Below are 54,610 nucleotides of genomic sequence, written 5' to 3'. Positions count from 1 at the left end.
GATGCGCGCTGCGATTTGAAGTTGTGACGCTTGATCGTGCCGGTGAAGCCTTTACCAATGGAAGTGCCTTGCACGTCCACTTTCTGGCCCACTGCAAACACGGCAGCCACGGGCACAGTTGCGCCTGCGGCGTACTGGGCAGCCGTGTCGGCGGTCACGCGGAATTCTTGAATGATTTCACCGGCTTCAACACCGGCTTTGGCCAAGTGACCAGCGATAGGCTTGGTCACGCGCGATGCCTTGCGGGCACCAAATGTCACTTGCAAAGCGACATAGCCATCGTTCTCTTGGGTTTTGACCTGGGATACGCGGTTGTTAGACACATCCAGCACTGTGACAGGAACGGAATCCCCATCATCAGTGAACAGACGCATCATGCCCACCTTGCGACCCAGCAACCCGAGGGAGTTGCTCAGACTCATTGTTTTCTCCAAAACTTTCACCGAGGCCACTTCAATTGGCAGCCTCGTTTGGTGTGTGAAAGACTGTTAATAAATCTCACCCCAAAAGAGGTGAGCCTGAAATTATAGCCCGACTCGCCATTTCTGGCAAATCAGGCCTTATTTCAAGTTTTTGGATGGCCTTTCAGCCACCCCAAACCGCATCACTGCAGCTTGATTTCGACGTCCACGCCAGCGGGCAGATCGAGTTTCATCAAGGCGTCCACAGTTTTGTCTGTAGGGTCCACGATGTCCATCAAACGCTGGTGCGTGCGGATTTCCAACTGGTCACGGCTGGTCTTGTTGACGTGCGGTGAACGCAGGATGTCAAAACGCTTCATGCGTGTTGGCAAAGGCACTGGGCCCTTGACAATCGCGCCGGTGCGCTTGGCAGTGTCAACGATCTCGGCAGCGGACTGGTCGATCAATTTGTAGTCAAACGCCTTCAGGCGAATGCGGATTTTTTGCTTGGATGACATGTCAATTCCTTGTGGTGAGTGTTTGCTTGCTGCAGCGCAAAGGCTAGGCCTTTGCGCCACCGATCCACAAAAGAATTAAGCGATGATCTTGGCAACGACGCCAGCGCCAACCGTGCGGCCACCTTCGCGGATGGCGAAGCGCAAGCCTTCTTCCATCGCAATGGGGTTGATCAACTTCACAGTGATCGACACGTTGTCACCAGGCATCACCATCTCTTTGCCTTCTGGCAACTCGATCGCACCGGTCACGTCCGTTGTACGGAAGTAGAACTGAGGACGGTAGTTGTTGAAGAAAGGCGTGTGACGGCCACCTTCGTCTTTGGACAAGACATAGATCTCGCCCGTGAAGTGGGTGTGGGGCTTGATCGAGCCGGGCTTGCACAGCACTTGGCCGCGCTCGACGTCTTCGCGCTTGGTGCCGCGCAACAAGATGCCGACGTTGTCGCCCGCTTGGCCTTGGTCCAGCAGCTTGCGGAACATCTCAACGCCTGTGCAAGTGGTCTTGACCGTGTCTTTGATACCGACGATTTCGATTTCTTCGCCGACTTTGACGATACCGCGCTCGATACGGCCGGTCACCACAGTGCCGCGACCAGAGATCGAGAACACGTCTTCCACGGGCATCAAGAATGCGCCGTCCACTGCGCGGTCAGGCGTGGGGATGTAAGTGTCCAAAGCAGCAGCCAGCTTCATGATGGCTTCTTCGCCCAGAGGGCCTTTGTCGCCTTCGAGGGCCAGCTTGGCGGAACCTTGGATGATCGGTGTGTCGTCGCCTGGGAAGTCGTACTTGGACAACAACTCACGCACTTCCATTTCGACCAGCTCCAACAACTCAGCGTCGTCGACCATGTCGCACTTGTTCAGGAACACGATGATGTAAGGCACGCCAACTTGACGGGCCAACAAGATGTGCTCACGGGTCTGAGGCATAGGGCCGTCAGCAGCGGAGCAAACCAAGATAGCGCCGTCCATCTGAGCCGCGCCAGTGATCATGTTCTTCACATAGTCAGCGTGGCCGGGGCAGTCCACGTGCGCGTAGTGACGGTTTTCAGTCTCGTACTCAACGTGCGCGGTGTTGATCGTGATACCACGGGCTTTTTCTTCGGGAGCAGCGTCGATCTGGTCATACGCCTTGGCTGCACCGCCGAACTTGGCTGCCAACACGGTGGTGATGGCGGCTGTCAGTGTAGTTTTGCCGTGGTCAACGTGACCGATGGTGCCCACGTTCACGTGGGGTTTGGTCCGTTCGAATTTTTCTTTAGCCATTTTTCATCCTTAAAAAGAGCAATGCCCGTGTGTTGGTTTAATGTTTGCATCAGGTTGCTTGATCACTCCGCACGGGCACAGAGTGGCACTTGATCGCAGACAGTTTTTTTCAGTTCGGCGTTGAGCGTCCGGAGTTCAGCGACGAATTCACGCTGGACGCAGCACGCCTAACGCACAAGCTCACTTGGCGCGTGCGGCCACAATGGCTTCCGCCACGTTACGCGGAGCTTCCGCATAGTGCTTGAATTCCATCGTGTAGGTTGCACGGCCTTGCGACATGGAGCGCAATGTGGTCGAGTAGCCGAACATTTCGGACAATGGCACTTCGGCCTTGATGGCCTTGCCGCCACCGACCATGTCGTCCATGCCCTGGACCATGCCACGGCGTGAGGACAAGTCGCCCATCACGTTACCAGCGTAGTCTTCAGGTGTCTCAACTTCCACAGCCATCATCGGCTCCAGAATCACGGGCTGGGCTTTGCGGCAACCTTCTTTGAAACCAAAGATGGCGGCCATCTTGAAGGCCATTTCGTTCGAGTCCACATCGTGGTACGAACCGAAGTGCAGTGTGACTTTGACGTCGACCACGGGGTAGCCTGCCAACACGCCTTGGCCCAAAGCTTCGATCACGCCTTTTTCCACTGCAGGGATGTATTCGCGAGGAACCACACCGCCCTTGATGGCGTCAACGAACTCAAAGCCCTTGCCTGGCTCCTGTGGCTCGACCTTCAGAACCACGTGGCCGTACTGACCCTTACCACCGGACTGGCGCACGAACTTGCCTTCGGCTTCGTCCACGGTCTTGCGGATGGTTTCGCGGTAAGCCACTTGAGGCTTGCCGACGTTGGCTTCCACACCGAATTCACGCTTCATGCGGTCCACGATGATTTCCAGGTGCAATTCGCCCTGACCACCGATGATAGTCTGGCCCGACTCTTCGTCGGTTTGCACGCGGAACGATGGATCTTCGGCAGCCAAACGGGACAAAGCGATGCCCATTTTTTCCTGGTCAGCTTTGGTCTTAGGCTCAACGGCTTGGCGGATCACGGAGTCAGGGAACACCATGCGCTCCAAAGTGATCACGTCGTTGGGATCGCACAGGGTTTCACCGGTGGTCACGTCTTTCAAGCCTACGCAAGCGGCGATATCGCCGGCGCGGATCTCGTCAACTTCTTCACGGTTGTTGGCGTGCATCTGAACGATACGGCCAATGCGCTCTTTCTTGCCACGCACCGAGTTGAACACGGTGTCGCCTTTTTTCAGCACGCCGGAGTAAACACGCACGAAAGTCAGCTGACCCACGAACGGATCGGTCATCAATTTGAACGCCAATGCCGAGAACTTCTCGTTGTCATCGGCCTTGCGGGTGATTTCTTTTTCGTCTTCGTCAAAGCCCTTGATGGCTTTCACGTCCAAAGGCGAAGGCATCAGCTCGAGCACGGCATCCAGCATGCGCTGAACGCCTTTGTTCTTGAACGCTGTACCGCACAACATGGGCTGGATTTCGCTGTTGATGGTGCGAATGCGCAGGCCTTGCGTGATTTCTTCTTCGGTCAAGTCACCTTCTTCGAGGTACTTGTTCATCAGGTCTTCAGACGCCTCAGCAGCGGCTTCGACCATCTTCTCGCGCCACTCTTTGGCCACCTCGACCAAGTCAGCGGGAATTTCTTCGAAGGTGAACTTCATGCCCTGGGAAGCTTCGTCCCAGATGATGGCTTTCATCTTGCGCAGATCGACCACGCCGGTGAAGTTTTCTTCAGCGCCGATTGGGATCACGATTGGCACTGGGTTGGCCTTCAGGCGCAACTTCATCTGCTCCACGACTTTGAAGAAGTTGGCACCGGTACGGTCCATCTTGTTCACAAAAGCCAGACGTGGCACTTTGTACTTGTTCGCCTGACGCCACACGGTTTCAGACTGAGGCTGCACGCCGCCCACAGCACAGTAAACCATGCAAGCGCCGTCCAAAACACGCATGGAGCGCTCAACTTCAATCGTGAAGTCGACGTGGCCGGGGGTGTCGATGATGTTGATGCGGTGGTCTTCGAAAGAGCCGTCCATGCCCTTCCAGAAGCAGGTGGTGGCAGCCGAAGTGATCGTGATGCCACGCTCTTGCTCTTGCTCCATCCAGTCCATGGTGGCAGCGCCGTCGTGCACTTCACCAATCTTGTGGTTCACGCCGGTGTAAAACAAGATACGTTCGGTCGTGGTGGTCTTGCCAGCGTCAATGTGCGCCGAAATACCAATGTTGCGATAACGCTCGATGGGGGTGATGCGAGCCATAAATTTCTCCAATGATTAAGTACCAAAGCCCGCCACCCCTTGTGGGGCCAGCGGGCTGGCTTCTGACAGTGTCGGACTTCTTTGTGAAGTCCTTGTGAATCAGAAGCGGAAGTGCGAGAACGCCTTGTTGGCTTCGGCCATGCGGTGAACTTCGTCACGCTTTTTCATGGCACCACCACGGCCTTCGTTGGCCTCGAGCAATTCGTTGGCCAAACGCAGGGCCATCGACTTCTCACCGCGCTTGCGTGCGGCTTCTTTGATCCAGCGCATCGACAGGGCCAAGCGACGAACAGGGCGCACTTCAACAGGCACCTGGTAGTTCGCACCACCCACGCGGCGGGATTTCACTTCCACCATGGGTTTGACGTTGTTGATGGCGATGGAGAAGAGTTCCACAGGGTCTTTGCCTGTCTTCTTTTCCATGTTTTCGAGGGCACCGTAAATGATGCGCTCGGCGACGGCTTTCTTGCCGCCTTCCATGATCACGTTCATGAACTTGGACAACTCGACATTACCGAACTTGGGATCCGGCAGGATTTCACGTTTAGGGACTTCGCGACGACGTGGCATATTTCACCTCATATTGCTTCAGTTGGCATCTTTTCAGACACCGCGAGCGTTATTCAAAACAACTCACTTACTCGACCCACCTGGACAATTCCGGGCTTGGGGTCACTTCGCTGAATCACCGCGCCACGCGGGAAACAGCACCGAAATTTCAACCCGTAAGGGTTTACTTGGCCTTTGGCTTCTTCGCACCGTACTTGGAGCGCGACTGCTTGCGGTCTTTCACGCCTTGCAAGTCCAAAGAACCGCGCACGATGTGGTAACGCACACCTGGCAAGTCCTTGACACGACCACCGCGCACCAGAACAACAGAGTGTTCTTGCAGGTTGTGGCCTTCACCGCCGATGTAGGAGATGACCTCAAAACCGTTGGTCAAGCGCACTTTGGCAACTTTACGCAGAGCGGAGTTAGGCTTTTTAGGCGTTGTGGTGTACACACGGGTGCAGACACCACGACGCTGTGGAGAGTTTTGCATCGCAGGGCTTTTGGACTTGATCGTTTCGACCTCGCGCCCCTGACGCACCAATTGATTGATGGTTGGCATTGTTTGTAACGTCCCTAAACGTTGAATTTAGACAAAAGAAACTTCCCCGCCCCAAAAGCGGAAAAGCCCGCCAGTATAACCGGCTGACGGGCTTGTGGCAAGTTACCCACAGTTTGGCGAAATTCCAACCGGGCCTTCACTTGATCCACAGGCGCAAAGCATCCCAGGCACGACCCAAAACGCCAGCTTGCTCCACCGACTCCAGCACCATCAAAGGCACCTCAAACAAAGCTTGCTCGCCTTGAAGCACTTTCAAACTGCCAACGACTTGGCCCTTGTTGAAAGGGGCCACCAGCGGATCTGGGCGCAGCACCTGCGTTTTGAGTTGAGCCACACTGCCCGCAGGCACAGCCACCACAAGAGGGCGCACCGACCCAAGTTTGAGTACCGCAGACTGACCTTTCCAGACAGGCGGTGTGACGATGGCCTGATTGGCCTCGAACAATTTGACCGCATCAAATGCGGTGTAACCCCAGTTGAGCAGTTTTTGGCTTTCGTTGGCACGGGCATTTTCACTCTCAGCACCCAAAACCACGCTCAACAATCGTCGCGTACCGACGTTGGGAAACTCACGCTTGGCGGAGGCCACCAGGCAATACCCGGCCGCTTGGGTATGTCCTGTTTTCAGACCATCGACGGTGGGATCGCGAAACAACAACAGATTTCGGTTGGTATCGTTGGCGGCAGGCGTACCGGCATAACGGAACTTCTTGATCGCGTAGTAAGGCACATAATCCGGGAAGTCGCGCATCAATCGTGTGGCCAGCAAGGCCAAATCACGTGCCGTTGTCGTATGACCGGGCACGGTCAAACCCTCGGGGTTTTTATAGGCCGTGTTGTTCATGCCCAACATCTTGGCTTGATCATTCATGAGCTGAACAAAGCGCTCGACCGTGCCGCCCACCCCTTCAGCCAACGCCACGGTCGCGTCATTGCCCGATTGCACAATCATGCCCTTGATCAGGTCTTCCACGGGCACCTTCATCTTGGGGTCAATGAACATGCGCGAACCCGGCATTTTCCAGGCACGCTCAGACACCGCCAAGGTTTGTTTGAGGTCGAGTTTGCGACTCTTCAAGGCATCAAACACCAAGTAGGCAGTCATCAACTTGGTCAGCGATGCAGGCTCTACGGCCATGTCGGGATCTTTGGCCGCCAGCACCTGATTGGCCGTCACGTCCATCAACAAATAGGCTTTGACGGCCATTTCCGGTGGATGCGGCATTTGGGCCTGGACCCCCAAAATGGTTGCCAGGGACAAAATGGCCACCAGATTTTTAAAAAAGCTCTTCATATTGACTTGTACCTTGGTAAATGGGGCTGCGATGAACACCCTGAGCCAGCACACACACGGAATTCAGTGGGCCGTGCAAGCCCTGCGATCAGGCCGTCAAATGGCGCACAACCAAGGCTTTGAGCAATGGCAATTGCCCGTGAAAGAAATGTCCCACGCCGGGAATAACCGTCACGGGCAATGACTGCGGACGAGCCCAATCCATGACGCTGTCCAAGGAGACCGTATCGTCTTGCTCGCCATGCAGCACCAGGCTGGCCAGATGCACATCGGGTGGCAGCGGCGCAACACTGAAGCGCGATGCAGCCGTCCCCACCAAGACCAGTTTTTCGGGCAAGCGTTCAACGCCCAGCGTCTGAACCACATGACTCGTGACAAATGCGCCGAATGAAAACCCGGCCAAGGACAACGACCCCTTGGGGGCCACTTGCGAAATCACTTTCAACATGTCGTTCGCCTCGCCTAGCCCCTCATCGTAGGATCCGGCACTGGCACCTACACCCCTGAAATTAAACCGAACAGCCCGCCAACCGCATTGGACAAAGGCGCGAGCCAAGGTTTGCACCACCTTGTTTTGCATGGTGCCGCCAAACAAAGGATGCGGGTGTGCAATCACGGCGGTGCCACGGGTCACGCCGCCGACAGGCTCATCCAGCAAGGCCTCAATCAGTCCTGCATCGCCTTGCAAGCTCAACATCTGGGTGGCCGAGTTCATCAGCGCCCCATATTTTCGGGTGTAACCAGCCGCTGCACGATCTGCCCATTCTTCAAATGCGACTCGACAATCTCATCGATGTCGGTCTGATCCACATAGGTATACCAAACACCCTCGGGATAGACGACGGCGACAGGCCCACCAGCACAACGGTCCAGACACCCTGCTTTGTTGACGCGCACGCCTTGGGGGCCCGCCAAGCCCAAAGCTTTGACCTGAGCCTTGCAGTGGTCAAAAGCGGCTTGTGGATTGTGCTGCGCACAACAAGCTTCGTTGTTTTTGCGCTCGTTCAGGCAAAAAAAGATATGCCGCTTGAAATAAAGTGAATTGTTTTCGATGCTCATGCCCGAATTTTAGGCCCGACGCCTTTTACGCTGAATGCAAAGGGCTCGACCCAGACAACTTGCGCACCAGGTAAATGAACAACGCATAAGGCCACAGCCATCCCAGCCACTGGATGAGGCCATGAAAACGAATGAACCGGCCTTGCTCCCAAGTCTGCAAGGTCAACGCAAAATACACATCGGCGGAGGCGTTGTTGAGCAAGCTCAACTGCAGCACCAAGGCAGCCAAGGCCAGTACCCAGCACAATCGCGGTGGGCTCCACACCAACCCGGCCGCCAAGACAGCCGCCAACAGGAGCCCCCTGAACACTTCGGGACTGACCCAATCCCAAGCATGGGCTGGCCCATAGGTCAATGCGGCAGAAAGGGCGCTGGCCAGCAAGCCCAAAAGCAAGCAGCCACCCGCCACCGCCCATCGTTGCGCCGTGCGTCGCACCACGCCATACGCCAACAAACAGGGCAACAGCACGCCCAATGTCACGCAAACCGTTTCGGTCATGGGCAGCAAAGGCTGCAACTCCACCTCGCGCACCGGCCACCACTCCAGCCAAGGTGTGTCTTGCAACAGTTCCGTGAACGCCGCCTCCAGCCGCTCAAACACCTGCCCCAAGCCAAAGGGCACAGGCGCGGGAAATAACAAGCCCAAGGGCCACAAGGCGAGCAATGCCAATGCGCCGCTGGCCTCGACACCAAACCAACGGTCCCGAAATCGGCCCCATCGGTCCATCATGCCTGCCCACGCCAACCCCCGCGCCACCACGGCCCCGGCCATGGCACCACAGACATTCAAGGCAGCATCGACATTGGAGGGCACGCGCACAGGCAACAACATTTGCAGCGACTCCATCAGCAGCGAGAGACCTGCAGCCGTCAAAACCACCCACACAAGAGGCGAATGGCGACGGTTTGTCCGATAAAACGCCAAGGCCTGCAAAAAACCCAATGGGGCATAACCCAGCACGTTCGATAAGACATCGAAACCCGTCCAGTAGCGCGGCCACGGCGCTGTCAAGAACGACCAAGGCGCGATCCCCTGAAAACGCCAATTGTCAAACGGATACAGACTGGCGTACACGATCAAGGTCGCATAGATCCAGAACAAAGGCCAAGCTGCGGTGTTGCGCGTGTTCAGGGTGCGCATGCCAAATGCCCGACCTTAAAAAGGCTTGACCACAACCAAGATGACGGCCAGCAACATCATGAGGACAGGCGCTTCGTTGAACCAACGAAACCAGACATGGCTGCGCTGCATTTGACCGGTTTCAAACCGACGCAACAAAGCACCGCAACTGTGGTGATAGCCCAGCAAAGCCAGCACAATCAACAACTTGGCGTGCATCCAGCCTTGGCCGCCACCCATGCCAATGCCGTGATAAAGCCAAAGCCACAAACCCAGCGCGAGTGCAGGTACCGCCAGAATCGTCATGAAGCGGTACAACTTGCGGGCCATCAAGATCAGCCTGGCCCGTTCGGCCGTTGAGTCAGAAGGGACCATGGCCAAATTGACGTAAATGCGGGGCAAGTAAAACAGCCCGGCAAACCAGCTGGCGACGAAAACGATGTGAAGGGCTTTGATCCAGAGCATGGCTTGAGTGTAGTCAGACTCATTGGCAAATGGGCACATGCGATCACACGCGCAAAAAAAACCCCCGGCTTGAAGCCGAGGGCAGGAAGCCTTTTTGCTGTCACACATCAAGGCACCCGCTCAGGGAGGAAAAGCGGGAGGCAGAATCTGCCCACCTAGAATTTATCAAATATCAAAACCGATATCAAGATAGATTTGAGTTTTTGCGTGATTTATTCGGTAAATTTCTCATTTTATGATTTTCATGAGTTCATTTTCCGCAGGCGAGACACGCCATGGCGACCCTGCGCCTTTGGCTTAACGCACGACTTCAGGCACAATTTTCCGCATGAACCCCGTTGCCCCCTTCCCCTCCAGCCGCCCACGACGCCTTCGCCGTGACGAATTCACCCGCAACCTGGTGCGTGAACACCAGGTCACGCCGCACGACCTGATCTACCCAGTGTTTGTGCTGGACGGTCAGAACCAGCGCCAAGCCGTGGGCTCCATGCCCGGCGTCGAGCGCCTGTCGCTCGACCTGCTGCTGCCCGTGGCCGAAGACTGCGTCAAGCTCGGCATCCCGGTCATGGCGCTGTTCCCGGTGATCGACGCCAGCCTGAAAGACCCCACAGGCAGCGAAGCCATGAACCCCGACGGCCTGGTGCCCCGCGTGGTGCGCGAGCTGAAAAAACGCTTTCCCGAACTGGGCGTGATGACCGACGTGGCGCTGGACCCCTTCACCAGCCACGGCCAGGACGGCCTGCTGGACGAGACCGGCTACATCTTGAACGACGAAACCACCGCCGTGCTGGTGCAGCAGGCCCTGACGCAAGCCCAAGCCGGCGTCGACATGGTGGCCCCCAGCGACATGATGGACGGCCGCATCGGCGCGATCCGCCAGGCGCTCGAAGCCCGTGGCCTGATCCACACCCGCATCATGGCCTACAGCGCCAAGTACGCCAGCGCCTTTTATGGCCCCTTCCGCGATGCGGTCGGCTCGGCCGGCAACTTGGGCAAGAGCAACAAAAAGGTCTACCAGATGGACCCCGGCAACAGCGACGAAGCCCTGCGCGAAGTCGCCATGGACCTGGCCGAAGGCGCCGACATGGTCATGGTCAAGCCCGGCATGCCCTATCTGGACATCGTGCGCCGCGTGAAAGACGAGTTCAAGGTGCCGACCTTCGCCTACCAGGTGTCGGGCGAATACGCCATGCTCAAAGCCGCCGCGCAAAACGGCTGGCTGGACCACGATTTGGTGATGATGGAAAGCCTGCTGGCCTTCAAGCGCGCCGGGGCCGATGGCGTGCTGACCTACTTCGCCCGCGACGCCGCCCGCCTGATCCGACAGGGCTGAGCCGCCCCATGCGGGTTTTCAGCATTTCGGGCGTGCAGGTGCACGCCGCACTGGCGCTGCCGGACCAGCTGCCGCAGACCGGCTATGTCTGGATCGCCTGCTCACGCGAGGCGTTCCGGGCAGAACTGGAGGCCATCCAGCACAGCCTGGAAAAGCTCACCGGCCAAACACTGGTGGACTTGCACGTCTCGGACCTGCTCAACGCCCAACTGCCCTCGCGTTTTGACTACAGCTCGCACTACGACCTGATGGTGTTCAGGCGGCTGGCCCAGCGCCCGGATGGCGCAGACGCCCGGCCCGACAACGGCCTGAACCTGCAAACCGGCAAACGCCCCGGCCCGCCGGTGCTGCACCGCATCGACACCAGCCCGGTCGGCTTTGCGGTGTTTGACCGGGTGCTGCTGAGCGTGCACCCGGCCGACTGCGCCGTGCGCGAAGCCTATGCCGCCCGCCTGCTGGCCAGCACGCAGGCCCACGACGCAGCCGACCCGCGCTCTGCCGGGGCGCGTGGCGTGCCCCACAGCCCGGCCGACATGATGCTGCGCATCGTCAGCCACATGGTCGATGGTTATCTGGACTTGCGCCGTGAACTGAGCCGCCAGCTCGACCATTGGCAAGCCGAACTGCTGCACCCGCGCACGCGCTTTAGCCGCTGGGACGCGCTGCTGCATGCCCGGCTGGCGCTGCACCAGCTCGAAGCCCTGTGCGACGACCAGCACACCGCCATGCAAAGCTGGACCGAAGCCCTCGACAGCTGGCGCGTTGGCGCAGACAGCGCCGCCCAGCGCGAACACGAACTGCTCAAAATCCGCAGCCGCGATGTGCTGGAGCACATCGACCGGGTGGTGCAGCATGTGCGCCGTCTGGAGCACAACACCGAAACGGCGGTGCAAATGCACTTCAACGTGCAGGGTAACCGCACCAACGACATCATGCGCACCCTGACGGCGCTGACCGCCATTTTTTTGCCACTGAACCTGATCGCCGGCATTTTCGGCATGAACTTCGAGTTCATGCCTTGGCTGCACAAGGTCTCAGCTTTCTGGTGGACGCTGGGCAGCATGGGCAGCATCGCGCTGGTCATGGGGCTGGTGTTTTGGCGCAAGCGTTATCTGGCGCGAACCAGCGAATAAGCGCTGGCGAGCGTCATTGGTTGACAGCGAACCCCCACTCGCGCATGGAAGTTCGCCACACAGACCTGTTTGGGCACGCACGCTGATACGGGCGTCGAATACAGGGGCATCCTCCCACACGAGAAGACAGCCCCTGAGAAAAGGGCATTTCAGCCCAGATGTTGCGCAAAAAATGTCAGTGTGCGCTCACGGGCCAATTGCGCCGAAGGGGCATGCCAGGCCCCGCGCTGATCGCAGTTGAAGCCGTGGTGCGCCGCATAAGTGAACACCTGCACTTGCGGGTGTGCTTTCTTGAAAGCCTCTACGGAATCGAGCGGAATCCACTTGTCTTCGTCGGCAAAATGCGCCATCACGGGCACCCGGGGCTGGCGGGCGATTTCGGCTTCGGTCGTCACACCGCCGCCGTAATAGGGGGCCGCTGCACTCAGACCGGTCAACGTGCAGGCTGCGCGCCAGGTCAGCAAACCGCCCCAGCAATACCCCACGATGCCCACTTTGCCGCCCGACACCTTTGCAGCATGGTCAATCGCGGACTGGATGTCCTGCATCACGCCGGGCGCAGGCAAAGCCTCCACCGCTGTTTTGTAGCCAAAGCCTTCACCCATGTCAGCCTCGGAATAACCCAACTCCACCCCGGACTTGACCCGGTGAAAGGCCGCCGGTGCCACAGCCACATAGCCCTCGGCGGCATAGCCATCGGCCACGCTGCGCATGTGGCTGTTGACGCCAAAAATCTCCTGAATCACCACCACCGCGCCCTTGGGCGTGCCTGCGGGGCGCGCTTCGTAAGCGGGCACCAGAGTGCCATCAGCAGCTTTCAATTCGATCATCATGCCCATTTGAATCTCCTCGTTGGTCAAACACTTCACTGCGTCAAGGCCCGCTCGACAAAATCGAGTCGGTCCTGGCCCCAAAAAATTTCGCCATCCACGACATAACTGGGGGCACCAAACACCCCGGCATCGATGGCCGCCTGGGTGCAGGTCTCATAGCGCTCCTGCACCGCCTGGTTGTGCGATTGTTCAAGCAAGGTGGCGGGCAAATTTTGTTCTTGCAGCAATTCGGCCAGCACCTTGTCATCGGCCATGTTGCGTTCCTGCGCCCAGCAAGCCGCCAAAATCGCACCTGCGATCTGCATGGCCGCCTGCGGGCCTTGGGCCAGATCGGCGGCAATGATCAGGCGCGCAGCGTCATCGCCGCCGACCGGAAAGTACTTGGGCTTGAGGTTCAAAGGCACATTCAGGTGCCGACTGAAACGCGCAAGCTCCACGAGGCGATAAGCCTGGCGCTGCGGCGCACGCTGGCCCAAGGGCAAGCCGCCAGAAATCGGGAACACCTTGCCGCCCAAATCCATCGGCATCACCCGAACCTTGGCCCCGGTGCGCTGCACGATCTCCACCAGGCGCTGATGGCCCAAATAGGCCCAGGGGCTCTGGGGGGCGAGGTAATAGTCCACTGTGCGACCCATGCTGTCTCCTTGTGTGTTGTGTAATCGTTGAACAAAACAGCGGTTTTAACCGCAGTCCGGAATTTTTGCAGGAGATACGTGATGAACAAGGTCTTGTTGGTGACCGGTGGCAGCCGGGGTATCGGGGCCGCCACCGCCCTTTTGGCCGCCCAAAATGGCTGGTCGGTGGCTGTGAACTACACCGCCAACTCGCTGGCCGCCGACGAGGTGGTGCGACAGATCCGCGCCTCGGGGGGGCAAGCCATGTCGGTTCAAGCCGATGTGGCCGACGAAGTGCAAGTGCTGCGCATGTTCGAACACATCGATGCCAAATTCGGCCGCCTGAGTGGCTTGGTGAACAACGCGGGTGTGGTGGACGTCACCGCTCGCGTGGACGAGATGAGCGTGGCCCGCTGGAAGCGCATGTTCGACATCAACGTGATCGGCAGCCTGATCTGCGCCCGCGAAGCCGTGCGCCGCATGAGCACAAAACACGGCGGCGAAGGCGGCAGCATCGTCAACGTGTCGAGCGCCGCAGCGCGCCTGGGCGCACCCGGTCAATATGTGGACTACGCCGCCGCCAAAGGCGCAATCGATGCCTTCACCATCGGACTGTCCAAAGAGGTCGCAAGCGAGGGCATCCGCGTCAACGCCGTGCGCCCGGGCTTGATCGAGACCGATATCCACGCATCGGGCGGCTTGCCCAACCGCGTGAGAGACCTGCAACACCTGGTACCTGCGCAGCGCGGCGGCACCGCCGAAGAAGTGGCCCAAGGCATTGTCTGGCTGCTGTCGGACAATGCCAGCTACACCACCATGAGCTTTCTGGACATCTCGGGAGGCCGCTGATGGCGCAAATCAAGTATTACTGGGAAGACATGACGGTCGGCGAGGTGCGGGACATGGGCTGCATCACGCCCACCCGCGAAGAAATCATCGCCTTTGCCACCCAATTCGACCCTCAGCCCTTTCACCTGGACGACGAAGCGGCCAAAGCCTCGGTATTTGGTGCCTTATCGGCCAGCGGTTGGCATACCTGCGCCATGGCCATGCGGCTGATGGTGACCAACTTTTTGCACGAAACCTCCAGCCTGGGCTCACCCGGCATCGAAGGCCTCAAATGGCTCAAACCCGTTTACCCAAACGACACCTTGCGCCTGCAAAGCACGGTGTTGGAGACCAAACCCATGAGCAAGCGTCCCGACGTGGGCATGACGCGCAACCTGTGGGAAATGTTCAACCAGCACGGCGACAAGGTCCTGCACATGGAAGGCTGGAGCATGTTCCGCCGACGCACGCCAGCTACCTGAAGCGGGGCACAATGCGCCGATGGACTTCAAACCGCTCATCACCCTGCTGGCCATCGTCAACCCTTTGGCCATCGTCCCGTTTTTCATCCACTACACCCAAGGCTTCAGCCGCGCACAGCGCCAGCGCACCATTTGGGTGTCATCGACCTCCGCCTTCATCGTGATCGCCGCCAGCGCCCTGCTGGGCCTGCAAATTCTGGAATTTTTTGGCATCTCACTGGCCAGCTTTCAGGTCGGTGGCGGCATGCTGCTGCTCACATCGGCCCTGTCGATGCTGAATGCGCAACCCGCCGAAGCCCGCGCCAACGCCGACGAAGTGCACGACGCCGAAGCCAAAGCGGCCGTAGGCGCCAGCATCGCCGTGGTGCCCCTGACCATCCCGCTGCTGACCGGGCCGGCCACCATGTCCACCGTGGTGATCTATGCCGAAAAAGCCAAGAATTTCGCCCAACTGGGCACCTTGGTTGGCTACGGTGTGGTCATTGCCCTGGCCACGGCGCTGTGCTTTTCACTGGCCACCCCGATTGCCCGCATCCTGGGCAAAACCGGCATCAACGTCATGACCCGCCTGATGGGCTTGATCCTGGCGGCCCTGGCGGTCGAGGTGATGGCCGACGGGCTGCACAAGTTGTTTCCGGTGTTGGCGCGGGGGGTTTGAGCCCTTCAAGGCACAATCCAAACATGCACAAAGACGCCTTAATCACCCTGCTCCAGCAACGCCTGCCCGGTCTGCTGGCGGTCTATGCTTTTGGCAGTCGCATACAGAATCAAGGGCAATCTGCGCGCTCTGACAGCGACCTCGATCTGGCTGTTTTGCTCGAAGGCTATGGGGACCCTGTGACGCTTTTTGGCCTGTCCGGCCCACTGGCCGACATCGCAGGATGCCCGGTGGATTTGCTGGACATTCGTGCAGCGTCCACCGTCATGCAATACCAAATTCTGACCCTGGGCACCGCCTGGTGGCGCAAGGATGTCCGGGCTGGCTTGTTTGAAGCGGCCATGCTCAGCGAAAAAATGGCGCTCAACGAAGCCCGATCCGGGTTGATCGGCGATGTGACGCAAAGAGGAAGCGTGTATGGCCGATGACGTTTTGCTGAACAAAGCCGCCACCATTGAACGCTGCGTCGCCCGAGCTCGCGATGAGTTCAATGCCGATCCCGAAACCTTTGCCACCAACTTAACACGTCAAGACGCGGCCATTTTGAACATCCAGCGTGCATGCGAAGCGGCGCTCGACATGGGCCATCACATCATCCGTCGGGAAAGTCTGGGCCTGCCGCAAAGCTCACGCGATGTCTTTGCGCTGCTGGCCAACGCAAACTGGCTCGACCCCGAACTGGCGGAGTCCATGAAACACATGGTGGGCTTCCGAAACATTGCCGTCCACGAATACCAGACCCTGCAATTGCCCATCACGGTCAACATCATCCAGTTGCATCTGGACGAGTTTCTGGTCTTTTCACGTCAGATGCTGCTGAAAGACCACCATCCGGGCTGACCACAGACGCTGCTATCCCAACGCCCGCATCACCGACGGCACGATCAGTTTGTGCACAGGTGCCACCGGCAGCATGTACAAGCGGTGCATCATGCCGTCGTTGCCCAACGATAAAAGTAGAAATCATCTTCCTTAACCCAACCCATGTCGCTGTACAAAGACTGGGCGGAAAGGTTAGTGACTGCGGTTGACAGCGTCAAACGCACAGCACCCACGGTTTTCGCGAACTCGATGGCTGCTGAAATCAAAGCGCGACCCACGCCATTTCTGCGTCCTTGTTCATTCACATACAAGTCATTCAACACAAATATTCGCGCTAAGGACACTGAGGAAAATGAGGGATATAGCTGGGTAAAACCCACAGGTATGCCGTCTTGAGAAGCCAGAAAAATAACCGACTCTCCGTGGTTAAACCGGTCAAGCAAAAACCGCCTGGCTGCCACTGGATCACTGGTTTGCCCGTAAAACTGTCGATATCCGTCCATCAACTCAACCAAGGCATCCAAATCTGCCAACGTAGCTTGTCTTGTCACGGTGCTTTTCATGTTTGCCCTTGTATGAAATCTTTTAAAGTTGGACCAAGCAATTGATCCAGCGCACGCCGTCTTTGGGCGAAGCAAAAGTCCCCGCGCTGCGGCTCGCCCAGCTCGGCCACCACCACATCGCCCTCCAACAACGTCGGACGCATGGAGCCCGACGGGATTGGGTTCCAGTCGGCCACGGCCAAGCGAAAAGCCGCCAAAACAGCACAGGAACAGGATGAAACTGCGGTTGTCTTTGAGCCAAAATTTCATGGGCGTGCCTCTTGAATGACAGGCCCATAGAATACTTATTTATTCAATAAAAGCCCATGCAAGCCCTGAATTTTTCACAAGTCCAGACCCTGGCTTTTGCAGGTGGCGGCAACCGTTGCTGGTGGCAGGCCGGTCTGCTGACGCAGTTGCAGGCGTACGGTGCACGCTTGCCCGCCTCACTGGTTGGCACCAGCGCAGGGGCTGCAATTGCCGCATCGTTTTTGGCGGGCAGCACCAGCACGGCGCTGCAGGCCTGCCAGCGTCTGTATGCCGCCAACGCCCAACTGTTTGACTGGCGCGGCCTGACACGCCTGCAATTGAACTTTGCCCATCAAACGGTTTACCCCGCCTGGCTGGCTCATTTCGTCAATGAAGGTCATTTCAAAGCCATTCAATCCGCCCCCAGCCGCTTGCTGGTGGCTGTGACGCGACCGGCCCGCGCGCTGGGTCTGGCAGGCAGCGTGGCCGCAGGCACTTTGGCCTATCTGGTGGACAAACAACTGTTTCACAACATCCACCCGGCCCTGCCCCGGTTTCTGGGTTTGAAACAGGCGTTCTTCGCGTTGCAAGACTGCACCACCGCCCAAGAAGCCCAAACCACGCTGAGAGCCGCAGCCGCAGCACCGCCCTTCATGTCCGGTGTCCATCTGCAAGGTGAATGGGCTTTTGACGGCGGCTACACCGACAACGCGCCGATCCCGGCTCAGACAACGTCAGAAAAAGCATCCACCCTGGTCTTGCTGACGCGCCACTACCCTGGCAAACCGACACTGTTTCAGGCACACGGGCGCATCTACTGGCAACCCAGCCACAAAGTGCCCGTGTCCACATGGGACTGCCGGCGAGGCACCACGGTGGAAGATGCTTTCGCACTCGGGCAAGAAGATGCCCAACGGGTGCTGGCTGATGGCCTGATCCATCTCGACGGTTGACGCGCTGCGCTCACCCCCCAAACCCGCTGCCCAGTCCCTGCCTCAAACGCGCCACCAGCGCCGTTACGGCCCGGGGCACATGTGGCGCATACGGGCGGATGGCGTAAATGGTTTCGGCAAACGCGCCTACGGGTTTCCAATCGGGCAGCACACGCACCAAATGACCCTTGCGCAACTCGGTCTGGGCGCTGAAGTCGGGCATGAGGGCGATGCCTGCGCCCGCCAATGCGGCTTCGCGCAGGGCCTCGCTGTTGTTGGCGGCGAAGTTGCCACTCACGGGCACGGTGATGCGCTCGCCAGCGATGGACGGCTGGCGTGGCTCAAACGTCCAGGCCGGGGTGTCTTGCGAGCGGGGGTAGTGCAGGCAGTTGTGCCCCTGCAGCTCGGCAGGGGTCTGCGGCTCTCCGTGTTTGCGCAAATAAGCGCGGGTCGCCACCAGCACCGATTCGGTGTCGCACAGCGCCCAGGCCACATGGGTGTCGGGCGGGCGGGCGGTGTGGCGAATCGCCAGGTCATAGCCTTCGGTGGCCAAGGTGCTCAGGCGGTCGGACAGGTCCAGCTCGATCCGCACGTCGGGATAGTCTTTGAGGAAATCGGCCAACAAGGGCACGAGTTGCTGGCGCGCAAAGGCCACCGGGGCCGTCACCCGCAACAAGCCACTGGGCTGTTCGGCCAAATCGCGCACTTGGGCGAAGCTTTGCTCGATTTGCTCGAACGAGGCACGGGTCTCGTCCACCAGCCGCTGGCCCGCCTCGGTCAGGCGCAGGCTGCGGGTAGTGCGCTGCACCAAGGTCACTTTGGCCGCACGCTCCAGCTCGGCAATGCGCTGGCTCATAGCGGCCTTGCTCACGCCCAAGCGGGCGGCAGCCGCCGTGTAGCTGCCCTGCTGCGCCAGCACGCTCAGCCAGTGCAGGTGGGTCCAGAGGGTGTTGATTTTTTGCTCTTCCATCCGAGTATTGTTCATTATTTTGAACAATCAATTCAGCTTTAAAGGCTTGTGGGGCATGGCGGGGGTGCCTACACTGCAATGCGCAATGTAGGAGCCCACCCTGTGGGCGATTCCCAGATGAGTAGTCGATCAAAGAATCGCCCACAGGGTGGGCTCCTACAAAAGACAAATCCACGAGCAACCGGCGCAAGCCACAAGGAGTCCCCCATGAGCACTTCCAACATCGGTCATTTCATTGGCGGCCAAGTCGCCGCAGGCGCTTCGGGCCGCAGCCAGCCTGTGACCAACCCCGCCACCGGTGCCGTGACCGGCAATGTGGCCTTGGCCAACAGTGCCGAAGTCGCCAAAGCCGTGGCCGCTGCGCAAGCCGCTTTCCCTGCCTGGGCCGACACACCCCCACTGCGCCGCGCCCGCGTGATGTTCAAGTTTCTCGAACTGCTGAACACCCACAAGGACGAATTGGCCCACATGATCACCGCCGAACACGGCAAGGTGTTCACCGACGCGCAAGGCGAGGTTTCGCGCGGCATCGACATCGTGGAATTTGCCACCGGCATCCCGCAGCTGCTCAAGGGCGACTTCACCGACCAAGTGTCCACCGGCATCGACAACTGGACGCTGCGCCAACCTCTGGGCGTGGTCGCGGGCATCACGCCCTTCAACTTCCCCGTCATGGTGCCCATGTGGATGTTCCCGGTGGCGATTGCGGCGGGCAACACCTTCATCTTGAAACCCAGCCCGACCGACCCGACGCCTTCGTTGTTCATGGCCGAGTTGCTGAAAAAAGCGGGCTTGCCGGACGGCGTGTTCAACGTGTTGCAGGGCGACAAAGAAGCCGTGGACGCGCTGCTGGAGCACCCCGACGTGAAAGCCATCAGCTTTGTGGGCTCCACACCGATTGCCAACTACATCTACGAAACCGGCGCTCACCACGGCAAGCGCGTGCAAGCCTTGGGCGGCGCGAAGAACCACTTGGTGGTCATGCCCGACGCCGACATCGACCAGACCGTGGACGCGCTGATCGGCGCTGGCTACGGCTCGGCTGGCGAGCGTTGCATGGCGATCAGCGTGGCGGTGTTGGTGGGTGATGTGGCCGACAAGATCTTGCCCAAGCTGATCGAGCGCACCAAGGCGCTGCAAGTGCTGAACGGCGAAAACCTGGCCGCCGAAATGGGCCCCATCGTGACCGACGCGGCGCGTCAGCGCATCAAGGGCTACATCAACGCGGGCGTGGCCGAAGGCGCGAAGCTCTTGGTCGATGGCCGCGAATTTGACGGTGCAAAGGCCGGTGCCGGTTGCGAGCAAGGTTTTTGGCTGGGCGGCACGCTGTTTGACAACGTGACCACCGACATGAAGATCTACAAAGAAGAAATCTTTGGCCCGGTCTTAAGCTGCGTGCGCGTGCCCGACTTTGCGACTGCGGTGCAAATCATCAACGACCACGAATTCGGCAACGGCGTGAGCTGCTTCACCCGCGACGGCAACGTGGCCCGCGAATTCAGCCGCCGCATTCAGGTGGGCATGGTCGGCATCAACGTGCCCATCCCGGTGCCCATGGCCTGGCACGGCTTTGGCGGCTGGAAGCGCTCGCTGTTTGGCGACATGCACGCCTATGGCGAAGAAGGCGTGCGGTTCTACACCAAGCAAAAGTCCATCATGCAGCGCTGGCCTGAGAGCATTGGCAAGGGGGCTGAGTTTGTGATGCCTACTGCCAAGTAATCATCACATCTTGCAAGTGGGCCTCGTTGCGCTTCGGCGTGGCGAGGCCTTTTCTTTGGCTTCTTGCGTAGCGGGTCGGATCTAGAGAAGTGTTCAGCGCTCACGAAAGCGAACGCGCATGCCGAGCTGTTGCTATGGCGACTTGCTTGAAGGACTCGTTTCGACCCAAAGCGGTCTTCACGGTGAACCAGCCCCTGACTCAGATACAGCGATAGCGGTCGGTCGTATCCGACAGTAACTTCTTGGCTTCAACTCAGAAGCAGGCACTCGAACTCAGTAGTCACTGCTTCGTCCGCTGACCGGTTTAATCTGATCAGCTGACAGTTGCAAAGCTCTGGATCGCTTCGAGGTGATGACGATCCTTTTATATTGGCGAGATGGCTAATACTGACTCAAAGCGGTCGTGCCACCATCCTAAATGCCTCGTGAGTTGTAGTGTCGGGGATTTTCTTGTGGCACCATATTGATTATGACCAGTCGACCTCGCGTACTCTCGAAATCGCCTACTCCTAGCCAGGTGCCGCCCTCACTCAACGAGGAAGCTTATCGCCTCATTGAAGAGATGATCGTGACTCTTGAACTCGCGCCGGGCAGCGTGGTGTCTGAGGCCATGCTCAGCGAACGCATCGGCATTGGGCATACGCCGATCCGTGAAGCCTTGCAGCGTCTGGCGCGCGAACATCTTGTTCAGATCTTGCCCCGTCGCGGTGTGGTGGTCACCGCCATCGACGTGGGTCATCAACTCCAAATCCTAGAGACACGGCGCGAACTCGACCGCCTTATTGCTCGATCTGCAGCTACGCGTGCCACTCTGGCAGAGCGCGAGACCATGGCCGCCATTGCTCAGAACATGGAGACTGCTGTGAAGTCTGATGACCTTGTAGCATTCCTGAAATGGGACAATGAAATGAACAGGCAGTCAGCACACAGCGCTCGGAACATTGTGGCTGCTGCGGCCGTGTCCGCTCTGCACTCGGCCTCACGGCGTTTCTGGTTCTACCATCACCATGATCAAGTCAACGCGACACTGCGTCTGCACGTGGCCCTTGCACGTGCGATGGCCTCCGGCAAATCTGACAAGGCTGCCGAGGCAAGTGATCGGTTGATTGATGATCTTTTCGGTTTCGCCCACAGGACCCTGATTACCCGCACTTGACATCTGGCATACCAGTCACATACCATGAACTCCTGTTTAAGGAGTTTGCCAGTGCGCCTCACCCATCTGCAGATCGAAACCTACCGCCGTGATGGATTTCTCACCCTTGATGGCCTTTTTTCTGCCCCTGAAGTAGCGGCCATGAGGGCCGAGCTTGAGCGAATTCAAGTGATCGACACCGATCACTTGGTGCGGGAAAAGGGAAGCAATATTGCCAAAACTATCTATCAGGTCCACGAGCAAGACGGCCCTACAGGTTCACCGGTGTTTCATGCCGTCTCGCGTACTTCACGTATGCTCGAGCCCGCACAGGATCTGCTTTCCGAGCAGGAGCTCTACATCCATCACACCAAATGCAATTTGAAGACCGCCATTGACGGTTCGGTGTGGGCGTGGCACCAGGACTACGGAACTTGGAAGCGAGATGGCATGCCTGAGGCACGTCCAACTACAGCGTTGGTCATGCTGGACGAGCCAACAGAAATGAACGGGTGCTTGTACTTCATTCCGGGCAGCCACAAAGAGGGCAATCTAGAGCCAGAATTCAACGACGCTACGGGCTACAAGTTTTATGTGACGCCGAAGGACAAGCTGCTAGAAATCATGGCTCGCAGCCCCGCACCGGTGGCGATCACTGGCAAGCCCGGCACCGTGGTGTTCTTTGACTGCAATATTCTGCACGCCTCGGGGCATAACTTGTCCCAGCACAATCGTTGGGCGATTTATGTGGTCTACAACCCGGTATCAAACCGGTGCAACGACGTTCCCAACCCACGTCCTGACTACGTACGGTCAACCAATACAAAACCACTCATCAAGGGAAGCGACCATATTTTCCCGCTTACAAGCTCGACGCAGGAAGCCAGATGAATACCCGCCATCAACGCATCCTTTCCCTTGAGCAGATCGGGGACTACCGCGATACGGGTTATCTCAATCTCCGTCAGGTACTTGATCCCAAATTGCTTGCGAGGCTGATCGCGACCACTGAGCGACTGTACGATGAGGGCCGATCACTCCAGCAAAAGTCAAAACATTACGACCTAGAGCCTGCGCATACCGCCCTTGCGCCACGTATCAGGCGTATCTCCAGCCCAACCGAACTAGATTCGGTGTATGTTGAAGCCGCTTTCGATTCGATCCTGGGTGACATCGCCGCAGACCTGCTTGGTGGAGCGGTCAAGTTTTACCACTCGAAGATCAATTTCAAACTGCCTCATGGAGGTGCAGAGATTGGCTGGCATCAGGACTGGCCGGTGTTTCCTCACACCAACACCAATCTTGTCGCTCTGAGCGTACCTTTGAATCCCTCCCGCGCCATCAATGGCTGCCTTCAGACGATCCCCGGCAGCCACAAGTTGGGGCCGCGCAGTCATTGGGAAAACGGCATCTATAAACTCAATTGCAACCACACGATGACGCGGGAAGACTTTGAGAACGTAGTCGACAATGAGCTGGATGTGGGAGATGTGGTGGCACATCACGGCCTCGCAGTGCACGGCTCCAGTCAAAATCGCTCGGACACCTTGCGCACGACCTACATCATTCAGTACGCCGCTGCTGACTCATTCGCCTATACCGCACCCGTTGTAGACAGCATCCATCGCAACCAGATGGTCAGGGGCGAGCCGGCTACTCATGCACGCGTGGAAACTGGAATCATTGAATTACCGCCGGATTTCTCGGCGGGATATTCAGGAATATACGCTTTGCAGACGGCCGGGAAGAACTAGGGCTTTTCGATAAGTACATCGGTGGAGCCACTTCCAGCAATGATTGAAGCACCCGACCCATTACGGCCATCAACTCTAGGTGCCATAACGGCATAATTGCAGCGATAGCGACCTAACGAACTCAAGGGCTTGATTCATGGTGCCTGGTAAAAGCCGTCACTGATTCACCCTGCAATGCTGTGACACCAACGACCGGTTTCGAAGGAACTGCAGTCGTCCTACCTAGCTAGTTAGCAGACCGCACTGAAAAATCGTGGGTGAAAGTCCGCTGCTCGAACCGGTGAACTCACCCTCTCGACCCAAAGCAGTCCTTCAGCTATTTTTTCAGCGTTGTCATTTCATTGAAAGCGATTGGTCACGCGAAAATTGCAGTGAGGCCTGTTATCGGCACATCCGATCGATTCGATTGATCTATGAGATCCAACTAAAAAACTGGAATTCCTCAGACTGCTCAAACACGACAGTCTTACCCATGCCCTTGCCACCAAACTGAAGTCACAGCAAAAGCTGTACTTCAGCAAGGTTCGCAGCATGATTGAAAACACCCCAAATAAGAAAAATTCAGACAAGGACGCAGAGCAATACGATGTAGTTATTGTTGGTGCCGGTATTTCAGGCATATGCAGTGCTCATGCGTTACGCCAAGCGTTTCCCGAGAAGCAATTTCTGATTTTGGAGTCACTGGAAACATTCGGTGGCACCTGGCACATCCACAACTACCCAGGCACCCGGTCAGACAGTGACCTCTTCACATTCGGTTATGGGTTCAAACCGTGGATCGGCAATCCGATTGCGACCCGGCAGCAGATTCTGGATTACTTGGGCTCCGTGATCGCGGACGCCAATCTGGCACCCCACATCCGTTACAAGCACCGCGTTCGTTCTGCCAATTGGTCAAGCACATCGAACACTTGGTCTTTGGAGGTCGAGACCGCTGAAGGCCAGAGGCGGATAAACATCCAGACGAATTTTCTCTGGATGTGCCAAGGCTACTATCGCCACAGCCATGGCTATACGCCCGCATGGCCGGGGATGGACCGGTTCAAGGGCCAGGTGATTCACCCGCAGAACTGGCCAGAGGACTTGGATCTCACGGGCAAACGCGTCACCGTCATTGGCTCTGGCGCGACAGCGGCCACACTGATCCCCGCCATGGCCGGGCAATGCGCGCATGTCACCATGCTCCAAAGAACGCCGACTTACTTTGCAACGGGTCGCAACAGCGATGCACTGGCCGAAGAGTTGCGCAGCCTGGGCATTGATGAAACGTGGATTCACGAAATCATGCGCCGCAAAGTCGTTCGGGAGCGTGCCGACATCATTGAGAAAGCCAAAAGCCATCCCGATGTGATGAAGAAACACCTGATCGCAGGTGTCAAGGCTTGCCTGCCTGAAGGGTTTGATGTCGATAAACATTTCACCCCGCCCTACAGACCATTTCAGCAAAGGGTGGCTTTTGTGCCTGACGGTGACTTGTTCAAAGCCTTCAGCTCAGGCCAGGCTTCGGTGGTCACCGACCATATCGAGCATTTCGATGACAAGGGCATCCAGCTGAAAAGTGGTGAGCGCGTCGATTGCGATGTCGTCGTCACCGCCACGGGTTTTGAGTTGTCCGTGATGGGAGAAATTCCGTTTTCGGTGGATGGCCAATCTGTCAACTTTGCAGAGACGGTCAGCTACCGAGGGATCATGTTCACCGGTGTTCCCAACATGGCGTGGGTTTACGGCTATGGGCGCTACAGCTGGACCTTGCGCGCCGAACTCATTGCCCAATTTGTCTGCAAGTTGTTGCAACACATGCAAGAGCGAAATTTGGCCAGTGTCCAACCGGCCATCCGTGCAGAAGACACCGACATGCAATTGCTGCCGTGGACCGATCTGCAGGACATGAACGCTGGTTATGTCTTGCGCGGCGTTGACCGCATGCCCAAACGCGGCAGCAAACCGGAATGGCAGCACAGCCAGGACTACCTGTATGAAAGCGAAGTCCTGCCGAACGTGGACTTCTCAGATGAGATTTTTGTCTACACGGCTGCAGCCCAACACGCACAGCACGCTTGATCAATCACACCCTGGAAATCAACCATGAAAAACTTCACCGGAAAAGTGGCCGTCATCACGGGCGGTGGCTCGGGCATTGGCAAAGCACTGGCCATGGCCGCCGCCAAGCGCGGCATGAAATTGGCTTTGCTCGACATCCAAGGCGATGCCTTGGCCCAATCTGTGGATGAATTGCACCAGATGGGCGCCGTAGCGTTGGGCATCACCGCCGATGTCTCGGATGCTGCAGCGATGCAAACCGTTGCCGAGCAAATAGAAGCCCATTACGGTGCCATCCATGTGGTCTTCAACAACGCAGGGGTGACATCGTCTGGCCCGGTTTGGGAAAGCACAGAAAAAGACTGGGATTGGCTGCTGGGCATCAACCTCAAAGGCGTGGTCAATGGGGTGCGCAGCTTCACACCCAAAATGCTGGCAGCAGCAGCCTCAGACAAAGCCTACGAGGGCTGCGTGGTCAATACCGCCTCTTTGGCGGGCATCCTGGCAGGCCCGGGCATGGGCATCTACAGTGTCTCCAAGCATGCGGTCGTTGCACTGTCGGAGTGCCTGCACTATGACTTGCAGCTAGTGTCCCCTCAAGTCAGGGCAGCTGTGCTCTGTCCTTCCTATGTCCCTACTGCGATTGGCAATTCCGATCGCAACAGACCTGCGCATCTTCTGAACGAAAAACCACCCACCAAGGCGCAAATGGCTTCCTTAGCGGCCGCGCAGCAAGCCGTGGCGCAGGGAAACATCACTGCGACAGAAGTGGCCGAGATTACTTTCAAGGCCATTGAGCAGGGATGCTTTTACATCTTCCCGAGTCCCGAAGGCCTGGCTTTGTTCAAGCTTCGCTCGGACAACATTCTGAATCAAGTCACACCAGAGTTCCCGTACGAGCTGTTTCCTGCGATGAAAGATCGACGTGACCGCATGCTGGCGGCGCAAGCCAAAACCTGAATTTCCCTGACCTGTTCCAACATACTCAACCAAGGAGACATAACCATGATTCGCTTTTCTCGCCGCTCTGTACATTTCGCAACACTTGCACTCGTTATCGCGGGATTTTGCGCATCCGGCTCAACATTCGCGCAATCAACTTATCCCAACAAGCCCGTCAAAATCGTGTTGCCTTACCCCGCTGGCGGTGGTTCAGACGCCGTGGCTCGGATGATCGCAGACAAGCTGCAACAGGCTTGGGGCCAGCCCGTGGTGGTGGACAACAAACCCGGTGCGTCAGGCATCATCGGCACACAGCAAGTGGTCAGAACGGCGGCCGATGGCTACACCTTGCTGTATCACAACACGGTGCTGATTCAGCAGCCATCCATGATGGAGAAGCTGCCCTACGATCCATTGAAAGACCTGCAGCCTGTTACTGTGACCTTGAAGACCAACAACCTCTTCGTCGTCCCAGCCAGCTCGCCTGCCAAGACGCTCAAGGAGTTCATCGATCTGGCCCGTTCCCAGACTGCGCAAGGCAGCTATGGCAGTTACGGCATCGGCAGCGCAGCGCATTTGAATGGCGAACTGTTCAAGCAACAAACCGGGCTGGATTTGACGCATGTAGCTTTCCAGGGTTCGGCTCCGATGATCACCAACCTGATTGGCAATCAGCTGCCCAGCGCATTCATCGATATTCCTTCGGCACTGCCGCACATGAAAAACTTGCGGCCTCTGGCTGTTGCGGGCACCCAACGTCCCCCGGAGTTGTCGAATGTCCCCACTTTCACGGAGCTGGGTTACAAATCATTTGAGCCCATGGGCTGGCACGGACTGTTTTTGCCAGCCGGCACGCCCAGCACCATTGCACAGAAGATCAGCAAAGACGTGAATGCCGTCCTGCAAATGCCTGACGTGCAGGCACGCCTGAAAGCCATGGGAGTGGCGCCTGGTGGTGGTACGCCTGAAGAGTTTGCACAGGTGATCAAGACCGACGCAGCCATTTACGCAGACATCACAAAAGCTGCCAATATCCGTATCACGCAGTGATGAATGCAATCATGCAGCGATTCACCACTGCATCGCTGTATGAAAAGTGGCAGATCATGGCTCAAACTCGTTTTGAGAGGGCGAAAGCACCTGGTTTGGTTTTGTACTTCCGCAACCCGGTGCTTGCGCCTCAAGACTCTGCCACGATCTGGCGCAATGCCGACAGACTGTGCAATTGGATGCGACCGTAGGTCAAGGTGAGGATTTTTTCCGACTCCCACTGCTTGAGCAAGCGGTTGACTGTCTGCCTAGAGGCCCCCAACATGCGGCCGAGCTGTTCTTGTGACAAATTGAGCTCGATCGGATGGCTTGCGGATGTGTGTTGAGCCATGTCAAGTTCTGCCAGTAAACGGTCAGCCAAACGAACCGGTACAGGCCGAAGAATGGTGGCTTCGATCCTTTCGATGGCCCATTTGTAGCGACGGCACACCAAGTGCAGTAGTTCGCGCAAAAATTCTTTGTTGTCCTTGACCACATCAAAGAAGTGCGTTTTAGATACCACCATCAATTCCGTCGGGACCAGCGCTTTGGCGTCGTGTACGCGCTCTTTTTGAATGATCAGAGTCAATTCACCAAACCACATGCCAGCCTCAGCGATACCCAAAACTGCCTCTCTGCCAGCTGATGACGAATTGCTCAGCTGCACAGCACCTGACTTCACAAAATAGACCGCGTCGGGCGCTGAGCCTTGGTGAAAAAGACTTTCGCCCCTGGCAAATCGTTTCAATCGAGCTTTAGCCAAAAGTTGTTGAGTCAGTTCACGTGAAAGGTCGTATTCATCTGGGGCAATTGCTGGGAGATTTTGAGAAGCCATCTTTGTATGTCCTTGAATCCATCCCTGCATCAAGATGATTTTTGTGAATGATTGAAGGCGCATCAACATGCACAAGCAAGAGATATCAGGGTCTCGGTCATTAGATCAAATTATTTGACATGCAGATGGCAATGCAGAGACACGAACACGTATTGACTCACTTATCAATCCATCATTTTCGTATTTTCAAGGCGACCATGCTGCTGACTGCTATTGGCCGAAACGGGCCCCTCGAAGTTGAATGACCGCTGCAGCGCAGCGAGCGCCTGTTCACCGCCCCACCCAAGCCGAATACTCCAGTGGCCGAATCCCAAACCGCACCGCATTGCCCGCATGCAGCGACGCAAATTCAGCCAGCACCAGCACGGTGAAATGCGCGTGTTCGTCCGGCGGTACCGAGTCGGGCGTCTTGCTTTTCACCGCCTGATCGGTGGCGGCTTCGCCTTGGCGCACGATGGCCGCGACCACTTCGGCCAGGGCCTGCCGGTGGCGCAACCTAAAGGTGTCGGGAGGCACCAGGGTTTGTTGAATGGCCACGTACTGTTGGCATGAGCGTTCATAAGCCCAAACAAACACGTCGCGCAGCAGTTCCACGCGATTGAGTTCGTACACGCCCAGCATGGCGTTCACATAGGCTTGCTGTGGCACGTCGATGAAGGACAGCGGGCAGAGGTTGTGGCGGATGAATGGGATGTTGGCGGCCAGCCGCGACACGCGTTTGTTCACGTCTTCAAACGGCTGCAGGTAGGGCAGGTGCACCATTAAAAAGAAGGCCTGCTCGAACGGGTCGGCAATTTCGGCCGCCATCTGCACCACGATGCCCAGCAACTCTTCCAACCGCTGGGGCAAAGCCAGGGGCAGGTAGACGCTGCCGCCGATCTCCACCGGGCGGCGGCGCACGCGGCCCACGGCGGTGGGGTCGGCCATCAGGCCGTCCGACAAAAAAGCGTGCAGCGCGATCACGGTGTCGGTCTGCACACGGGCGTTGTCGGGGCTGAGCACCAGGTATTCGATGGCCTGTTTGTGGTTCAGGATCATCTGCGTTTCCAGCGCGTCCTTGCCTTCGGCGGCTTGGCCAAACGCGATCAGCCGCTCGGTGTCCAGGCGGCTGTAGGTGTTGCCCTCCAGTTGCGACGAGGCCCAAGACAAGTCGATCAGCAAGCGGTTGAGCATGTCCCGGGCGAAGGTGCCCGCAGGGGTTTGCGCGGCGGGCGAGCGGCCCATGGCGTGGAGCTGCTCGCGCAAGTCCGGTGGCAGGTAGGCGGTGTGGTTGGGCTGGTATTGCGCCAAGAACGACTGCCGGTAAGCCACTGGGTTGCGCAGGTGGCGCGGCTGTGTGACGTAGGCGCGGACCTCGGCCCCAGCCGCTGACACGGGCAGGTCGTCAGGTGGCGGAGCGATGCGCCAATCGGCCTCTGGCTCTTGTGCGCGAATGGCGGCCGATGACGTACGGCGGTAGCGCGCCGTGCGGCGATCACCCAGCATCTCGATACGTTGCTGCGCCACCAGCAAGGCCAAACGCCGCTGCAGGGTGCGGCGGTGGATCGGGGTACCCCATTGCTGCGCGATGGTGTCAATGCCCACGCCATCGGCGGCGGTGACGATGAGTTCGAGCAAGCTGTCCAGCTCTTGGGTGGGGGTAAGGCGTGGCATTCGATGGGCTTTGAAGTGGCTGGTGGTTTGCGACAAATAAGTATCGCAAACCATTTTATGCGACATATGAAGTGTCGCAAAGCACAGCCCAAATCACGGACGTTGCGTCCGTTCAGGAAAGTCGCTCATTGCAAAGGCACAATCGCCTGCTCAGGAGACCGGGTACAACATGAACGACAACACCTTCGACTACATCATCATTGGCGGCGGCACGGCCGGCTGCTTGCTCGCCAACCGCCTTTCGGCTGACGCCAGCAAGCGCGTGCTGCTGATCGAGGCGGGCAAGAAAGACGATTACCACTGGATTCACATCCCGGTGGGCTATTTGTATTGCATTGGCAACCCGCGCACCGACTGGCTGTACCAAACCGAACCGGCCGATGGGCTCAATGGTCGCAGCCTGCGCTACCCGCGCGGCAAGGTGCTGGGCGGTTGCAGCAGCATCAACGGCATGATTTACATGCGCGGCCAGTCGCGTGATTACGACCAATGGGCGCAGATCACCGGCAATGACGCGTGGCGCTGGGACCAGACCCTGCCGTACTTCAAGCTGCACGAAGACCACTACAACGGGGCCAACGAATTCCACGGGGCCAAGGGTGCGAAGTCAGAACTACTGGCCCCCACCGACTTGCCCAAGGGCAGTTACCTGCACACCCTGCGCGGGCGCAACACGGGTGGCGAATGGCGCATCGAGAAACAGCGCCTGCGCTGGGACGTGCTGGACGCGTTTTCGCAGGCTGCGCAGCAGGCGGGCATCCCGGCCACCGACGACTTCAACCGGGGCGACAACGAAGGCGTGGCTTACTTTGATGTGAACCAGCGCAACGGCTGGCGCTGGAACACGGCCAAGGCCTTTTTGCGCCCCACCTGCTATTCACGCCCCAACTTCGAGTTATGGAACAAGGCCCAAGTGGCCAAACTGATCCTGCAAACCCAGCCCGACGGCAGCCAGCGCTGCACCGGCGCACAGGTCTGGTCGGGGGTGGAGATGGTCGAGGCCCGCGCCACCCGCGAGGTGATCCTGAGCGCGGGCAGCATCGGCTCGGCGCAGATTCTGCAGCTGTCGGGCATCGGCCCCGCTGCTTTGCTCAAAGACAAAGGCATCGACGTCCAATGCGACCTGGCCGGCGTAGGGGCCAACTTGCAAGACCATTTGCAGATCCGCTCGGTCTACAAGGTCAACAACGCCAAAACCCTCAACACCCTGGCCAACAACTGGTGGGGCAAGGCCATGATCGGGCTGCAATACGCGTTCAAGCGCACCGGCCCCATGAGCATGGCGCCCAGCCAGCTCGGTGCGTTCACCAAAAGCGACCCGTCGCAACCGCACGCCAACCTGGAATACCACGTCCAGCCGCTGAGTCTGGACGCGTTTGGTGAACCGCTGCACAGCTTCCCGGCCATCACGGCCAGCGTGTGCAACCTGAACCCGACCAGCCGAGGCAGCGTGCAAATCAAAACCAACAGCTTTGAAGACGCACCCGCGATTGCACCCAACTACCTGGCCACCGACGAAGACCGCAAAGTCGCCGCTGACAGCCTGCGTGTGACGCGCCGCATCATGGCGCAAGACGCGATGAAGCCTTTTGCGCCCGAAGAGTTCAAGCCCGGCGTGCAATACCAGACCGACGAAGAACTGGCCAAGCTGGCCGGCGACATCGCCAGCACCATCTTCCACCCCGTGGGCACCACCCGCATGGGCCGTGATGACGACCCGATGGCGGTGGTCAACGGGCGGCTGCAGGTGCGCGGCGTGGCGGGCCTGCGCGTGGTGGATGCGGGCGTGATGCCCACCATCACCAGCGGCAACACCAACAGCCCGACGCTCATGATTGCCGAGAAAGCGGCGCAGTGGATCGCCGAAGACGCTTCCTGAAACCCGGCCGCATGAACCGGGCAATGCGTTGAATGGCACCGAAATGGGATCATTTTTGCCAATTGAAGGTGATTTCAGGGCAGGGATTTCCCCAAAATGGGGAAATCCCTGAGAAGAATCGTGGTCTTGTTCACTTACATTTCATGCACTCGATGCAAAGCAGTATCTGCATCCCGAGGGCCGAGGAGACAACTCGAACCCCAAAAATTCGAACATGAACCAACATCCGAACGAGATGTGACTTCCCAAGCGTCGCGAAAGCGGCGCTTTTTTTTGCCTTGTGCACAGCGGATGGGCGACAGTCTTCGCTGCGGTACGGTGCCACAATCGCCCGCATGGAATTACTGATTGTTTCGCTGGCCTCGCTGCTGGCCGGGCTGGTGGACTCGATCGTGGGTGGTGGCGGGTTGATCCTGATTCCGGCCCTGTTTGCCACTTTCCCCCAAGCCCCGCCCGCCACCTTGTTTGGCACCAACAAAAGCGCCTCGATCTGGGGAACGGCCTTTGCCACCGTGCAGTACAGCCGAAAAGTGACCATGCCGTGGCGCTCCTTGCTGCCCGCTGCTGGTGCTGGTTTGGTCGGCTCCCCCATCGGTGCCTGGGTGGTCACGCAGGTCGACCCCAGCCTATTTCGCAAGGCCCTGCCGGTGTTGATGCTGACGCTTTTGCTGTACACACTGGCCAAAAAAGACATGGGGCGTCACCATGCACCGCGTTTTACGGGGGCCAAAGAAGCCTGGATAGCGGCGGGCATCGGCCTGACGATCGGGTTTTACGATGGCTTTTTTGGTCCGGGCACCGGCAGTTTTCTGGTCTTTGCCTATGTGCGGTTGTTGGGCTATGACTTTTTGAACGCCTCGGCCTCGGCCAAACTCATCAATGTGGCCACCAACTTTTCTGCGCTGGTCCTGTTTGCGATGCATGGCCATGTCTGGTGGCATCTGGCTCTGGCCATGGCGGTGTCCAACATTGTGGGCAGCCTGATCGGCACCCGCCTGGCGCTGAAACATGGCGCCGGATTTGTCCGTCAGGTGTTCATCCTCGTGGTGCTGGCCCTGATTTGCAAAACCGGTTACGACACCTGGCTGCGCTGAAGGCGGTCAACGCAAGCGCCATTTGATTTGCCCGGCATACTGCGCCAGCGCCACACCCAGCAGCGTGACACCGGCCCCGGCGATCTTGATCCAGCTGTAATGTTCGCCAGACAAGGCCCAGGCGAACAAGCCCGCCATGGGTGGCATCAAGTAAAGCAAAGGGGCCGAACGGGCCACGCCGCGCACCGTGTTGATCCAGCCCCAGGCCAGCCACCCCAGAAAAGCCGACACCACAATGGACACCAACAAGCCCACCCACGCCCAGAAGTCGAGCACGGCCCAATTCGCCCCCAGACCCGCAGGCACCGACAACAGCATCACGGGCAAGCCACCCAGCAAAGTGGCGTAGCCCATGGTCAGCACGGGTCCGTGCTGTTCCATCACAGGCTTGACCGCCACGGTGTAATAAGAAAAGAAAGCGGCTGCGACCAGCAACACCAGATCGCCCCCGCCCGCTCGCCAATTGCCGCCCAACAGCTTGTCGGACAAAAACAGCAAAATGCCGCCAAACGCCAGCGCTACGCCGGACATTTGTGCCCCGGTCAAACGCTCCAGACCCTGAATGCGCAAGATCAGCAAGGTCAAAATCGGGCCCGATGCGAGGATGACCGAGCTGGAAAATGCGGTCGACCAGTGGATGCCATAAGTGACCAGCCCCACATGCATGGAATGGCCCAGAAAGCCCAACCAGGCCATCTGCATCCAGTCCTTGCGCGGCAAACTGGGCAACCACCGACCGAAGCGCCAGCGCATCAACAGCAAGGCACACACCGGCATGATCAGGTAGCGCGCCCACAAGAAGCCCCCGGGCGTGATCCGATCGAACAGGTACTTTTGCAGGGTGAAATTACCGCCCCAGATGACGATCAAGACCAAGGCCACAGCCAAGGCGAGTTGATCATGGGGATGCTGCGAAGCGCGGTCAGGCATGACGGCCATTGTGCTGCCACTGGCCAGCGGGACATGTCACGCTCGCAGCAAGCGGCGAACCCCACATCCGGCTGACGCCGCCCAAGCCCTGACGCCCCAGCAGGGCAGCGGCGCTCACGCGGGTCCAAACATGGGCTTCAAGCTTGCACCACCGGCACACGCTGCGCCAGCGCGCACATGAGTTCATAGCCCACCGTGCCCGCCGCTTGGGCCACTTCGTCAATGCTCAGCAAGGCACCGTTGTCGGCTTGTCCCCACAGCGTGACCTGACTGCCCACGCCAGCTTGCGGGGCATCGCTCAGGTCCACCGTCAGCATGTCCATGCTGACCCGGCCCACGGTGCGGCCCCGCACGCCGTCCACCAGCACAGGGGTGCCCGTGGGGCAAACGCGGGGGTAACCATCGGCATAGCCGCAAGCCACCACGCCAATGCGCATGGCCTTGTCGGCCACAAAGCTGGAGCCGTAGCCCACGCTGTCGCCCGCTTGCAGCTGCTGCACCGCAATAATCTGCGCATTCAGGCTCATGGCGGGCTGCAGACCCCAGTGCGCGGCGCTGTGCTCGGGAAAATCCGGCGCACTGCCGTACACGGCAATGCCGGGGCGAATCCAGTCGGCCTTGACCTCTGCATCCTGTGCGTGGCGCAAGGTGGCGGCGCTGTTGCTTAAAGACCGCTCGCCGGGCAGGTCGCGGGTGGCTTCTTCAAACAGGGCCATCTGTGCGGCGATGCCCTTGGGACCATCCGCATCGCTGAAATGGGTCATGAGCGAAATCTCATCCACCTGCGGCAAAGCGTTCAAGCGTGTCCATGCCGAGCGGTAACGCTGTGGGCTGAAGCCCAAGCGGTTCATGCCCGAATTCATCTTCAGGAAGACACGGTGCGGCTCATGAGTCTTGTGCAGCGCCAGCATGTCAATCTGCTCATCGCAGTGCACGGTGTGCCACAGGTGCAGGCGCGAGCACAGCTCCAGGTCTCGCGCCTCAAAAGCACCTTCGAGCAGCAAGATCGGGCCGCGCCAGCCCAATGCCCTGACGCGCTCGGCTTCGTTCAGGTCCAAAAGCGCAAAGCCATCGGCCCCGCGCAAGCCTTCAAACACACGCTCAATGCCGTGCCCGTAGGCATTGGCCTTGACCACCGCCCAGGCCTGGGCATCAGGGGCGGCCTGCCGGGCGACACCCAGGTTGTGGCGCAGGGCGGCGGTATGGATGGTGGCTTGTATGGGGCGGGGCATGGGGTCAAACGTGAAAAGGGCCGATGAAGTATGCCAGCTTCATCGGCCCTGACGGCCATGGGTCCAGCCCAGACCCCAGGCGTGCCAACCTGGATCAGCGGGCTTTCAGGAACTCGCCCACTTCCAGCAACACCAGCTCGTTGTCGTCGGCCTTGTTGGGGTCGCGGCTGCTGGAAAACGGCAGGTTGTTGTCATTGCCCACCACGATGTGGGTGGCGTCCACCACGTCCACGTTTTCAATGGTGAAGAAGGGAAAGCTCAAAGCCCCGTTGACCAGCGGCTTGCGGGCCAACTTGTGAGGGTCGGCCATGTTGAGCAGGTCGATGTAACCGATCTTGCGCAACGGGCCGCCCACATTGGCTTCGCTCAGCTCGACTTTGTAGACACGCTTGAACTGGGGCAGATCGTGAAAGCAATCAGTGCGCTTGGTGCCTGCAGGGCAAGCCTTGTCGGGTGTGCCTTCGCCGTTGTCGCGCTCGATGATCAGGCCGGTGGCCTCGTCGATCATGTTGAAGTCACCAATCGCGTGGTGGTTGGCTTCCATCACGTATTTCCAGTGGCGGCCGGTCCACTTTTCGGCTTTCACGTCAAACTCGAGCACGCGCAGGTATTGCTTGCCATCCAGCGTCTCGGGGGCTTTGGCCGCTTCGTCCCACACAGCGCCTTCCAGCAAGGCATAGAGCTTGCTGCCGTCTTTGGAAGATGCCATGCCCTCAAAACCCTTGGAGCGGCGCACCTGGAACTTCACGGCCTGGTCCGGCGCGCCGGGCGTGGTGACTGCTGGGTGGTCGGGCGAACGCACCACTTTGCCGTCCACTTGCGTTTCAAACACGGCCAGCACTTTGCCGTTCAGATCGGCCTTGACCAGGAAGGGGCCAAATTCGTCACCGATCCACAGCGCGCCACCGGCGAACTGGAAGCTCTCGGTGTCCAGGTCCGAGCCGGTCAGGTAGCGCTGCTTGCTGCCTTCGTGAACGATGCGAAACGGCACTTTTTTGTCTGGGTCGTGCAAGAACACAGTGCGCAGGCGTTTGAATTCACCGGACTTGAAATCGACCTTGTATTGGTTCAGGTGCAGCATGAAGTCGGGCGAGTTGGCTTTGGAGCCCGCGCCGTTGTCGGTCAAAAGCCAATAGCTGCCATCGGCCATGCGCTTGATGCCCGAATGGCCCTGCAGGGGCTGGCCCTTGAAAGGCAAAGACACCCCGGTGGGGCGGCCCGCCGACAGGCCTTCGACGCTGCCGATTTTCTCGACGCGCTGGCCGGTGGTGAATTTGCCGCTGACCTGCAAGTCGGCGGGGGCGTCTTTGGGTGCGGGGATCAGGCTCAGGGCGGGCAGCACGGCGTGACCGGCCAAGGTGGCCGGGAATGCGGTTTGCGCGGCAGCCTGAACGGACCAGGCGGCGGCGGTGACGAGCATGAGGGTTGCAAAGGCGGCGTTCAAACGTGGGGCAAGGGGGTATTCAAGGTCATCTCCATCGGATCAATCAGGATGTTTCGAGCTTAAAAATCAGCCGTGAAACGACCATGACGACACCATGACAAAAACAAGTCAGCCCAAACCTCAAGCGATGAGTCCGTATTGCACATCCGCGCCCAAAACCATCGGGTAAACACACCCTTTCCCCACTCAGGAAGGGGCATGCAAATGATTTACACTGGCCCACTGCCTGTTAACCCGCGCATTCCGCCTGAAATGTTCAGGCGCTGGCTGAACCTTGTAATCCATGGAAGTTTTTCAGTTTTTGATGCCCATCTTCACCGAATACGGCTATTGGGCCGTGTTTGTGATGCTGTTGATCTGCGGCTTTGGTGTCCCCGTGCCTGAAGACGTGACCCTGGTCACCGGCGGCGTGATCGCCGGGCTGGGCCACGCCGATGTGCACACCATGTTTGCCGTGGGCATGGCCGGTGTCTTGATCGGTGATGGCCTGATGTTCACCCTGGGCCGTCTTTATGGCCAACGCATCTCGCAGCTGCCCGGCTTTCGCAAAATCCTGACCCCTGAGCGCTTTGCCAGCGCGCAAGACGCTTTCCACAAATACGGCAAATGGGTCATGTTCGTGGCCCGCTTTCTGCCTGGCCTGCGCACCCCAGTGTTCTTTTCCGCAGGCATGAGCCACCGTGTGACTTTCCCGACCTGGTTCTTGATGGACGGCTTTGCAGCCCTGATCAGCGTGCCGATCTGGGTGTATCTGGGGTACTTTGGTGCCCAGAACTGGGACTGGATGTTTGGCGTGCTGCGCCAATTCCAGCACGGCATTTTTGCCCTGCTGGGCATCGGGCTGGTTTGGCTGGTCTGGCGCTGGTGGCGCAAACGCCAAAGTGCCGTGGCGTCTGACGCGCCGCACGACCCGTCCTGACCCAAGCCCTCATGGGTCAACCGTCCTCCAAAAGCCTGGCCGTTGCCGGGCTCCTGTTCAACGCCTTCGTCTGGGGCGTGTGCTGGTGGCCCTTCAAGCAACTCGAAATCCAAGGCCTGCACCCGTTGTGGGCCACAGCCTTGGTGTACGCCTTTGTGTTCGTGTCCATCGCAGTGTGGCTCTGGCAAACAGGTCGTCTGGTGAGCTGGGGCCCTCATCCCGGCCTTTGGATGCTGCTGCTGGCCTCGGGCCTGACCAATGTCGGCTTCAACTGGGCCGTCACGGTGGGCGACGTGGTGCGCGTGGTGCTGCTGTTTTACCTGATGCCCGCCTGGTCGGTGTTGGTGGCCTGGTGGCTGTTGGGTGAAAAACCCAGCCGCATGGCGCTGCTGCGCCTGGTGCTCGCCCTCACGGGTTTGTTCATCGTGCTCAAAACCCCCGAGACCTCTTGGCCCGTGCCCGAGAGCCTGGCCGATGTCCTGGCCTTGATGGGCGGCCTGACTTTTGCCATCACCAACGCCTTGTTGCTCAAACTCAAAGACTCGCCCGGCTCATCGCGTACGCTGGCCATGTTTGGCGGCGGTGCGGTCATGGCCACCGTGGCCGCTGTGGCGGGCCTGGCCACAGGCGTGGTGGCTGCGGGCCAAGCCCCTGCCTGGAGTTGGTGGCCGCTGGTGGCCTTGCTCGGCGTTTCCTTTCTGTTTGGCAACCTGGCGCTGCAATATGGCGCGGCGCGACTGGCGGCCCACACCACGGCCCTGGTCATGTTGTCCGAAGTGCTGTTTGCCAGCGTGTCCTCGGTCATGCTGGGGGCATCCAGCTGGGACAGCCGCACGCTGATCGGCGGGTCACTCATCTTGCTGGCGGCGCTGCTGTCGGTGGTAGGGCCTGACCACAACACCCACTGACTGCGCATCGGGCTTTGCCAGGCAGCTCCCTCGTGCAGCGGACAAGAGCCGGTCTGTTGACGATCAGCCCTGATCCGCTTGCGGACATTCTCTTGCGAGCAAGCTCACACCAACCCATCCGCCTGCAACACGCAGGCTGGCATGATGCAAACCTACCTCATCAACTCTTGAAAGCCGCACCATGAGCCTGTACGACTTCGAAGCCCAAAGCATCGACCACCAAACCGTGCCGCTGTCGCGCTACAAGGGTCAGGTGATGCTGATCGTCAACACCGCCAGCGCCTGCGGCTTCACGCCCCAGTTCACCGGGCTGGAAAAACTGCACCAGAAATACGGGGCACAAGGCCTGAATGTGCTGGGTTTTCCCTGCAACCAATTCGCCAGCCAGGACCCGGGCGACGACGCGCAAATTGCCAACTTTTGCCAGAAAAACTACGGCGTGAGCTTTCAGATGATGAGCAAAATCAATGTGAACGGCGACGATGCGCACCCGCTTTACCAATGGCTCACGGCCGAGGCCCCGGGCATTTTGGGCAGCAAGGGCATCAAATGGAACTTCACCAAATTTCTGGTGGGGCGCGATGGCCGGGTGATCAAGCGCTATGCACCGCAGGACGCGCCCGAAAAGATCGCCAAGGACATTGAGGCGGCGCTGGCGGCTTGATCAAAACAGCGAAGTCTGGACCACTGAGACCCCTTCAGACTTCTCGCCACACCCCATCGCCGCTGCGATTTTTCGGAAATCAGCCTCGCTGATCTTGACCTGACCCAATCGAAATAGCGCCCCCCAATGGGTTTTATCGGTGATGAATTCCAGCTGCGCGATCAAGGGCTTGATGGCCACGTGTTGTGCAGGCAGGTAATCCACATCTATGCGCCAGGGCACAAAACCCGGCACGCCGTCAGGTGTCATGTCGTGCGGATACACCTCGCCTGATCGGATGACCCCCAAGGCGGTGAACGCCTGCAAAGGCACACCGTCGGGATATGACTCTCGCGGCGAGTAATAAATCAGGCCATCGCCCGCCTTCATGCGCTTAAGTGGAGCTTGCTTGCCGTGGTTCATCTGCGCAAACCCACCCGCCACCCCGCGCATCACATGTGAGCGGCTGACCACACCGATCCAGTAGTTCATGTTGGCCGAACACCGATGAAAATTTCTGTCAGCCCATCCGTGGCGTAGCACTCGAAATCGGTGTTAAAGGCCCGCTTGTGCGGGCACAAAGGGTCGGCAAAGTAGCGCCAGATGCGCGCCCAGGCATCCACCACCGCTTGCGGCATGGCCCCCGGCGCGTCAAACACCAAATACGGCCCGGGGGCGATGTCAATGCGGGTCAGGGCGAGTGAATCACCTGCGGCGGGGGGCAAGGCATCGGAGCCCGCCAGCACATCAAAGGCCCCCAGGGCATCCGTTTCATAGCCGTGATAAACGCCAACCACCCGTGTGCCCTGCGCCAGATGTGGCGCGATCTGCGCGGCAAAGTCGGCCCACAGTCGGCCTATTCGCGCCGTATCGGCCTGCATCTCGTCTGCGTTTCGGGTGCGCACCGACAGGCCAAACACAGCCCGCGTTTCGATCTCTGCGATTTTCATGAAAACGTCCTCTTCATCGACCCTCGGCTAAAGCCTGCGGGTCCACGCCTTGTTGGCGCAAAAAATCGATCAGGCGTTGTCCCTCGGCCAGACGAAAGGTCTGCGACAAGCCCGTCATTGACTGGATGCGGTCGAGCCGGAAGCTGCGAAAGTCCTGGCGCTTCTCGCACCAGGCCACCAGTGTCCAGACCGCGCCCCAAAAAAAGCTGCCCAGTGGCCACACCGTGCGTTCGCTGGTGCGACCTTGTGCATCGCTGTACACCAGCGCCAACTTGTGCAGCCCCTGTGTGGCTTCGCGCCAAAGTTGCAAGTGCGGTTGTTGCTCAGCCGTCAAGCCCCAAGGTGGCGAATACACCGGTGTGTGCTGCGCTGCATGGCGCTGGTCTGCGGGCAGCACACTGAGCACCCGTGACAGCGCCGACTCGCTGGCGCGAGCCAAAGCCGGGTCCAGCCACTGCTGCGCCACCCGCGTCATCACCACCAAAGCCTGCGCTTCTTGCGGGGTGAAAATCAGCGGCGGCAAGTCAAAACCCTCACCCAACCGGTAGCCCACCCCCGCTTCGCCCTCGATGGGCACGCCCTGGTATTGCAGGTCGGCCACATCGCGGTAGACCGTGCGCTCGGACACCTCCAAGCGCTGCGCCAGCCAACGGGCCGTGGTCAGGCGGCGGCCCCGGATGAGTTGAACAATCTGGAAAAGGCGGTCAGCGCGGCGCATGAGATGGGCAGTTTGAGTGGACAGATCAAACGCAAATTGTCAGGCGTAAGCGTGCAAGCCAACCCGGTTGCCATCCACATCGCGCATGTGCGCCATGAAACCCAAGCCCTCGGGCAAAGCCACCCGGCCCATGGCCACCTGCCCGCCTGCGGCCACCACGCGCTGCAAGGCGGCATCGATCGATGCGCCCGCATGCAGATACACCAGCGTGCCGCAAGCGCCCACCTGCAAGGCCGGATGCCCCGACATCAGCGCCCCCTTGGTCGCATCGCCCTCACCCACAAACACCGCCATCTGCATGCCCGGCCCCGCGTAGCTTTCGCGCTGCAAAGTCGTTTGCAGAACGGCCTCATAAAACGCCTGGGCACGCGGCACATCGCTCACCGGAATCTCAAACCAGTCGATCACTTTTTGCATTTTTGTCTTTCTCCCTGAAGGCGCACAGACCGTCTGTGCACTGGAGAGGACTTTGCCTGAGGGGTACTGACAACGGGGTGTCAGGAGCGTGCAGACGAACTCGTCAAGCGTTCATAGGCCCAACAACCAAAAAACCCATTAAACAAAGTGCTGAAGTGCGACCTTCTTGAATCAACCCCTCCAAGTCAACACCACCAACCACACCAACATCGCCGCACCACCCCACACCAACACCCGTGTGCGCAGGCGCAGCATTTCCACGGCACTGACCAAGCGCGCATTTTGTTCGGCCAACTCGGCCAGGGTTTCGGTGAGTTCGCGCTGGGTCTGGGCTTGGCGGTCGATCTGGCCTTGCGCAGCAATCAAGGCGTTTTTGAGTTCTCCCAAGCTGGGCACGGCACTGACCGGGGTCGTCGTGGCAGGGGTGCCGGACTGACCGGTGGGCTGAGGCTGACGCTCCATCAGCTTGCGCGCTGCTTTGAGCACCGAAGGCGCGTGTTCGATCACATCGCCCCAGGGAATCACTTTGAGCGCCATCAACCAAGGTATCGCCATCGTTTTGTCCTTTGTGTGCGCTTTGCCTGCGCGGTCTGCCGTCAAGCGTTAAATCCTACCCGGTTGGGCATTTTGTCGTGCATGGTCGCGAGCCTTGCCGGATGGGAGACAAGGACTTTGGATTTCGGTTGAATACGCTCAACCAACCAAGATTTTTCAATTAAACATTGAAATTCTAACGTCTAACGTTAAAATTTCAAGGATGATTGACCGTCAAACCCTCACCACGCTGTCAGAGCGCCTGCACGAAGCTCCGGCGGTGGTGCTGCTCGGACCGCGTCAGGTGGGCAAAACCACCTTGGCGCTCACGCTGGCCGACACCTGGCCAGCTGGCTCAACTTACCTCGATCTGGAACGTCCGGCAGACCGTTTGCGGCTGCAAGACGCCGACGCATTTTTGCGCGCCCAAGGCGGCAAGTTGGTCATCCTCGATGAAATCCACCGCATGCCGGGCCTGTTTGAAGTCCTGCGCGGCATCATCGACGAGCGCCGCCGTGCGGGCCAACGCTTTGGTCATTTCTTGCTGCTGGGATCGGCCTCGCTGGACTTGATGCAGCAAAGCAGTGAAACGCTGGCTGGGCGCGTGGCCTATCTCGAGATTGGCCCTGTTCACGGACTCGAATGGCCCGCCGCCGATCTCGACACGCTGTGGCTGCGCGGTGGTTTTCCGGACAGCCTCTTGGCCGCCAGCGATGCCGCCAGCCTGCGCTGGCGCGAAGACTTTGTGCGCAGTTATTTGCAGCGCGATGTGCCCATGTTTGCGCCGCGCCTGCCCGCCGAAACCGTGGGCCGCCTGTGGACCATGTTGGCGCACCAGCAAGGCGCCTTGTTGCAACAAAGCCGTTTGGCCAGTAGCCTGGGCGTGAGCAGCCCGGCAGTGGAGCGCTACATCGACTTGCTGGTGGACTTGCAACTGGTACGCCGCCTGCGGCCCTGGAGCGGCAATGTAGGCAAGCGCCTGGTCAAAGCGCCCAAGGTGTATGTGCGCGACAGCGGGCTGGTGCACGCTTTGCTAGGCCTAGGCAGCTTGCATGACTTGGCAGGTCACCCTGTGTGCGGCCCCAGTTATGAGGGCTTTTGCATCGACAACCTGATGGCCGCCGCCCACCCGCAATGCACGGCTTACAGCTACCGCACCCATGCGGGGGCCGAGATCGACCTGCTGATTGAGCGTGCAGGTCAGCCCTGGATGGCCATCGAAATCAAACGCTCCACCGCACCCACCCTGAGCAAGGGCTTCGACATCGCCTGCGCAGACTTGAACATCGAGCAACGCTATGTGGTTTATCCCAGCACCGAACGCTTTCCGATGCGTTATGGCACGCAGGCCATTGGCTTGGTGGAGTTGATGCAGGTATTGCGCGAGGCTTGATCGGCGAGGCTGTCCTTTTTTGTCCCCTTCTGGTCTTGCCCAGCCCTGTGCAACGGCCGGTCTGATTCGCACAATGATGACATGTTCAACGCCTGAGCCAGCGCACCATGACCCGCCTCACCAAGCCACCCAAATCCGCCCTGCTCATCATTGATGTGCAGCAGTCCTTCATGCGCATGCCGTATTGGTCGTCTGGACAACTCGCGCCATTTCAACAAGCGCTGTTGAAACTGGAAGCAGGTTGTCGCGCAGCGGATGTACCGGTGGTGCATATTTTTCACATCGACAACGATGGTCCTTTTCGCGCTGACTCGGGACTGATCCAGCCCATGGACTGGCTGCCGGGCCATCCCGCCGCACGCTTTGACAAACATGTGCATAACGCTTTCACTGACACCGGTCTCGATGTGTGGCTGCGTCGCCAGGGCGTGCAGCGCCTCATCATCAGCGGCATCCGCACCGAGCAATGCTGCGAGACCACCGCCCGGGTGGGCTCGGATCTGGGCTATGCGGTGGGCTTTGTGTCCGAGGCCACGCTGACCTTCCCCATGACGCACGCGGGCACAGGCCAGACCTTCAGCGCCCAAGACATCACCACACGCACCGAGCTGGTCCTGGCCGATCGCTTTGCGCGCATCCTGAACGTGGATACTTGCCTGTCCAGCCTCTGAAACCCGACACGACAAATCCATGCTTCAACTGCGCCCCAACTGCGAATGCTGCAACCGCGACCTGTCGCCTGATGCGCTGGATGCGCGCATCTGCTCGTTTGAATGCACCTTTTGTGCCGAGTGCGCCGACACGCGCTTGCAAGGCATCTGCCCCAATTGCGGCGGTGAACTGGTGCGCCGCCCGGTACGGCCTGCGGCCAAGCTGCTGAACAACCCGGCATCGACCGAGCGGGTGTTCAAGCCACAAGGCTGCAAACCCGTTACAGCCGAAGCCAGAGCATGAGCACACTGCCCATGCGACCCAAAGACCTGGCGCTGGCTCTGCTCGTCATCGGGGTCTGGGGTATCAACTTTGCCGTCATCAAAATCGGCATCGTCGGCGTCCCGCCACTGCTGCTTGGGGCATTGCGCTTCATGCTGGCGGCATTTCCGGCTTTGCTGCTCTTCAAAGCACCCCGCGTGCCGCTGCGCTGGTATCTGGCTTATGGGTTGACGATATCGGTCGGTCAATTTGCGTTTTTGTTCAGCGCCATCCATGTGGGCATGCCCTCGGGTCTGGCCTCGCTGGTTCTGCAATCGCAATCGTTTTTTACGCTGCTGCTGGCCAGCTGGTGGCTGCATGAGCGCTGGCATGCGCACCAGATGGCAGGCCTCTTGCTGGCTTTGGCCGGGCTGGTACTGATTGGGGTGGCGCATGGCGCGGTGGCGTCCGGGGACAGCTTGCCGCTGCTGGGCTTTGGGCTCACGCTGCTGGCGGCCTTGTCATGGGCGTGCGGCAACATCGTCACACGGCTGGTGAGTCAATATGGCCCCATGAACCAACTGGCCTTTGTGGTGTGGGCCAGTCTGGTCCCACCGCTGCCGTTTTTAGGCTTGTCACTGTGGCTGGAGGGACCTGAGGCCATCGTCCAGTCCCTCACCCATTTGACAACAGGCACGCTGGCGGCAGTGGCCTATTTGGCCTGGATGGCGACGCTGCTGGGCTATGGGCTGTGGACATATTTGATGAGCCGCTACCCCACCAACCGCGTGGCCCCGTTCACCCTGCTGGTGCCGCTGGTGGGCCTGACCACCGGCTGGCTGGTCTTTGGCGAAACACTGGGGCCGCTGCATTGGGCCGGAGGCGCGCTGCTGATGTTGGGACTGCTGATGAATGTGTTTGGCCAACCTTTGTTGAAGCGCTGGACATGCCAACCCTGACGGTTTACTTGGTCGTCACACCCGGTGTGCTGCTGCTCGACTACGCGGGCCCTGCCGAAGCGTTGCGCATGGCGCGTGACATGGGCGCACCGCTGGTGCTGCACACCTGTGGCCCACGGTCTGACGTGAACACTTCGCTGGGCACCCAACTGACAGGGCTCGAACCCTTGCCAGAACAATTGCCCCCGCACAGCCTGGTGCTGATCACCGGCAACAGCCACGAACGCGAAGACTACGCCACGCCCGCCGCACAGCAAGTGGTGCGTTGGCTGCAAACCGCCATGCAGCCCGACACGCGACTGGCCAGCATTTGCTCGGGCGCTTTGCTGCTGGCCATGGCGGGGCAACTGGACGGCCTGCGCTGCACCACGCACCACAGCCTGATTGCCGATCTGCAAGCCCTGGCCCCCACCGCCCAGGTGCAGGCCGACCGGATTTTTGTGGGCGATGGCCGTGTGCTCACGAGCGCAGGCATCACCACGGGCATCGACTTGGCGCTTTACATCGTTGAACAAGTGGCTGGTGCCGCGCTGGCGGCGCAAGTGGCGCGGCGTTTGGTGATGTACACCCGCCGTGGCCCCAACGACCCACAGCTCTCGCCTTGGCTGGCCCACCGCAACCACATGCACCCGGCGGTACACAGGGCGCAAGATGCCATCGCGCAAAGCCTGAGCCAAGACCCCGCCCACCGCTGGTCGCTGTCCGAGCTGGCCGATGTGGCCTGCGTGAGCCCACGGCATCTGTCGCGCCTGTTCATGCTGCACACCGGCATCAGCGTGGTGGACTACCAGCAGCAACTGCGCATGGCGCGTGCGCAAGAATTGATGGCGCACAACCCAGCACTGACACAAGAACAACTGGCCGAGGCTTGCGGCTTTGGCTCAGCGCGAGATTTCAGGCGCGTGTGGAGCAGATGCTCATAGATTCCGATTTATCCTTGTATTTTGAACATGCCGTATTTAAAATACAAAGATGTTTACGCGCATCACTCAAAGAACACTGGAATCACACATCACCTGGAGTCCGGCCGTTGCCATTTTGGGGCCACGCCAGATTGGCAAGACCACCCTGGCACGTGCGCTGATGGACACCCATCCAAATGCCATCTATCTGGACTTGGATTCCCCGCAGGACCGCGCCCGACTGGGCGAAGGTCCACTGTTCCTGCAAGCCAACGCAGACCGGCTTGTCATCCTGGACGAAGTTCAAAATGCACCCGAGCTGTTTTCGGTGTTGCGGGGTGAAATCGACCGCATCCGTCGCCCCGGGCGTTTCGTTTTGCTGGGCTCGGCTTCGTTTGAATTGCTGCGTCAATCCCAATCCTTGGCCGGACGCCTGAGTCTGATTGACATGTTCCCGCTCCTCGTCAACGAAGTCGGGGCGGACCTCGCCACAGTGCAGGACTTGTGGGTGCGCGGCGGCTTTCCGCCCAGCTTCACCGCGGTCGATTCACAAGCGTCCTGGGCTTGGCGTGAGGCGTTTATTCGCCACCTTCTGCACACCGATTTGCCCGCGCTGGGCTTGCGGGTGGATGCAGAAAGCCTGCGCCGCTTTTGGCGCATGCTGGCCCATGTGCATGGCCAGTTGTTCAATGCCTCGGCCCTGGCCAACTCGCTGGACGTGAGCGCCCCGACGGTCAGTCGCTGGCTCGATCACATGGTGGGTGCGTTGCTGGTCAGAAAGCTCGAACCTTTTCATGTCAATCTGGGCAAGCGTTTGGTCAAAGCCCCCAAAGTCTATGTCCGTGACAGCGGCCTGCTGCACAGCCTTCTGGGCTTGACCAGTGCCGCCGACTTACAAGGCCACCCCACGACGGGTGCATCCTGGGAAGGCTTTGTCATCGACCAGATCGCCGCGCACTTGCCTGCGGGTGCCAGCATGTCGTTTTACAGGACAGCGGCAGGTGCCGAGCTGGATGTGGTGGTGGAATCCGGACAACGAAAGATCGGATTCGAAATCAAATTCAGCATCGCACCCAAAGTCACCAAAGGTTTCTGGCAATCCCTGCAAGACGTGCAGCCCGAAAAAACCTATATCGTGGCCCCTGTGCAGCAACGCTGGCCTTTCGCCGAAGGGGTCGAGGTGATTGGCGTTGGCGACATTGCCGGGGTTCTTGCGGGGTGATGCCGTGACAGACAGCGGCTGCGCTAACGCACCGCATCAATGGCCTGGCACTCCCCCAACCACAAACACAAACACAAACACAACCACAAGCACACGACTCACCGGATCGCCTCGTCCAGCAACTCCACCCAATGCCGCACGGGCAAACCGCTGCCGCTTTGCAGGTGGGTGATGCAGCCGATGTTGGCGCTCAGCACGCCTTGCGGTTCCAGCGCGTTCAGGTGGCCCAGCTTGCGGTCGCGCAGTTGTTTAGACAGCTCGGGGTTGAGCACGCTGTAAGTGCCCGCCGAGCCGCAGCACAGGTGCGATTCATTGGCCGTGACCTTGATCTGAAAGCCCAGATCGCCCAGATGCTTTTCAACGCCGCCTTTGAGCTGCTGGCCGTGTTGCAGCGTGCAGGGCGGGTGGTAGGCCTGCAGGCCTGCGGCTTGCAGGGCTTCGGGGTTCAGTTTGTCTTTGAGCAGCGGCACCAGCTCGGGCAGCAGCTCGCTCAGGTCTTTCGTTAGCGCGCCGATGCGGGCAGCCTTCTCGGCGTAAATCGGGTCATCCTTGAGCACATGGCCGTAGTCTTTGACCATGACGCCGCAGCCCGAGGCGTTCATCACGATGGCTTCGACTTCGCCGCTTTCGACCAGCGGCCACCAGGCGTCAATGTTGGCACGCATGTGGTCTTTGCCGCCGTCGTGGTCGTTCAGGTGGAACTTGACCGCGCCGCAGCAACCGGCTTTGGGGGCCGTCACGGTCTGGATGCCTGCGGCGTCGAGCACGCGGGCGGTGGCGGTGTTGATGTTGGGGCTCATGCTCGGCTGCACGCAACCGGCCAGCATCAGCACCTTGCGCGCATGCTGCGCGGCAGGCCAGGCACCGGCGTTTTGCGGCGCGGGCACTTTGGCTTTGAGGCTCTCGGGCAGCAGGCCGCGCACCATCTGGCCCATCTTCATGGCGGGGGCAAACAGCGGCGAAGGCAGGCCTTCTTTGAGCGCCCAGCGCACCAGCTTTTCGCCCACAGGGCGCTCGACTTTGGCATCCACCAGCTTGCGGCCGATGTCCACCAGGTGGCCGTATTGCACACCGCTCGGGCAGGTGCTTTCGCAGTTGCGGCAGGTCAGGCAACGGTCCAGGTGCATCTGGGTTTTGCGGGTGGGCGTTTCGCCCTCCAGCACCTGCTTCATCAAATAGATGCGGCCTCGCGGGCCATCCAGTTCATCGCCCAGCAGCTGGTAGGTGGGGCAGGTGGCGGTGCAAAAACCGCAGTGCACGCACTTGCGCAAAATGGCTTCGGCTTCGATGCCTTCGGGGGTGTTTTGGTATTCGGGGGCGAGTTGGGTTTGCATGACGATTCGCCTCAGAGGGGGTGCATGCGACCGGTGGCGAACACGCCTTTCGGGTCGAACTGCTTTTGCAACTGCTGCTGAATGCGTTCTTGCACAGCATCGAGCGGGGTGTTCACACCGGCGATCTTGTCCACTTCGGCATGGGCGGTGCTGGCCCGGAACAAGGTGGCGTGGCCGCCGACCGATTGCGCCAATGCGCGCAAGGCCACCGCTGCCGAGGCGGGCGCCCACAACCAGCGCTGCGCACCTTGCCATTCGATGTATTGGGAAGGATGGTCCAAGCCAGGCAAATCCAGCACCGGCGCGGTTTGCGGCAGCGACAGGCGCCACAGGCAGGCATCGGGCGCAGGGGCTTCAAAAAACGGCAGCGTTTGCTCGCCACTGGCGCGCCAGTCTTGTGCCGCTTCTGCGTTGTCCATTTGCTGCACTTGCGCACCCAGCGCCACCGCATCGGCGCTCATCTTGCCCAAAGCCGACTGCACAGCCGCCACCGCGCCGCGCAAACGCACAAACAAATAATCGGCCACCGGCTGGGCGGTGGTGTCGCGCACCCAAGCGCTGGCATTCAGGGGCAGGGGCTGACCGCCCCAGCGGTGCAGCAAGTCGAGGGCTGGGCCTTGGGCCAAACCCGCGATCATCAAAGTCGCCTCGGCTGGGGCCACTGGCAACACCTTCAAGCTGACTTCGGTGATCAAGCCCAGCGTGCCCCAACTGCCCGCCATCAAACGGCTCACGTCGTAACCGGCCACGTTTTTCATGACCTGGCCGCCAAAGGTGAGGTGCTCGCCCAGACCATTGATGAAGCGCGCACCCAAAACATAGTCGCGCACAGCGCCCGCCGTGGCGCGGGCCGGGCCGCTCAGACCAGCGGCCACCATGCCGCCGACGGTTGCACCATTTTCCAAACCTTGTCCAAAATGCGGCGGCTCAAACGCCAAGCTCTGGCCTTTTTCGGCCAAAGCATCTTCCAGCTCGGCCAGCGGCGTGCCACAGCGCACCGTGACCACCAACTCGCTGGGCTCGTAACTGACGATGCCCCGGTAGACCCGGGTATCGAGCACATCGCCCGAGAGGCTTTGGCCCCAAAAATCTTTGCTGCCACCGCCGCGCAAACGCAGCACGCGGCCATCCGCACCCGCCTGGCGCACGGCGTCGATGAGGGAATTGAGTTGAGCTTCCATGGGGCAAGATGGTAACCCCCGGCCTCAGGGAATCGCGTGAATTTTTTGAACGAACGGGTTGTGGGAAATTGGGCGTATCAAAGTACAACCAAGTGCTCTGCGGTTGCGCCGCGCACTGCACTGATCGGAATTCGTTGATCCAACGTCACCAGCCTGCCTTGGTTCTTGACGGCCAAGGCCAAGAGGTACAAATCCGTCAACTGCCTCGCGCTGTGAATGTGCCCATGTTGAAACTGCTGCGGATCCAAGAGGCTGATCTCATCGGACCAAAAAGCATGGTGCGCCGTTCTTGTGGAGTTTTGCAACATGCTGACCAGCATGGGGATGGGTTGAGGGCTGCTGTAACCAGGCTGACCCATGATGCGAAGGCACCCATTTTGGGTCAATGCACAGGTGGCCCAGCCATGTTGAATGTGGTCTTCAAACCATTGCGCGGCACGGACATGGTGGACATGATCGCGATCGTGCAAGGCAATCAGCACATTGACATCGAACAGTGCACGCATCAAACACCCTCGGCATCGCGCAATCGTTCGATCAGCTCATTGCTGATGACCGCCCCCCGGGAAGGCAAGGGCTGAATGCCGTATTGGGCCAAGCGTTCTGACACCTGGGGCACGGCTTGAGCGGTTTGCGGCTGATAGGCCCCCGCTGCAAATGCCTTTCGCGCCAAATCACTCATGACTTGCCCAATCGATTTTTTCTCTCTTTGCGCAATCTCTTTGGCTGCAAAAAGCACGTCGTCCGCAATGTCCAGGGTGGTTCGCATCTCAGCTCCTGATATCTTGATGTTTGATGCTATCACATCAAACATCTATCATGCTTTGTGCACCTGTTTCAACAGGGGGCATCCTCCATGGGCTTCAAAACGCCTCGAACCCATTGACCGGCAAGCCTGCCACGGCCACCCGCATCGCGAACACACACCCGGCAGCGGGATACTGCGCCAGCTCTTGCGGGCTGCGGCCCTGGCGCGATGTGGTGATGAACAGGGTTGTCAGGTCTGGCCCGCCAAAGCAGGGCATGGTGGGGCAAGGCACAGGGGTTTTCACTTCGGCCAGCACCTCACCCGCAGGCGACAGGCGCAGCAGGCGCTGGCCTTCGTATTGGGCAGACCAATAGCAGCCTTCGGCGTCCACCGCTGCGCCATCGGGGCGGCCACCATAGGGCGTGTCACTCCCCCAAGTCCAGCCAGCGGGTTTGGGTGTCATTTGGTGGAACACGCGAGCGGCCGACAGCTGGCCTGTGGCCGGGTCAAAGTCAAAGGCACGCACCTGGTGCGCAGCCGTGTCGGCCCAATAGGCCGTGCGGCCATCGGGCGACCAGGCCAGGCCGTTGGCGGTCGTCACACCGCCCATCATGGGGTGCAGGCCTTTCGGGTCCAGCATGTACAACACGCCCAGCGCCTGATCACGCGGCTCGTACATGCTGCCCGCCCACAAGCGGCCTTGGGGGTCACATTTGCCATCGTTGAAGCGCCATTTGGCGGTGTCATAAGGCGCAGCAGCCAGAAGTTGCAAGTCACCACCCCACACATTTGCCCGGTAAATGCCATCGCGCAAGGCCATGACCAGACCGCCGCCTTGTGCAGGCGCAATGCATCCGGGCTCTTGCGTCAGCGGCCAGTAGTCGACCGGGCCTTGGGCCTGCAGGCCCTGCACCGCCACACGCGCAATGCGCCGCCCTGGAATGTCCACCCAATACAAGCGCTGCTCTTGCGGGTGCCAAAAAGGCGATTCGCTCAAGCCATCGGGTTCGGCGGTGATGGCTTGCCAATCGGGCGAAATGGAAGGAAACATGGTCAATCGGTCACGGGATACATCGGTGAACCATTTTTGCATGCGTCCATGGGCCACACTGGCCCAAAGGCCTGCCTGTAACCCAAAAGAATCCGGGAGCATGCTTCACGGCAGTGCATGAAAGCGATGCCACCCGAAAAAGGTGGCCCGTTTGACCACCGCAACTGCAACCAGCAAGACAGACGTGAAAGGCACAGCGTGCGCTGAGCACGCCTGCCAATCACCGCCTTGTGAAGCGACTCACAACGCGATCGTCGAGATCACCGGCACATAGGCGATCACCACCACGCCCACCAGCAGCGCCACCAGGTACGGCCAGATCGCGCCCATCACCTCGTCGGGTTTGGCATCGCCAATGCGGCAAGCCACATAAAAGCCCACCCCGATGGGCGGCATCATCAGGCCCACGTTCATCGCGCACACGATCACCATCGAGTAATGGATGTCGTTGATGCCCAGCTTCTTGGCTATCGGGAACATGATGGGGGCCAGCAGCAGCACAGCAGGCAAACCCTCCAACAGGCAACCCAGCACCAGGAACACCAAAATCGTCACCGCCATGAAGGCCGCAGCGCCACCGGGCAGCGCAGTCATGAAGGCCGACAACTGCTGCACCACGCCGCTTTGCGTGATGGTCCAGGCCATGGCCGAGGCCGCGCCCAGAATCAGCAAGATCGCACCCGACAGCGCAGCAGTCTCCACCAGCATGTCGTAGAACTTGCGCAAGCCAATGCCGCCGTACATCACCTGGCCGATCACCAGCGCGTACAGCACCGCAATGGTGGACACCTCGGTGGCCGTGGCCACGCCGCCGCCCACCGCACTGCGGATCAAAAACGGCAAGACCAAGGCAGGTGCTGCCACCAGCAAAACGCGGCCAATCACCTTCATGGGCGCACGCTTGGCGTCCACCAAAATTTCGTGGCGCGCTTTCCAGCGGGCCAGCACCAACAAGGACAGCAGCAACACCATCGCCACCACAAAACCGCTTTGGAACAAACCGGCAATCGACACACCGGCCACCGAACCCAGCACGATCAGCACAATGCTGGGCGGCACCGTGTCCGCCATCGCCGCGCCCGTGGCCAACAGGGCCACCATCTCTTTGGGCTTGTTGCCGCGCCGCTTCATCTCAGGAAACAGCGCCGGGGCCACCGTGGCCATGTCGGACACTTTGGAGCCCGAAATGCCCGACACGATGAACAGCGAGCCCAGCAGCACATACGACATGCCCGCTTTGACGTGGCCGATCAGCGAAGCCAGAAAATCCACAATCGCCTTGCCCATGCCGGTGGCGTCGAGCACGCAGCCGAGCAGCACAAAAATCGGCACCGACACCAAAATCAGGCTGGACATGCCTTCGTCCATGCGGCCCACCACGATCAAAAGCGGCACCTGGGTGGTGAACGCCAGATAACTGAGCGCCCCCAAACCAAAGCAAAACGCGATTGGCACGCCCGCCATCAGGCACACCGCCACCACGCCCACCAGAAAAATGACCATGTTCCAGCTGCCCAAAGCGGGCAAAGCAGCGCTGTAAACATGGCAAAGGGTGGCCAGCGCCCCCACCAACACCACCGCACTGGCCAGCGCCTTGATCGGCACTGTGCGCGCGGCATAGCCCAGCACAATCAACAGCATCACGCCCAAACCAAAGGGGATGGACGCCACCCGGTAGGTGTTGGGCAAGTCCAGCGCGGGCGATTTGATGAACCACTCTTCCTGGGCGTATTCCACCGCCGAGGGCAGCAAGCCCACCAGAAAAGCGACCACCGCCGTGAGCGCAAAAGCATGCACATACGGCTGCATGCGCGCAGGCAGCTTGTCCACCACCAGCGACAAGCGCAGGTGCTCGTTGCGGTGCATGGCCAGGGCCGCACCGATCATCGTCACCCAGATGAACGAGATCGACACGACCTCGTCGATCCAGACGATCGAATTGGCAAACACGTAACGCGACAAGACCGCCGCGAGAAGCAGGCCGATGATGCCCAGGGTCAGCACGGCCGAAACCGCCTCCAGGGGCATCATCCATCGGGACGTTGTGCGGCCGGTGCCCGGGCCGTTGGCCTCGGGCTCGGAATAATGCTCGCCGCCAAGCAGCGGCTGGTTCTGAACGTCCGACATGGGTTTCCTGCTTCTCGTTTTTGTGGGGTCTGCGCCGTGGCCGGTCAGCCCAATTTGCCGCTGTAGCGTTCCAGCAGCGACCAGGCCTCGTCACCAAACTTGGCTTTCCACTCGGTGTAGAAACCGGCTTGGCGCAGGCGGTTGCGGAAGGTATCGGCCTTGGCGTTGTTGAACACCATGCCTTTTTCGGTCAACGACTTTTGCAGCGTGGCGTTCATGGCGGCCACATCGGTGCGCTGCTTCAGGCCTGCGGCGTTGATGTGCTTGGCCACGATGGTGCGCAGGTCAGCGGGCAGACGGTCCCAGGCGCGGCGGTTGGCCAGGAACCAGAAGCCGTCCCACATGTGGTTGGTCACCGAGCAGTATTTCTGCACTTCGTTGAGCTTGGCCGTGTCGATGATGGCCAGCGGGTTTTCCTGACCGTCCACCACCTTGGTTTGCAGGGCCGAATAGACCTCGGCGAAGTTGATCGAGGCCGGGGCCGAGTCAAAGGCCTTGAACATCGAAGTCCACATGGGCGACACGGGCACGCGGATCTTGAAGCCCTTGAGGTCGTCTGCCGTCTGGATCGGCTTGGTGGACGAGGTGATCTGGCGGAAACCGTTGTCCCAGATGTTGTCCATGGCCACCAGACCGGCCTTGCCGATTTCCTTGCGCACATGCGCGCCCAGATCGCCGTCGAGTGCTTTCCAGACGGTGTCGTAGTCGGGGAAGGCAAAGCCCAGACCGGTGATGGCCGCGCCAGGCACCAGGGTCGACAAGATCAGGCCCGACAGGGTGAAAAACTCGATGCCACCGGCGCGCAGCTGGCTGAGCATGTCGGTGTCGTTGCCCAACTGGCTGGCCGGGAAAATCTGGATGTCCACACGGCCCTTGGTCTCGGCCAGGATGGCGGCGGCCATTTCCTTGGCGCGCAGGTTCATCGGGTGGGTCACCGGCAGGTTGTTGGCGTATTTGTAAGTGAACTCGGCCTTGGGCTGGGCCAGCACCTGGCTCATGGGCAAGGCGGCAACCGATGCAGCAGCAGCGGTACGCAAAACGGAACGGCGGGAAAGGGTCATGTCAGTCTCCTAAGGATGGGTCATCGATCAAA

The 54,610-nt window shown here is 59.5% G+C and carries 59 protein-coding genes (1 of these 59 only partly in view); 26 read left to right on the top strand and 33 right to left on the bottom strand.

Going from position 1 to position 54,610, the window contains the following annotated elements:
- The 11 genes from rplC to B9Z47_RS01685 form a co-directional block, all read right to left on the bottom strand.
- On the bottom strand, positions 1 to 422 hold the 5' portion of the coding sequence (rplC, locus tag B9Z47_RS01735; protein WP_100172793.1) for a 50S ribosomal protein L3. 244 nt of this gene lie to the left of the window's left edge; the window shows 422 of its 666 coding nt (coding positions 1–422); it begins with the start codon at positions 420 to 422; its stop codon lies beyond the left edge, outside the window.
- A 182-nt stretch (positions 423 to 604) separates the two neighbouring features.
- Positions 605 to 919: a 30S ribosomal protein S10 gene (gene rpsJ, locus B9Z47_RS01730; RefSeq protein ID WP_019426908.1), complete on the bottom strand. Its 315-nt coding sequence runs from the start codon at positions 917 to 919 to the stop codon at positions 605 to 607.
- Between the two features lie 75 nt (positions 920 to 994).
- Entirely contained in the window at positions 995 to 2,185 is a 1,191-nt protein-coding gene (gene tuf / locus B9Z47_RS01725) for an elongation factor Tu (RefSeq protein WP_100174243.1), read from the bottom strand.
- Between the two features lie 180 nt (positions 2,186 to 2,365).
- Positions 2,366 to 4,468, bottom strand: a complete 2,103-nt coding sequence (fusA, locus tag B9Z47_RS01720) for an elongation factor G (RefSeq protein WP_108329525.1) — start codon at positions 4,466 to 4,468, stop codon at positions 2,366 to 2,368.
- Positions 4,469 to 4,567: 99 nt separating this feature from the next.
- Positions 4,568 to 5,038, bottom strand: coding sequence for a 30S ribosomal protein S7 (rpsG, locus tag B9Z47_RS01715; RefSeq protein ID WP_019426275.1), 471 nt, complete (start codon positions 5,036 to 5,038; stop codon positions 4,568 to 4,570).
- A gap of 163 nt (positions 5,039 to 5,201) precedes the next feature.
- Complete coding sequence (gene rpsL, locus B9Z47_RS01710; RefSeq protein WP_011466063.1) at positions 5,202 to 5,579, bottom strand: 30S ribosomal protein S12; 378 nt, start codon at positions 5,577 to 5,579, stop codon at positions 5,202 to 5,204.
- A 136-nt stretch (positions 5,580 to 5,715) separates the two neighbouring features.
- Entirely contained in the window at positions 5,716 to 6,873 is a 1,158-nt protein-coding gene (locus B9Z47_RS01705) for a D-alanyl-D-alanine carboxypeptidase family protein (protein ID WP_108329524.1), read from the bottom strand.
- 88 nt (positions 6,874 to 6,961) lie between these two features.
- Positions 6,962 to 7,588, bottom strand: a complete 627-nt coding sequence (locus B9Z47_RS01700; RefSeq protein WP_108329523.1) for an alpha/beta hydrolase — start codon at positions 7,586 to 7,588, stop codon at positions 6,962 to 6,964.
- Positions 7,588 to 7,932 (bottom strand): ferredoxin, encoded by a 345-nt coding sequence (locus tag B9Z47_RS01695; RefSeq protein ID WP_108329522.1) that lies wholly within the window; start codon positions 7,930 to 7,932, stop codon positions 7,588 to 7,590. The genes B9Z47_RS01700 and B9Z47_RS01695 overlap by 1 nt, the downstream gene beginning before the upstream one ends.
- Before the next feature lie 25 nt (positions 7,933 to 7,957).
- The gene (locus B9Z47_RS01690; protein WP_108329521.1) at positions 7,958 to 9,073 is read right to left on the bottom strand and encodes a VanZ family protein; all 1,116 of its coding nucleotides are present in this window, start codon (positions 9,071 to 9,073) and stop codon (positions 7,958 to 7,960) included.
- A 15-nt stretch (positions 9,074 to 9,088) separates the two neighbouring features.
- Positions 9,089 to 9,517, bottom strand: a complete 429-nt coding sequence (locus tag B9Z47_RS01685; RefSeq protein WP_108330029.1) for a CopD family protein — start codon at positions 9,515 to 9,517, stop codon at positions 9,089 to 9,091.
- Between the two features lie 328 nt (positions 9,518 to 9,845).
- Between B9Z47_RS01685 and hemB the strand changes: the two genes are divergently transcribed.
- Together hemB and B9Z47_RS01675 are read left to right on the top strand one after the other, a co-directional pair.
- Positions 9,846 to 10,850, top strand: a complete 1,005-nt coding sequence (gene hemB / locus B9Z47_RS01680; RefSeq protein WP_108329520.1) for a porphobilinogen synthase — start codon at positions 9,846 to 9,848, stop codon at positions 10,848 to 10,850.
- An 8-nt stretch (positions 10,851 to 10,858) separates the two neighbouring features.
- On the top strand, positions 10,859 to 11,983 hold the full coding sequence (locus B9Z47_RS01675; protein WP_108329519.1) for a magnesium transporter CorA family protein: 1,125 nt from the start codon (positions 10,859 to 10,861) through the stop codon (positions 11,981 to 11,983).
- Between the two features lie 149 nt (positions 11,984 to 12,132).
- Here B9Z47_RS01675 and B9Z47_RS01670 read toward each other — a convergent pair whose 3' ends face one another.
- Positions 12,133 to 12,822 (bottom strand): dienelactone hydrolase family protein, encoded by a 690-nt coding sequence (locus B9Z47_RS01670; RefSeq protein ID WP_108330028.1) that lies wholly within the window; start codon positions 12,820 to 12,822, stop codon positions 12,133 to 12,135.
- A gap of 26 nt (positions 12,823 to 12,848) precedes the next feature.
- On the bottom strand, positions 12,849 to 13,451 hold the full coding sequence (locus B9Z47_RS01665) for a 2-hydroxychromene-2-carboxylate isomerase (protein ID WP_108329518.1): 603 nt from the start codon (positions 13,449 to 13,451) through the stop codon (positions 12,849 to 12,851).
- 81 nt (positions 13,452 to 13,532) lie between these two features.
- Between B9Z47_RS01665 and B9Z47_RS01660 the strand changes: the two genes are divergently transcribed.
- The 5 genes from B9Z47_RS01660 to B9Z47_RS01640 are packed head-to-tail and all read left to right on the top strand — an operon-like array spanning position 13,533 to position 16,238.
- On the top strand, positions 13,533 to 14,279 hold the full coding sequence (locus B9Z47_RS01660) for an SDR family oxidoreductase (protein ID WP_108329517.1): 747 nt from the start codon (positions 13,533 to 13,535) through the stop codon (positions 14,277 to 14,279).
- On the top strand, positions 14,279 to 14,740 hold the full coding sequence (locus B9Z47_RS01655) for a MaoC family dehydratase (RefSeq protein WP_108329516.1): 462 nt from the start codon (positions 14,279 to 14,281) through the stop codon (positions 14,738 to 14,740). The genes B9Z47_RS01660 and B9Z47_RS01655 overlap by 1 nt, the downstream gene beginning before the upstream one ends.
- A 19-nt stretch (positions 14,741 to 14,759) precedes the next feature.
- Positions 14,760 to 15,398, top strand: a complete 639-nt coding sequence (locus tag B9Z47_RS01650; RefSeq protein WP_108329515.1) for a MarC family protein — start codon at positions 14,760 to 14,762, stop codon at positions 15,396 to 15,398.
- 23 nt (positions 15,399 to 15,421) lie between these two features.
- Positions 15,422 to 15,826, top strand: coding sequence for a nucleotidyltransferase domain-containing protein (locus tag B9Z47_RS01645; RefSeq protein ID WP_108329514.1), 405 nt, complete (start codon positions 15,422 to 15,424; stop codon positions 15,824 to 15,826).
- Positions 15,816 to 16,238 (top strand): DUF86 domain-containing protein, encoded by a 423-nt coding sequence (locus tag B9Z47_RS01640; RefSeq protein ID WP_108329513.1) that lies wholly within the window; start codon positions 15,816 to 15,818, stop codon positions 16,236 to 16,238. Before B9Z47_RS01645 ends, B9Z47_RS01640 begins: the two co-directional genes overlap by 11 nt.
- 89 nt (positions 16,239 to 16,327) lie before the next feature.
- Here B9Z47_RS01640 and B9Z47_RS01635 read toward each other — a convergent pair whose 3' ends face one another.
- Complete coding sequence (locus tag B9Z47_RS01635; protein ID WP_108329512.1) at positions 16,328 to 16,783, bottom strand: GNAT family N-acetyltransferase; 456 nt, start codon at positions 16,781 to 16,783, stop codon at positions 16,328 to 16,330.
- A complete protein-coding gene (locus B9Z47_RS01630) occupies positions 16,780 to 16,959 on the bottom strand; it encodes a hypothetical protein (RefSeq protein ID WP_369911703.1) in 180 nt (59 codons plus the stop codon). Before B9Z47_RS01630 ends, B9Z47_RS01635 begins: the two co-directional genes overlap by 4 nt.
- A 129-nt stretch (positions 16,960 to 17,088) precedes the next feature.
- Between B9Z47_RS01630 and B9Z47_RS01625 the strand changes: the two genes are divergently transcribed.
- The gene (locus B9Z47_RS01625; protein WP_108329511.1) at positions 17,089 to 17,964 is read left to right on the top strand and encodes a patatin-like phospholipase family protein; all 876 of its coding nucleotides are present in this window, start codon (positions 17,089 to 17,091) and stop codon (positions 17,962 to 17,964) included.
- Positions 17,965 to 17,974: 10 nt separating this feature from the next.
- On the opposite strand, the gene B9Z47_RS01620 is transcribed toward B9Z47_RS01625, so the two are convergent.
- The gene (locus B9Z47_RS01620; RefSeq protein ID WP_108329510.1) at positions 17,975 to 18,913 is read right to left on the bottom strand and encodes a LysR family transcriptional regulator; all 939 of its coding nucleotides are present in this window, start codon (positions 18,911 to 18,913) and stop codon (positions 17,975 to 17,977) included.
- A 207-nt stretch (positions 18,914 to 19,120) separates the two neighbouring features.
- On the opposite strand from B9Z47_RS01620, the gene B9Z47_RS01615 reads away from it, so the two are divergent.
- The 7 genes from B9Z47_RS01615 to B9Z47_RS01585 all read left to right on the top strand — a co-directional run bounded on the left by B9Z47_RS01615 (position 19,121) and on the right by B9Z47_RS01585 (position 27,553).
- Positions 19,121 to 20,632, top strand: a complete 1,512-nt coding sequence (locus tag B9Z47_RS01615; protein WP_108329509.1) for a CoA-acylating methylmalonate-semialdehyde dehydrogenase — start codon at positions 19,121 to 19,123, stop codon at positions 20,630 to 20,632.
- Positions 20,633 to 21,101: 469 nt separating this feature from the next.
- Positions 21,102 to 21,788, top strand: coding sequence for a GntR family transcriptional regulator (locus B9Z47_RS01610; RefSeq protein ID WP_108329508.1), 687 nt, complete (start codon positions 21,102 to 21,104; stop codon positions 21,786 to 21,788).
- Between the two features lie 51 nt (positions 21,789 to 21,839).
- On the top strand, positions 21,840 to 22,658 hold the full coding sequence (locus tag B9Z47_RS01605; protein WP_108286160.1) for a phytanoyl-CoA dioxygenase family protein: 819 nt from the start codon (positions 21,840 to 21,842) through the stop codon (positions 22,656 to 22,658).
- Positions 22,655 to 23,521 (top strand): phytanoyl-CoA dioxygenase family protein, encoded by an 867-nt coding sequence (locus B9Z47_RS01600; RefSeq protein ID WP_108285765.1) that lies wholly within the window; start codon positions 22,655 to 22,657, stop codon positions 23,519 to 23,521. The genes B9Z47_RS01605 and B9Z47_RS01600 overlap by 4 nt, the downstream gene beginning before the upstream one ends.
- 531 nt (positions 23,522 to 24,052) lie before the next feature.
- Positions 24,053 to 25,582 (top strand): NAD(P)/FAD-dependent oxidoreductase, encoded by a 1,530-nt coding sequence (locus B9Z47_RS01595; RefSeq protein WP_108329507.1) that lies wholly within the window; start codon positions 24,053 to 24,055, stop codon positions 25,580 to 25,582.
- Positions 25,583 to 25,606: 24 nt separating this feature from the next.
- Positions 25,607 to 26,521 carry an SDR family NAD(P)-dependent oxidoreductase gene (locus tag B9Z47_RS01590; protein WP_108329506.1) on the top strand — a complete coding sequence of 305 codons (915 nt, stop codon included), beginning with the start codon at positions 25,607 to 25,609 and terminating at the stop codon, positions 26,519 to 26,521.
- 45 nt (positions 26,522 to 26,566) lie between these two features.
- Complete coding sequence (locus tag B9Z47_RS01585) at positions 26,567 to 27,553, top strand: tripartite tricarboxylate transporter substrate binding protein (protein WP_108329505.1); 987 nt, start codon at positions 26,567 to 26,569, stop codon at positions 27,551 to 27,553.
- 130 nt (positions 27,554 to 27,683) lie between these two features.
- On the opposite strand, the gene B9Z47_RS01580 is transcribed toward B9Z47_RS01585, so the two are convergent.
- Both B9Z47_RS01580 and B9Z47_RS01575 read right to left on the bottom strand, forming a co-directional pair.
- Positions 27,684 to 28,367, bottom strand: coding sequence for a Crp/Fnr family transcriptional regulator (locus B9Z47_RS01580; RefSeq protein ID WP_158270167.1), 684 nt, complete (start codon positions 28,365 to 28,367; stop codon positions 27,684 to 27,686).
- A gap of 270 nt (positions 28,368 to 28,637) precedes the next feature.
- The gene (locus B9Z47_RS01575) at positions 28,638 to 30,020 is read right to left on the bottom strand and encodes a Fic family protein (RefSeq protein ID WP_108330027.1); all 1,383 of its coding nucleotides are present in this window, start codon (positions 30,018 to 30,020) and stop codon (positions 28,638 to 28,640) included.
- A gap of 169 nt (positions 30,021 to 30,189) precedes the next feature.
- Here B9Z47_RS01575 and B9Z47_RS01570 point away from each other — a divergent pair, with 169 nt between their 5' ends.
- Together B9Z47_RS01570 and B9Z47_RS01565 are read left to right on the top strand one after the other, a co-directional pair.
- Entirely contained in the window at positions 30,190 to 31,899 is a 1,710-nt protein-coding gene (locus tag B9Z47_RS01570; protein WP_108329503.1) for a GMC family oxidoreductase, read from the top strand.
- A gap of 335 nt (positions 31,900 to 32,234) precedes the next feature.
- Positions 32,235 to 32,993: a TSUP family transporter gene (locus tag B9Z47_RS01565; protein WP_108329502.1), complete on the top strand. Its 759-nt coding sequence runs from the start codon at positions 32,235 to 32,237 to the stop codon at positions 32,991 to 32,993.
- 6 nt (positions 32,994 to 32,999) lie between these two features.
- Here B9Z47_RS01565 and B9Z47_RS01560 read toward each other — a convergent pair whose 3' ends face one another.
- The 3 genes from B9Z47_RS01560 to B9Z47_RS01550 all read right to left on the bottom strand — a co-directional run bounded on the left by B9Z47_RS01560 (position 33,000) and on the right by B9Z47_RS01550 (position 36,575).
- Positions 33,000 to 33,932: a DMT family transporter gene (locus tag B9Z47_RS01560; protein WP_233253608.1), complete on the bottom strand. Its 933-nt coding sequence runs from the start codon at positions 33,930 to 33,932 to the stop codon at positions 33,000 to 33,002.
- A gap of 128 nt (positions 33,933 to 34,060) precedes the next feature.
- The gene (gene alr, locus B9Z47_RS01555; protein ID WP_108329501.1) at positions 34,061 to 35,155 is read right to left on the bottom strand and encodes an alanine racemase; all 1,095 of its coding nucleotides are present in this window, start codon (positions 35,153 to 35,155) and stop codon (positions 34,061 to 34,063) included.
- A 94-nt stretch (positions 35,156 to 35,249) separates the two neighbouring features.
- Positions 35,250 to 36,575, bottom strand: a complete 1,326-nt coding sequence (locus B9Z47_RS01550; protein WP_108329500.1) for an esterase-like activity of phytase family protein — start codon at positions 36,573 to 36,575, stop codon at positions 35,250 to 35,252.
- 307 nt (positions 36,576 to 36,882) lie between these two features.
- On the opposite strand from B9Z47_RS01550, the gene B9Z47_RS01545 reads away from it, so the two are divergent.
- From B9Z47_RS01545 to B9Z47_RS01535, 3 genes are all read left to right on the top strand, one after another.
- Positions 36,883 to 37,518, top strand: a complete 636-nt coding sequence (locus tag B9Z47_RS01545; protein WP_108329499.1) for a DedA family protein — start codon at positions 36,883 to 36,885, stop codon at positions 37,516 to 37,518.
- 11 nt (positions 37,519 to 37,529) lie between these two features.
- Positions 37,530 to 38,426, top strand: coding sequence for a DMT family transporter (locus B9Z47_RS01540; protein ID WP_108329498.1), 897 nt, complete (start codon positions 37,530 to 37,532; stop codon positions 38,424 to 38,426).
- Positions 38,427 to 38,607: 181 nt separating this feature from the next.
- A complete protein-coding gene (locus tag B9Z47_RS01535) occupies positions 38,608 to 39,090 on the top strand; it encodes a glutathione peroxidase (protein WP_108329497.1) in 483 nt (160 codons plus the stop codon).
- Here B9Z47_RS01535 and B9Z47_RS01530 read toward each other — a convergent pair whose 3' ends face one another.
- The 5 genes from B9Z47_RS01530 to B9Z47_RS01510 form a co-directional block, all read right to left on the bottom strand.
- Positions 39,091 to 39,561 (bottom strand): EVE domain-containing protein, encoded by a 471-nt coding sequence (locus tag B9Z47_RS01530; protein WP_108329496.1) that lies wholly within the window; start codon positions 39,559 to 39,561, stop codon positions 39,091 to 39,093.
- Positions 39,558 to 40,019, bottom strand: a complete 462-nt coding sequence (locus B9Z47_RS01525; protein WP_108329495.1) for a GyrI-like domain-containing protein — start codon at positions 40,017 to 40,019, stop codon at positions 39,558 to 39,560. Before B9Z47_RS01525 ends, B9Z47_RS01530 begins: the two co-directional genes overlap by 4 nt.
- Before the next feature lie 13 nt (positions 40,020 to 40,032).
- Positions 40,033 to 40,737, bottom strand: a complete 705-nt coding sequence (locus tag B9Z47_RS01520; protein WP_108329494.1) for a YafY family protein — start codon at positions 40,735 to 40,737, stop codon at positions 40,033 to 40,035.
- 39 nt (positions 40,738 to 40,776) lie between these two features.
- On the bottom strand, positions 40,777 to 41,154 hold the full coding sequence (locus tag B9Z47_RS01515; protein WP_108329493.1) for a VOC family protein: 378 nt from the start codon (positions 41,152 to 41,154) through the stop codon (positions 40,777 to 40,779).
- Between the two features lie 171 nt (positions 41,155 to 41,325).
- Positions 41,326 to 41,709, bottom strand: a complete 384-nt coding sequence (locus B9Z47_RS01510; protein ID WP_108330025.1) for a hypothetical protein — start codon at positions 41,707 to 41,709, stop codon at positions 41,326 to 41,328.
- 202 nt (positions 41,710 to 41,911) lie between these two features.
- On the opposite strand from B9Z47_RS01510, the gene B9Z47_RS01505 reads away from it, so the two are divergent.
- The 6 genes from B9Z47_RS01505 to B9Z47_RS01480 all read left to right on the top strand — a co-directional run bounded on the left by B9Z47_RS01505 (position 41,912) and on the right by B9Z47_RS01480 (position 47,076).
- Positions 41,912 to 43,081 carry an ATP-binding protein gene (locus B9Z47_RS01505; protein ID WP_108329492.1) on the top strand — a complete coding sequence of 390 codons (1,170 nt, stop codon included), beginning with the start codon at positions 41,912 to 41,914 and terminating at the stop codon, positions 43,079 to 43,081.
- Between the two features lie 107 nt (positions 43,082 to 43,188).
- Positions 43,189 to 43,752, top strand: coding sequence for an isochorismatase family protein (locus B9Z47_RS01500; RefSeq protein ID WP_108329491.1), 564 nt, complete (start codon positions 43,189 to 43,191; stop codon positions 43,750 to 43,752).
- A gap of 19 nt (positions 43,753 to 43,771) precedes the next feature.
- Positions 43,772 to 44,035, top strand: coding sequence for a DUF1272 domain-containing protein (locus tag B9Z47_RS01495; protein WP_108329490.1), 264 nt, complete (start codon positions 43,772 to 43,774; stop codon positions 44,033 to 44,035).
- A complete protein-coding gene (locus B9Z47_RS01490; protein WP_233253607.1) occupies positions 44,032 to 44,952 on the top strand; it encodes an EamA family transporter in 921 nt (306 codons plus the stop codon). Before B9Z47_RS01495 ends, B9Z47_RS01490 begins: the two co-directional genes overlap by 4 nt.
- A complete protein-coding gene (locus B9Z47_RS01485) occupies positions 44,940 to 45,875 on the top strand; it encodes a GlxA family transcriptional regulator (RefSeq protein WP_108329489.1) in 936 nt (311 codons plus the stop codon). Before B9Z47_RS01490 ends, B9Z47_RS01485 begins: the two co-directional genes overlap by 13 nt.
- A gap of 49 nt (positions 45,876 to 45,924) precedes the next feature.
- On the top strand, positions 45,925 to 47,076 hold the full coding sequence (locus B9Z47_RS01480) for an ATP-binding protein (RefSeq protein ID WP_108329488.1): 1,152 nt from the start codon (positions 45,925 to 45,927) through the stop codon (positions 47,074 to 47,076).
- A 98-nt stretch (positions 47,077 to 47,174) separates the two neighbouring features.
- On the opposite strand, the gene glcF is transcribed toward B9Z47_RS01480, so the two are convergent.
- The 7 genes from glcF to B9Z47_RS01445 form a co-directional block, all read right to left on the bottom strand.
- Complete coding sequence (glcF, locus tag B9Z47_RS01475) at positions 47,175 to 48,410, bottom strand: glycolate oxidase subunit GlcF (RefSeq protein ID WP_108329487.1); 1,236 nt, start codon at positions 48,408 to 48,410, stop codon at positions 47,175 to 47,177.
- Positions 48,411 to 48,421: 11 nt separating this feature from the next.
- Positions 48,422 to 49,591, bottom strand: coding sequence for a glycolate oxidase subunit GlcE (glcE, locus tag B9Z47_RS01470; RefSeq protein ID WP_108329486.1), 1,170 nt, complete (start codon positions 49,589 to 49,591; stop codon positions 48,422 to 48,424).
- A 77-nt stretch (positions 49,592 to 49,668) separates the two neighbouring features.
- Positions 49,669 to 50,097 (bottom strand): TA system VapC family ribonuclease toxin, encoded by a 429-nt coding sequence (locus tag B9Z47_RS01465; protein WP_108329485.1) that lies wholly within the window; start codon positions 50,095 to 50,097, stop codon positions 49,669 to 49,671.
- Positions 50,097 to 50,360 (bottom strand): antitoxin, encoded by a 264-nt coding sequence (locus B9Z47_RS01460; RefSeq protein ID WP_108330023.1) that lies wholly within the window; start codon positions 50,358 to 50,360, stop codon positions 50,097 to 50,099. Before B9Z47_RS01460 ends, B9Z47_RS01465 begins: the two co-directional genes overlap by 1 nt.
- A gap of 94 nt (positions 50,361 to 50,454) precedes the next feature.
- On the bottom strand, positions 50,455 to 51,390 hold the full coding sequence (locus tag B9Z47_RS01455) for an SMP-30/gluconolactonase/LRE family protein (protein ID WP_108330022.1): 936 nt from the start codon (positions 51,388 to 51,390) through the stop codon (positions 50,455 to 50,457).
- 240 nt (positions 51,391 to 51,630) lie between these two features.
- Positions 51,631 to 53,517 carry a TRAP transporter large permease subunit gene (locus tag B9Z47_RS01450; RefSeq protein WP_108329484.1) on the bottom strand — a complete coding sequence of 629 codons (1,887 nt, stop codon included), beginning with the start codon at positions 53,515 to 53,517 and terminating at the stop codon, positions 51,631 to 51,633.
- A 44-nt stretch (positions 53,518 to 53,561) separates the two neighbouring features.
- Complete coding sequence (locus B9Z47_RS01445) at positions 53,562 to 54,578, bottom strand: TRAP transporter substrate-binding protein (protein ID WP_108329483.1); 1,017 nt, start codon at positions 54,576 to 54,578, stop codon at positions 53,562 to 53,564.
- Between the last annotated feature and the right edge of the window lie 32 nt (positions 54,579 to 54,610).

Source organism: Limnohabitans sp. 2KL-1 (assembly GCF_003063435.1).
In the GTDB taxonomy this organism is placed as follows: domain Bacteria; phylum Pseudomonadota; class Gammaproteobacteria; order Burkholderiales; family Burkholderiaceae_C; genus Limnohabitans_A.
The sequence above is the reverse complement of the archived record's forward strand: the minus strand, read 5'-3'. Positions and strand labels throughout refer to the sequence as shown.

What these genes read in the sequence shown, in the direction of transcription:
- B9Z47_RS01660 (WP_108329517.1), top strand. Translation starts at nt 13,533, where the DNA reads ATGAACAAGGTCTTGTTGGTGACCGGTGGCAGCCGGGGTATCGGGGCC.
- B9Z47_RS01455 (WP_108330022.1), bottom strand. Translation starts at nt 51,390, where the DNA reads ATGTTTCCTTCCATTTCGCCCGATTGGCAAGCCATCACCGCCGAACCC.
- tuf (WP_100174243.1), bottom strand. Translation starts at nt 2,185, where the DNA reads ATGGCTAAAGAAAAATTCGAACGGACCAAACCCCACGTGAACGTGGGC.
- B9Z47_RS01615 (WP_108329509.1), top strand. Translation starts at nt 19,121, where the DNA reads ATGAGCACTTCCAACATCGGTCATTTCATTGGCGGCCAAGTCGCCGCA.
- B9Z47_RS01570 (WP_108329503.1), top strand. Translation starts at nt 30,190, where the DNA reads ATGAACGACAACACCTTCGACTACATCATCATTGGCGGCGGCACGGCC.
- rpsJ (WP_019426908.1), bottom strand. Translation starts at nt 919, where the DNA reads ATGTCATCCAAGCAAAAAATCCGCATTCGCCTGAAGGCGTTTGACTAC.
- B9Z47_RS01650 (WP_108329515.1), top strand. Translation starts at nt 14,760, where the DNA reads ATGGACTTCAAACCGCTCATCACCCTGCTGGCCATCGTCAACCCTTTG.
- B9Z47_RS01675 (WP_108329519.1), top strand. Translation starts at nt 10,859, where the DNA reads ATGCGGGTTTTCAGCATTTCGGGCGTGCAGGTGCACGCCGCACTGGCG.
- B9Z47_RS01665 (WP_108329518.1), bottom strand. Translation starts at nt 13,451, where the DNA reads ATGGGTCGCACAGTGGACTATTACCTCGCCCCCCAGAGCCCCTGGGCC.
- B9Z47_RS01645 (WP_108329514.1), top strand. Translation starts at nt 15,422, where the DNA reads ATGCACAAAGACGCCTTAATCACCCTGCTCCAGCAACGCCTGCCCGGT.
- B9Z47_RS01580 (WP_158270167.1), bottom strand. Translation starts at nt 28,367, where the DNA reads ATGGCTTCTCAAAATCTCCCAGCAATTGCCCCAGATGAATACGACCTT.
- B9Z47_RS01595 (WP_108329507.1), top strand. Translation starts at nt 24,053, where the DNA reads ATGATTGAAAACACCCCAAATAAGAAAAATTCAGACAAGGACGCAGAG.
- rpsG (WP_019426275.1), bottom strand. Translation starts at nt 5,038, where the DNA reads ATGCCACGTCGTCGCGAAGTCCCTAAACGTGAAATCCTGCCGGATCCC.
- B9Z47_RS01490 (WP_233253607.1), top strand. Translation starts at nt 44,032, where the DNA reads ATGAGCACACTGCCCATGCGACCCAAAGACCTGGCGCTGGCTCTGCTC.
- hemB (WP_108329520.1), top strand. Translation starts at nt 9,846, where the DNA reads ATGAACCCCGTTGCCCCCTTCCCCTCCAGCCGCCCACGACGCCTTCGC.
- B9Z47_RS01480 (WP_108329488.1), top strand. Translation starts at nt 45,925, where the DNA reads ATGTTTACGCGCATCACTCAAAGAACACTGGAATCACACATCACCTGG.
- B9Z47_RS01535 (WP_108329497.1), top strand. Translation starts at nt 38,608, where the DNA reads ATGAGCCTGTACGACTTCGAAGCCCAAAGCATCGACCACCAAACCGTG.
- B9Z47_RS01620 (WP_108329510.1), bottom strand. Translation starts at nt 18,913, where the DNA reads ATGGAAGAGCAAAAAATCAACACCCTCTGGACCCACCTGCACTGGCTG.
- B9Z47_RS01510 (WP_108330025.1), bottom strand. Translation starts at nt 41,709, where the DNA reads ATGGCGATACCTTGGTTGATGGCGCTCAAAGTGATTCCCTGGGGCGAT.
- B9Z47_RS01575 (WP_108330027.1), bottom strand. Translation starts at nt 30,020, where the DNA reads ATGCCACGCCTTACCCCCACCCAAGAGCTGGACAGCTTGCTCGAACTC.
- B9Z47_RS01590 (WP_108329506.1), top strand. Translation starts at nt 25,607, where the DNA reads ATGAAAAACTTCACCGGAAAAGTGGCCGTCATCACGGGCGGTGGCTCG.
- B9Z47_RS01670 (WP_108330028.1), bottom strand. Translation starts at nt 12,822, where the DNA reads ATGGGCATGATGATCGAATTGAAAGCTGCTGATGGCACTCTGGTGCCC.
- B9Z47_RS01530 (WP_108329496.1), bottom strand. Translation starts at nt 39,561, where the DNA reads ATGAACTACTGGATCGGTGTGGTCAGCCGCTCACATGTGATGCGCGGG.
- B9Z47_RS01635 (WP_108329512.1), bottom strand. Translation starts at nt 16,783, where the DNA reads ATGAAAAGCACCGTGACAAGACAAGCTACGTTGGCAGATTTGGATGCC.
- B9Z47_RS01505 (WP_108329492.1), top strand. Translation starts at nt 41,912, where the DNA reads ATGATTGACCGTCAAACCCTCACCACGCTGTCAGAGCGCCTGCACGAA.
- B9Z47_RS01520 (WP_108329494.1), bottom strand. Translation starts at nt 40,737, where the DNA reads ATGCGCCGCGCTGACCGCCTTTTCCAGATTGTTCAACTCATCCGGGGC.
- B9Z47_RS01515 (WP_108329493.1), bottom strand. Translation starts at nt 41,154, where the DNA reads ATGCAAAAAGTGATCGACTGGTTTGAGATTCCGGTGAGCGATGTGCCG.
- B9Z47_RS01545 (WP_108329499.1), top strand. Translation starts at nt 36,883, where the DNA reads ATGGAAGTTTTTCAGTTTTTGATGCCCATCTTCACCGAATACGGCTAT.
- B9Z47_RS01585 (WP_108329505.1), top strand. Translation starts at nt 26,567, where the DNA reads ATGATTCGCTTTTCTCGCCGCTCTGTACATTTCGCAACACTTGCACTC.
- B9Z47_RS01625 (WP_108329511.1), top strand. Translation starts at nt 17,089, where the DNA reads ATGCAAGCCCTGAATTTTTCACAAGTCCAGACCCTGGCTTTTGCAGGT.
- B9Z47_RS01540 (WP_108329498.1), top strand. Translation starts at nt 37,530, where the DNA reads ATGGGTCAACCGTCCTCCAAAAGCCTGGCCGTTGCCGGGCTCCTGTTC.
- glcE (WP_108329486.1), bottom strand. Translation starts at nt 49,591, where the DNA reads ATGGAAGCTCAACTCAATTCCCTCATCGACGCCGTGCGCCAGGCGGGT.
- B9Z47_RS01610 (WP_108329508.1), top strand. Translation starts at nt 21,102, where the DNA reads ATGACCAGTCGACCTCGCGTACTCTCGAAATCGCCTACTCCTAGCCAG.
- B9Z47_RS01655 (WP_108329516.1), top strand. Translation starts at nt 14,279, where the DNA reads ATGGCGCAAATCAAGTATTACTGGGAAGACATGACGGTCGGCGAGGTG.
- B9Z47_RS01465 (WP_108329485.1), bottom strand. Translation starts at nt 50,097, where the DNA reads ATGCGTGCACTGTTCGATGTCAATGTGCTGATTGCCTTGCACGATCGC.
- B9Z47_RS01460 (WP_108330023.1), bottom strand. Translation starts at nt 50,360, where the DNA reads ATGCGAACCACCCTGGACATTGCGGACGACGTGCTTTTTGCAGCCAAA.
- B9Z47_RS01500 (WP_108329491.1), top strand. Translation starts at nt 43,189, where the DNA reads ATGACCCGCCTCACCAAGCCACCCAAATCCGCCCTGCTCATCATTGAT.
- B9Z47_RS01700 (WP_108329523.1), bottom strand. Translation starts at nt 7,588, where the DNA reads ATGAACTCGGCCACCCAGATGTTGAGCTTGCAAGGCGATGCAGGACTG.
- B9Z47_RS01685 (WP_108330029.1), bottom strand. Translation starts at nt 9,517, where the DNA reads ATGCTCTGGATCAAAGCCCTTCACATCGTTTTCGTCGCCAGCTGGTTT.
- B9Z47_RS01550 (WP_108329500.1), bottom strand. Translation starts at nt 36,575, where the DNA reads ATGCTCGTCACCGCCGCCGCCTGGTCCGTTCAGGCTGCCGCGCAAACC.
- B9Z47_RS01560 (WP_233253608.1), bottom strand. Translation starts at nt 33,932, where the DNA reads ATGGCCGTCATGCCTGACCGCGCTTCGCAGCATCCCCATGATCAACTC.
- B9Z47_RS01690 (WP_108329521.1), bottom strand. Translation starts at nt 9,073, where the DNA reads ATGCGCACCCTGAACACGCGCAACACCGCAGCTTGGCCTTTGTTCTGG.
- B9Z47_RS01450 (WP_108329484.1), bottom strand. Translation starts at nt 53,517, where the DNA reads ATGTCGGACGTTCAGAACCAGCCGCTGCTTGGCGGCGAGCATTATTCC.
- fusA (WP_108329525.1), bottom strand. Translation starts at nt 4,468, where the DNA reads ATGGCTCGCATCACCCCCATCGAGCGTTATCGCAACATTGGTATTTCG.
- B9Z47_RS01495 (WP_108329490.1), top strand. Translation starts at nt 43,772, where the DNA reads ATGCTTCAACTGCGCCCCAACTGCGAATGCTGCAACCGCGACCTGTCG.
- B9Z47_RS01445 (WP_108329483.1), bottom strand. Translation starts at nt 54,578, where the DNA reads ATGACCCTTTCCCGCCGTTCCGTTTTGCGTACCGCTGCTGCTGCATCG.
- B9Z47_RS01640 (WP_108329513.1), top strand. Translation starts at nt 15,816, where the DNA reads ATGGCCGATGACGTTTTGCTGAACAAAGCCGCCACCATTGAACGCTGC.
- B9Z47_RS01695 (WP_108329522.1), bottom strand. Translation starts at nt 7,932, where the DNA reads ATGAGCATCGAAAACAATTCACTTTATTTCAAGCGGCATATCTTTTTT.
- glcF (WP_108329487.1), bottom strand. Translation starts at nt 48,410, where the DNA reads ATGCAAACCCAACTCGCCCCCGAATACCAAAACACCCCCGAAGGCATC.
- B9Z47_RS01525 (WP_108329495.1), bottom strand. Translation starts at nt 40,019, where the DNA reads ATGAAAATCGCAGAGATCGAAACGCGGGCTGTGTTTGGCCTGTCGGTG.
- B9Z47_RS01565 (WP_108329502.1), top strand. Translation starts at nt 32,235, where the DNA reads ATGGAATTACTGATTGTTTCGCTGGCCTCGCTGCTGGCCGGGCTGGTG.
- B9Z47_RS01705 (WP_108329524.1), bottom strand. Translation starts at nt 6,873, where the DNA reads ATGAAGAGCTTTTTTAAAAATCTGGTGGCCATTTTGTCCCTGGCAACC.
- rpsL (WP_011466063.1), bottom strand. Translation starts at nt 5,579, where the DNA reads ATGCCAACCATCAATCAATTGGTGCGTCAGGGGCGCGAGGTCGAAACG.
- B9Z47_RS01600 (WP_108285765.1), top strand. Translation starts at nt 22,655, where the DNA reads ATGAATACCCGCCATCAACGCATCCTTTCCCTTGAGCAGATCGGGGAC.
- alr (WP_108329501.1), bottom strand. Translation starts at nt 35,155, where the DNA reads ATGCCCCGCCCCATACAAGCCACCATCCATACCGCCGCCCTGCGCCAC.
- B9Z47_RS01485 (WP_108329489.1), top strand. Translation starts at nt 44,940, where the DNA reads ATGCCAACCCTGACGGTTTACTTGGTCGTCACACCCGGTGTGCTGCTG.